Origin of the sequence: Acidocella aromatica (assembly GCF_014201825.1) — a bacterium.
GTDB classification, from domain to species: domain Bacteria; phylum Pseudomonadota; class Alphaproteobacteria; order Acetobacterales; family Acetobacteraceae; genus Acidocella; species Acidocella aromatica.
The window spans coordinates 56,288-112,366 of the sequence record NZ_JACHFJ010000007.1; the positions used below are offsets into that span (position 1 = coordinate 56,288).

General features: G+C 64.7%; 54 protein-coding genes and 2 tRNA genes (2 of these 56 only partly in view). 26 read left to right on the forward strand and 30 right to left on the reverse strand.

The genetic code is table 11. The features are described from left to right. On the reverse strand, window positions 1–387 hold the 5' portion of the coding sequence (cysQ, locus tag HNP71_RS08720; RefSeq protein ID WP_183266508.1) for a 3'(2'),5'-bisphosphate nucleotidase CysQ. 369 nt of this gene lie to the left of the window's left edge; only the first 387 of its 756 coding nucleotides appear in the window; the start codon lies at window positions 385–387; its stop codon lies beyond the left edge, outside the window. Between the two features lie 86 nt (window positions 388–473). On the opposite strand from cysQ, the gene HNP71_RS08725 reads away from it, so the two are divergent. Then, window positions 474–1,970: a leucyl aminopeptidase gene (locus HNP71_RS08725; RefSeq protein ID WP_183266509.1), complete on the forward strand. Its 1,497-nt coding sequence runs from the start codon at window positions 474–476 to the stop codon at window positions 1,968–1,970. Window positions 1,971–2,014: 44 nt separating this feature from the next. Here the strand turns inward: HNP71_RS08725 and HNP71_RS08730 are convergent, their stop codons facing one another. Next, a complete protein-coding gene (locus tag HNP71_RS08730; RefSeq protein WP_183266510.1) occupies window positions 2,015–2,248 on the reverse strand; it encodes a hypothetical protein in 234 nt (77 codons plus the stop codon). A gap of 193 nt (window positions 2,249–2,441) precedes the next feature. Between HNP71_RS08730 and HNP71_RS08735 the strand changes: the two genes are divergently transcribed. The 3 genes from HNP71_RS08735 to HNP71_RS08745 all read left to right on the forward strand — a co-directional run bounded on the left by HNP71_RS08735 (window position 2,442) and on the right by HNP71_RS08745 (window position 5,126). Continuing rightward, entirely contained in the window at window positions 2,442–3,083 is a 642-nt protein-coding gene (locus HNP71_RS08735) for a S24 family peptidase (protein WP_183266511.1), read from the forward strand. Between the two features lie 123 nt (window positions 3,084–3,206). After that, on the forward strand, window positions 3,207–4,091 hold the full coding sequence (locus HNP71_RS08740) for a protoglobin domain-containing protein (RefSeq protein WP_183266512.1): 885 nt from the start codon (window positions 3,207–3,209) through the stop codon (window positions 4,089–4,091). Window positions 4,092–4,211: 120 nt separating this feature from the next. Beyond that, window positions 4,212–5,126: a protoglobin domain-containing protein gene (locus tag HNP71_RS08745; RefSeq protein WP_183266513.1), complete on the forward strand. Its 915-nt coding sequence runs from the start codon at window positions 4,212–4,214 to the stop codon at window positions 5,124–5,126. A gap of 60 nt (window positions 5,127–5,186) precedes the next feature. On the opposite strand, the gene HNP71_RS08750 is transcribed toward HNP71_RS08745, so the two are convergent. After that, window positions 5,187–5,261: transfer RNA gene (locus HNP71_RS08750), tRNA-Val, on the reverse strand. A gap of 137 nt (window positions 5,262–5,398) precedes the next feature. Here HNP71_RS08750 and HNP71_RS08755 point away from each other — a divergent pair. Further along, window positions 5,399–6,628 (forward strand): chloride channel protein, encoded by a 1,230-nt coding sequence (locus HNP71_RS08755; RefSeq protein WP_343062371.1) that lies wholly within the window; start codon window positions 5,399–5,401, stop codon window positions 6,626–6,628. On the opposite strand, the gene HNP71_RS08760 is transcribed toward HNP71_RS08755, so the two are convergent. The 6 genes from HNP71_RS08760 to def all read right to left on the reverse strand — a co-directional run bounded on the left by HNP71_RS08760 (window position 6,573) and on the right by def (window position 15,524). Then, window positions 6,573–8,765, reverse strand: coding sequence for a prolyl oligopeptidase family serine peptidase (locus tag HNP71_RS08760; RefSeq protein ID WP_183266515.1), 2,193 nt, complete (start codon window positions 8,763–8,765; stop codon window positions 6,573–6,575). The genes HNP71_RS08755 and HNP71_RS08760 overlap by 56 nt on opposite strands. Before the next feature lie 109 nt (window positions 8,766–8,874). Then, entirely contained in the window at window positions 8,875–12,288 is a 3,414-nt protein-coding gene (dnaE, locus tag HNP71_RS08765; protein ID WP_183266516.1) for a DNA polymerase III subunit alpha, read from the reverse strand. A 20-nt stretch (window positions 12,289–12,308) separates the two neighbouring features. After that, window positions 12,309–13,325 carry an acyltransferase family protein gene (locus HNP71_RS08770; RefSeq protein ID WP_183266517.1) on the reverse strand — a complete coding sequence of 339 codons (1,017 nt, stop codon included), beginning with the start codon at window positions 13,323–13,325 and terminating at the stop codon, window positions 12,309–12,311. Continuing rightward, the gene (gene truA, locus HNP71_RS08775) at window positions 13,322–14,083 is read right to left on the reverse strand and encodes a tRNA pseudouridine(38-40) synthase TruA (RefSeq protein ID WP_183266518.1); all 762 of its coding nucleotides are present in this window, start codon (window positions 14,081–14,083) and stop codon (window positions 13,322–13,324) included. Before truA ends, HNP71_RS08770 begins: the two co-directional genes overlap by 4 nt. Continuing rightward, window positions 14,080–14,985 (reverse strand): methionyl-tRNA formyltransferase, encoded by a 906-nt coding sequence (gene fmt, locus HNP71_RS08780; protein WP_183266519.1) that lies wholly within the window; start codon window positions 14,983–14,985, stop codon window positions 14,080–14,082. The genes truA and fmt overlap by 4 nt, the downstream gene beginning before the upstream one ends. Beyond that, window positions 14,985–15,524, reverse strand: coding sequence for a peptide deformylase (gene def / locus HNP71_RS08785; RefSeq protein ID WP_183266520.1), 540 nt, complete (start codon window positions 15,522–15,524; stop codon window positions 14,985–14,987). Before def ends, fmt begins: the two co-directional genes overlap by 1 nt. 132 nt (window positions 15,525–15,656) lie before the next feature. Here def and HNP71_RS08790 point away from each other — a divergent pair, with 132 nt between their 5' ends. The 9 genes from HNP71_RS08790 (at window position 15,657) to HNP71_RS08830 (ending at window position 20,972) form a co-directional block, all read left to right on the forward strand. Continuing rightward, complete coding sequence (locus HNP71_RS08790; protein WP_183266521.1) at window positions 15,657–16,130, forward strand: Hsp20 family protein; 474 nt, start codon at window positions 15,657–15,659, stop codon at window positions 16,128–16,130. Window positions 16,131–16,210: 80 nt separating this feature from the next. Continuing rightward, window positions 16,211–16,465, forward strand: coding sequence for a DUF1150 family protein (locus HNP71_RS08795; protein WP_183266522.1), 255 nt, complete (start codon window positions 16,211–16,213; stop codon window positions 16,463–16,465). A 55-nt stretch (window positions 16,466–16,520) separates the two neighbouring features. Beyond that, window positions 16,521–17,141: a glutathione S-transferase family protein gene (locus tag HNP71_RS08800; RefSeq protein ID WP_183266523.1), complete on the forward strand. Its 621-nt coding sequence runs from the start codon at window positions 16,521–16,523 to the stop codon at window positions 17,139–17,141. A 46-nt stretch (window positions 17,142–17,187) separates the two neighbouring features. Then, window positions 17,188–17,835: an ATP phosphoribosyltransferase gene (gene hisG / locus HNP71_RS08805; RefSeq protein ID WP_183266524.1), complete on the forward strand. Its 648-nt coding sequence runs from the start codon at window positions 17,188–17,190 to the stop codon at window positions 17,833–17,835. Continuing rightward, window positions 17,832–19,121 (forward strand): histidinol dehydrogenase, encoded by a 1,290-nt coding sequence (gene hisD / locus HNP71_RS08810; protein WP_183266525.1) that lies wholly within the window; start codon window positions 17,832–17,834, stop codon window positions 19,119–19,121. The genes hisG and hisD overlap by 4 nt, the downstream gene beginning before the upstream one ends. A 60-nt stretch (window positions 19,122–19,181) precedes the next feature. Next, a complete protein-coding gene (infA, locus tag HNP71_RS08815; RefSeq protein WP_183266526.1) occupies window positions 19,182–19,400 on the forward strand; it encodes a translation initiation factor IF-1 in 219 nt (72 codons plus the stop codon). Continuing rightward, a complete protein-coding gene (locus HNP71_RS08820) occupies window positions 19,397–19,948 on the forward strand; it encodes a Maf family protein (RefSeq protein ID WP_343062372.1) in 552 nt (183 codons plus the stop codon). Before infA ends, HNP71_RS08820 begins: the two co-directional genes overlap by 4 nt. Beyond that, window positions 19,945–20,799 carry a ribonuclease E/G gene (locus HNP71_RS08825; protein WP_183266527.1) on the forward strand — a complete coding sequence of 285 codons (855 nt, stop codon included), beginning with the start codon at window positions 19,945–19,947 and terminating at the stop codon, window positions 20,797–20,799. Before HNP71_RS08820 ends, HNP71_RS08825 begins: the two co-directional genes overlap by 4 nt. After that, the gene (locus HNP71_RS08830; RefSeq protein ID WP_183266528.1) at window positions 20,796–20,972 is read left to right on the forward strand and encodes a DNA gyrase inhibitor YacG; all 177 of its coding nucleotides are present in this window, start codon (window positions 20,796–20,798) and stop codon (window positions 20,970–20,972) included. Before HNP71_RS08825 ends, HNP71_RS08830 begins: the two co-directional genes overlap by 4 nt. On the opposite strand, the gene HNP71_RS08835 is transcribed toward HNP71_RS08830, so the two are convergent. The 7 genes from HNP71_RS08835 to HNP71_RS08865 all read right to left on the reverse strand — a co-directional run bounded on the left by HNP71_RS08835 (window position 20,944) and on the right by HNP71_RS08865 (window position 29,163). Continuing rightward, window positions 20,944–21,837 carry a class I SAM-dependent methyltransferase gene (locus tag HNP71_RS08835; protein ID WP_183266529.1) on the reverse strand — a complete coding sequence of 298 codons (894 nt, stop codon included), beginning with the start codon at window positions 21,835–21,837 and terminating at the stop codon, window positions 20,944–20,946. The genes HNP71_RS08830 and HNP71_RS08835 overlap by 29 nt on opposite strands. 34 nt (window positions 21,838–21,871) lie before the next feature. Further along, entirely contained in the window at window positions 21,872–22,753 is an 882-nt protein-coding gene (locus tag HNP71_RS08840; RefSeq protein ID WP_183266530.1) for a DMT family transporter, read from the reverse strand. 69 nt (window positions 22,754–22,822) lie between these two features. Next, window positions 22,823–24,028, reverse strand: a complete 1,206-nt coding sequence (locus tag HNP71_RS08845) for a phosphoglycerate kinase (RefSeq protein WP_183266531.1) — start codon at window positions 24,026–24,028, stop codon at window positions 22,823–22,825. Further along, window positions 24,025–25,038, reverse strand: coding sequence for a type I glyceraldehyde-3-phosphate dehydrogenase (gene gap / locus HNP71_RS08850; RefSeq protein WP_183266532.1), 1,014 nt, complete (start codon window positions 25,036–25,038; stop codon window positions 24,025–24,027). Before gap ends, HNP71_RS08845 begins: the two co-directional genes overlap by 4 nt. Before the next feature lie 34 nt (window positions 25,039–25,072). Next, complete coding sequence (tkt, locus tag HNP71_RS08855; protein ID WP_183266533.1) at window positions 25,073–27,112, reverse strand: transketolase; 2,040 nt, start codon at window positions 27,110–27,112, stop codon at window positions 25,073–25,075. Between the two features lie 133 nt (window positions 27,113–27,245). Continuing rightward, the gene (locus HNP71_RS08860) at window positions 27,246–27,656 is read right to left on the reverse strand and encodes a group II truncated hemoglobin (RefSeq protein ID WP_183266534.1); all 411 of its coding nucleotides are present in this window, start codon (window positions 27,654–27,656) and stop codon (window positions 27,246–27,248) included. 187 nt (window positions 27,657–27,843) lie between these two features. Continuing rightward, entirely contained in the window at window positions 27,844–29,163 is a 1,320-nt protein-coding gene (locus HNP71_RS08865) for an ammonium transporter (protein WP_183266535.1), read from the reverse strand. 307 nt (window positions 29,164–29,470) lie between these two features. Between HNP71_RS08865 and HNP71_RS08870 the strand changes: the two genes are divergently transcribed. Further along, entirely contained in the window at window positions 29,471–30,655 is a 1,185-nt protein-coding gene (locus HNP71_RS08870; protein ID WP_183266536.1) for a UbiH/UbiF/VisC/COQ6 family ubiquinone biosynthesis hydroxylase, read from the forward strand. Window positions 30,656–30,696: 41 nt separating this feature from the next. Next, window positions 30,697–32,463, forward strand: coding sequence for a cation:proton antiporter domain-containing protein (locus tag HNP71_RS08875; protein WP_183266537.1), 1,767 nt, complete (start codon window positions 30,697–30,699; stop codon window positions 32,461–32,463). An 80-nt stretch (window positions 32,464–32,543) separates the two neighbouring features. On the opposite strand, the gene HNP71_RS08880 is transcribed toward HNP71_RS08875, so the two are convergent. Further along, window positions 32,544–33,545, reverse strand: coding sequence for a fatty acid desaturase family protein (locus tag HNP71_RS08880; protein WP_183266538.1), 1,002 nt, complete (start codon window positions 33,543–33,545; stop codon window positions 32,544–32,546). Between the two features lie 230 nt (window positions 33,546–33,775). Continuing rightward, window positions 33,776–35,575, reverse strand: coding sequence for a transglycosylase domain-containing protein (locus HNP71_RS08885; RefSeq protein WP_183266539.1), 1,800 nt, complete (start codon window positions 35,573–35,575; stop codon window positions 33,776–33,778). Window positions 35,576–35,662: 87 nt separating this feature from the next. On the opposite strand from HNP71_RS08885, the gene HNP71_RS08890 reads away from it, so the two are divergent. The 9 genes from HNP71_RS08890 (at window position 35,663) to hypE (ending at window position 43,869) form a co-directional block, all read left to right on the forward strand. Beyond that, window positions 35,663–35,749, forward strand: a tRNA-Leu gene (locus HNP71_RS08890). A 468-nt stretch (window positions 35,750–36,217) separates the two neighbouring features. Continuing rightward, window positions 36,218–36,673, forward strand: a complete 456-nt coding sequence (locus tag HNP71_RS08895; protein ID WP_281376894.1) for a pilus assembly protein TadG-related protein — start codon at window positions 36,218–36,220, stop codon at window positions 36,671–36,673. A gap of 13 nt (window positions 36,674–36,686) precedes the next feature. Next, window positions 36,687–38,246 (forward strand): hypothetical protein, encoded by a 1,560-nt coding sequence (locus tag HNP71_RS08900; RefSeq protein WP_183266541.1) that lies wholly within the window; start codon window positions 36,687–36,689, stop codon window positions 38,244–38,246. Window positions 38,247–38,263: 17 nt separating this feature from the next. Continuing rightward, window positions 38,264–38,797, forward strand: coding sequence for a TadE/TadG family type IV pilus assembly protein (locus HNP71_RS08905; protein ID WP_183266542.1), 534 nt, complete (start codon window positions 38,264–38,266; stop codon window positions 38,795–38,797). 5 nt (window positions 38,798–38,802) lie between these two features. Continuing rightward, window positions 38,803–39,300: a TadE/TadG family type IV pilus assembly protein gene (locus HNP71_RS08910; protein ID WP_183266543.1), complete on the forward strand. Its 498-nt coding sequence runs from the start codon at window positions 38,803–38,805 to the stop codon at window positions 39,298–39,300. A 79-nt stretch (window positions 39,301–39,379) separates the two neighbouring features. Beyond that, window positions 39,380–39,610, forward strand: a complete 231-nt coding sequence (locus HNP71_RS08915; RefSeq protein WP_183266544.1) for a HypC/HybG/HupF family hydrogenase formation chaperone — start codon at window positions 39,380–39,382, stop codon at window positions 39,608–39,610. Beyond that, a complete protein-coding gene (hypD, locus tag HNP71_RS08920; protein ID WP_183266545.1) occupies window positions 39,607–40,707 on the forward strand; it encodes a hydrogenase formation protein HypD in 1,101 nt (366 codons plus the stop codon). The genes HNP71_RS08915 and hypD overlap by 4 nt, the downstream gene beginning before the upstream one ends. After that, the gene (gene hypF, locus HNP71_RS08925; RefSeq protein WP_183266546.1) at window positions 40,655–42,886 is read left to right on the forward strand and encodes a carbamoyltransferase HypF; all 2,232 of its coding nucleotides are present in this window, start codon (window positions 40,655–40,657) and stop codon (window positions 42,884–42,886) included. Before hypD ends, hypF begins: the two co-directional genes overlap by 53 nt. After that, window positions 42,874–43,869 carry a hydrogenase expression/formation protein HypE gene (hypE, locus tag HNP71_RS08930; protein WP_183266547.1) on the forward strand — a complete coding sequence of 332 codons (996 nt, stop codon included), beginning with the start codon at window positions 42,874–42,876 and terminating at the stop codon, window positions 43,867–43,869. The genes hypF and hypE overlap by 13 nt, the downstream gene beginning before the upstream one ends. Here hypE and hypB read toward each other — a convergent pair. Genes hypB through HNP71_RS08975 form a run of 9 tightly spaced genes read right to left on the reverse strand, consistent with a single transcriptional unit; the run spans window position 43,866 to window position 50,473 of the window. After that, window positions 43,866–44,666: a hydrogenase nickel incorporation protein HypB gene (hypB, locus tag HNP71_RS08935; RefSeq protein ID WP_183266548.1), complete on the reverse strand. Its 801-nt coding sequence runs from the start codon at window positions 44,664–44,666 to the stop codon at window positions 43,866–43,868. The genes hypE and hypB overlap by 4 nt on opposite strands. Window position 44,667: 1 nt before the next feature. Continuing rightward, window positions 44,668–45,000, reverse strand: coding sequence for a hydrogenase maturation nickel metallochaperone HypA (gene hypA / locus HNP71_RS08940; RefSeq protein ID WP_246344142.1), 333 nt, complete (start codon window positions 44,998–45,000; stop codon window positions 44,668–44,670). A 1-nt stretch (window position 45,001) separates the two neighbouring features. Further along, window positions 45,002–45,178, reverse strand: coding sequence for a rubredoxin (locus tag HNP71_RS08945; protein WP_183266550.1), 177 nt, complete (start codon window positions 45,176–45,178; stop codon window positions 45,002–45,004). After that, window positions 45,175–45,954, reverse strand: coding sequence for a hydrogenase expression/formation protein (locus tag HNP71_RS08950; RefSeq protein WP_183266551.1), 780 nt, complete (start codon window positions 45,952–45,954; stop codon window positions 45,175–45,177). The genes HNP71_RS08945 and HNP71_RS08950 overlap by 4 nt, the downstream gene beginning before the upstream one ends. Further along, on the reverse strand, window positions 45,954–46,340 hold the full coding sequence (locus HNP71_RS08955) for a thioredoxin domain-containing protein (protein WP_246344143.1): 387 nt from the start codon (window positions 46,338–46,340) through the stop codon (window positions 45,954–45,956). The genes HNP71_RS08950 and HNP71_RS08955 overlap by 1 nt, the downstream gene beginning before the upstream one ends. Continuing rightward, the gene (locus HNP71_RS08960) at window positions 46,337–46,897 is read right to left on the reverse strand and encodes a HyaD/HybD family hydrogenase maturation endopeptidase (protein WP_183266552.1); all 561 of its coding nucleotides are present in this window, start codon (window positions 46,895–46,897) and stop codon (window positions 46,337–46,339) included. The genes HNP71_RS08955 and HNP71_RS08960 overlap by 4 nt, the downstream gene beginning before the upstream one ends. Further along, complete coding sequence (cybH, locus tag HNP71_RS08965) at window positions 46,894–47,592, reverse strand: Ni/Fe-hydrogenase, b-type cytochrome subunit (RefSeq protein WP_183266553.1); 699 nt, start codon at window positions 47,590–47,592, stop codon at window positions 46,894–46,896. The genes HNP71_RS08960 and cybH overlap by 4 nt, the downstream gene beginning before the upstream one ends. 2 nt (window positions 47,593–47,594) lie before the next feature. Further along, complete coding sequence (locus tag HNP71_RS08970; protein WP_183266554.1) at window positions 47,595–49,382, reverse strand: nickel-dependent hydrogenase large subunit; 1,788 nt, start codon at window positions 49,380–49,382, stop codon at window positions 47,595–47,597. After that, the gene (locus tag HNP71_RS08975; protein ID WP_343062374.1) at window positions 49,382–50,473 is read right to left on the reverse strand and encodes a hydrogenase small subunit; all 1,092 of its coding nucleotides are present in this window, start codon (window positions 50,471–50,473) and stop codon (window positions 49,382–49,384) included. The genes HNP71_RS08970 and HNP71_RS08975 overlap by 1 nt, the downstream gene beginning before the upstream one ends. Window positions 50,474–50,807: 334 nt before the next feature. Here HNP71_RS08975 and HNP71_RS08980 point away from each other — a divergent pair, with 334 nt between their 5' ends. Next, a complete protein-coding gene (locus tag HNP71_RS08980; protein ID WP_183266555.1) occupies window positions 50,808–52,325 on the forward strand; it encodes an acetyl-CoA hydrolase/transferase family protein in 1,518 nt (505 codons plus the stop codon). A 26-nt stretch (window positions 52,326–52,351) separates the two neighbouring features. Here the strand turns inward: HNP71_RS08980 and HNP71_RS08985 are convergent, their stop codons facing one another. The 3 genes in view from HNP71_RS08985 to HNP71_RS08995 are tightly spaced (at most 31 nt apart) and all read right to left on the reverse strand, a layout consistent with a single transcriptional unit that may run on beyond the window. Further along, window positions 52,352–53,812 (reverse strand): bifunctional aminoglycoside phosphotransferase/ATP-binding protein, encoded by a 1,461-nt coding sequence (locus HNP71_RS08985; RefSeq protein ID WP_221246726.1) that lies wholly within the window; start codon window positions 53,810–53,812, stop codon window positions 52,352–52,354. Continuing rightward, a complete protein-coding gene (ftsH, locus tag HNP71_RS08990; protein ID WP_183266577.1) occupies window positions 53,805–55,643 on the reverse strand; it encodes an ATP-dependent zinc metalloprotease FtsH in 1,839 nt (612 codons plus the stop codon). Before ftsH ends, HNP71_RS08985 begins: the two co-directional genes overlap by 8 nt. A 31-nt stretch (window positions 55,644–55,674) precedes the next feature. After that, window positions 55,675–56,079, reverse strand: the 3' portion of a protein-coding gene (locus HNP71_RS08995; protein WP_183266557.1) for a CBS domain-containing protein. 63 nt of this gene lie beyond the right edge of the window; 405 of the gene's 468 nt are visible here — the last part of the coding sequence; the start codon falls outside the window, past its right edge — the gene reads right to left on this strand; the stop codon is at window positions 55,675–55,677.

Genomic DNA, 56,079 nt, shown 5'->3' on the forward strand with positions numbered 1-56,079 from the left:
GACAATGCCGAAATGCACCTCCCCCAGAGCCGGTGAGGCGACCGCCCCCAGCACTGGCGCACCGCGCTCGATCAGCCCGATATTCACCGCGAACTCATCCCGCCCGGCGGCGAATTCGCGCGTGCCGTCCAGCGGGTCGACCAGCCAGTAGCGCTCACTCGGCGCGGTGATGCGCCCGGCGGCCACCTCCTCCTCGGCAATCACCGGTATCTCGGGTGCGGCAGCGCGCAGCCGAGCAACGATCAGCGCCTCGGCACGGGTATCCGCCACCGTCACCGGCGTCGCATCCGCCTTGGCGTCCACGGCGAAGCCCGCCGCCCGTACCGCCGTAATCACGGCAGCCGCTTCTTCCACCAGCTTTACCGCCAGTTCCAACAGTTCGCGCATGGCTCCCCTGTAGCCCGCCTGCCAGCCCTGGCAAAGCCGCCCCGGTTTGTTATGGTCATGACCAGAAGATGACAGAGGAACACGCAATGCTGGAGATCTCTTTCGCCAAGCCCGAGCTGCCGAAATCGGGCGTGCTGGTGCTGCCCGTGGCCGAGGGCGCGGCGCTCGCGGGACACGCCGCGGCGCTGGACAAGACGCTCGATGGCGGACTAACCCGCGCACTGGAGGCTGCCGAGTTCAAGGGCAAGAAGGGCAGCCAAGCCAGCCTGCTGGCACCTAAGGGTTATAAGCGCGTGCTGGTGCTGGGTACCGGCAAGGGCGAGGCGCCGCAGGGCGCGGAAGCTCTGGGCGGGACCATTGCCGCCACACTGACGCGCGAGAGCGATGCCGCCGTGCTGGCCGAGGGCTTCACCCCCGAGCAGGCGGCTGCCATCGGCTTCGGCGCCCGGCTGCGCGCCTACCGGTTCGACAAATACCGCACCACGCAGAAGGATGACGAGAAGCAGAAGCTGCGCCATCTCACCATCTTCACCCCCGAGCCGCGCAAGGCCGAGACCGCTTATGAGCGCCTCGAAGCCCTGGCCAGCGGCGTGGAGTTGACGCGCGACCTGGTGACCGAGCCCGCCAACACCCTCTACCCGGCGGAATTCGCCGACCGCACCGAGGAGCTGAAAAAGCTGGGGCTGAAGGTTGAAGTATTCGACGAGGACGATCTCAAGAAGCTTGGCTTCGGCTCGCTGCTCGCCGTGGCCCAGGGCAGTGTGCGCCCGGCACGCATGGTGGTGCTGCAATGGCTCGGCGCCTCGGGCCATGACGACGGCAAAAAGCAGAAGAAGCCCAAGGACCCGCTGGTGTTCGTCGGCAAGGGCGTGACCTTCGATACCGGCGGCATCTCGATCAAGCCCGCCGCCGGGATGGAGGACATGAAGTGGGACATGGCCGGTGCCGGCACCGTGGTCGGGCTGATGGCTGCACTCGCCGGGCGCAAGGCCAAGGTGGATGCGGTCGGGCTCGTCGGGCTGGTGGAGAACATGCCCTCGGGCAGCGCCACCCGCCCGGGCGACGTGGTGAAGAGCTATTCCGGCCAAACCATCGAGATCCTGAACACCGACGCCGAAGGCCGCCTCGTGCTGGCCGACGTGCTGTACTACGCCCAATCCCGCTTCGCGCCCAAGCTGATGGTGGACCTCGCCACCCTCACCGGCGCGATCATCATCGGCCTTGGGCATGAATATGCCGGGCTGTTCGCCAATGACGACGATCTCGCCGCCAAGCTCACCGCGGCGGGCAAGGCGGTGGACGAGAAACTCTGGCGCATGCCGCTGGTGGGCCTGGGCGAGAGCTACGACAAGGAGCTGAACTCCCCGATCGCGGATGTGAAAAATATAGGCGGCGGGCGCGCTGGCGGCTCCATCACCGCCGCACAGTTCCTGCAACGCTTCGTCAACGGCAAGCCCTGGGCGCATCTGGACATCGCGGGCATGGCCTGGGCCTCCAAGGACTCCGCCATCACCCCGAAAGGCGCCACCGGCTTCGGCGTGCGGCTGCTCGACCGCTTCGTGCAGGATAATTACGAGGACTGACCCTATAACCGGGCAGGCCATTCCCCGGCCTGCCCGTCTCGCCTCTACGCCATCGGCACCAGGGCAATCCGCCGCCCCTCGCCCGTCACGCTGACAATCCGCCCGCCCTCGGTGCTGGTCAGCATCACCATATCCCCCTCGCACAGCAAATCCGCCGCATCGGCAAAATACCCGGCCTCGGCGGCGCGGCTGAAATTGTCGTTCCCCGCCTTGTAGTGCCACAGCGTGAAGCCGTTGGCGTAGGCGAGAACCGAGAGGTTGCGGAGCGAGAAAGCCATGGAGTTTTTCCTTTTGAAAAACCTAAGGTTGTAGAGACGAGAGGCTTATATTCCTACACAAAGAACATAACAAGAACTTTCTGTCTGGTTAACGCATTTTTCTCCACGTTTTTCGGACAAAATTCCTATTCCTCCTTGGCTGACTCATCAAAGCCAGATAAGATTTTGAGATTACAGTATCGGCAACAAGGGCATGCGGCACGACGACATCTGGCGCGCGATCGACACCCTGGCGGCGGAGCATGGGCTCTCGCCCTCCGGTTTAGCGCGCAAGGCCGGGCTGGACCCGACCAGCTTCAACATGTCCAAGCGCCGTACGGCGGATGGACGGCTCCGCTGGCCTTCCACCGAGAGCCTGGCGAAAATCTTTGCCGCCACCGGGGCGGGAATCGAGGAGTTCACTGCCCTCGTCACGGGCGCGCGCGCCATGCCGGAACTGCGCAAAGGCCGCACCTGGATTCCGTTAATAGGCATGGCCCAGGCCGGGGCCGAGGGCTTTTTCGACGATGGCGGCTACCCTGCGGGAGCCGGGTGGGACGAGGTGGAAATGCCCGCCACCGCCGATGTGAACGCTTATGCCCTAAGCATAAGCGGCGACTCCATGGAGCCGGTGTACCGCGAGGGCGACACCATCATCGTCTCCCCCGCCGCTCCGGTACGCGTGGGCGACCGCGTGGTGGCCCGTACCACCGAGGGCGCGGTAATGGCCAAGCAGCTCGTCCGCCGCACGGCCACGCGCATCGAGCTGGCCAGCATGAACCCCGCTTACCCGGAACTGCGCTTCGGAGCGGGCGAAATTCTGTGGATGCACCGCATCATCTGGGCCAGCCAGTAGCGTTAAATCATCCTACAAATTATTGTTGCTATTTCGTGAGAAATCAGCCATCTTAACCTAAGATTAATATAATTTTTTATTAGCCAGTTAACCGAGTAGTTAATTTTTAGAGGAGCCAATAAGGTGCACAACGCCCATGTAAACGGCGTGTTGCAAGCACTGGTCACCAACACGCCCAGTATCCAGGGCGCCGCCGTCATCCAGGGCGATGGCCAGCTTGTCGCCTGCCACCTGCCTCAGAATTTCGACGAATCACGGATCAGCGCCACGGTAACGGCAATGCTGCCCCGCGGGCTGGACCTTGCCGCCGCGCTAAAATGCGGCAAGCTGGAACAACTGTTGCTAACGGGCGAAATCGGCCATGTGCTGCTGCGCGAGGCAGGCCCGCAGACCATGCTGTGCACGCTGGCTGGCCCGACTGTGCAGATGGACACACTGCTCCAGGCCACAGGCAACGCGGCCTCCCGCATCTCCCGCATGCTGTCGTCAATTTCCTTCACGGCTCCATCAACCGGCACACGCAGCCCGGAGGCGCTGTACGAAGCCGCAGGGTTCACCGAGGCTGACCAGACGCTTGTTACCCAAATCTGGCCCTATGTCCGCACCGCCCTGCCGGGAATCGCCGACCGGTTCTATCAGGTCCTGGGTGCCGAGCCGCAAATGGCGGCGCTGCTGGCCGGGCGTGTGGAGTCGCTGAAGCGGACTCATCTGACTTGGCTGGAGAGCCTGTTCTCCGGCGATTACGGGCCGGATTTCATCCGCCGCCAGGAGGAAATCGGCAAGGCGCATACCCGTGCCGGCGTTACCCCGGTGTTCTTTGCCGCCAGCATGGCGTTTCTGCGTTCGGTCTTTCCGCCCGCATTGCACGCCTGCATGCCAAGCGAGGAATCGGCCAAGGCCGCAACGGGTGCCGTGCTCCGGCTGCTCACCTTTTGCCAGCAAATCGTCGACGGAAAATACGCGCAGACGCTCATCCGCCTGGACGAGACCATGGCGAAAGCCAAATAATGGGCGTTCAGCTCCCGTAGAGGAGGCTGAGCGCCTATTACGTGTCCTCACATTAAAAAAACATTACTGGAAGATAAAAATGACTTCCATCACTTCGAAAATCGCGAATAAATTCGTGACATGTCTGTTACACCCCAGAATGCGCTCATACCCCCGGCCGAGATAATCGCCGTCCTCCAGGATCTCATCAGCAGCTCAAGCGCCATTGAGGCCGCAGCCGTCGTTGCCCGCGACGGAAGGATCGTTGCCCGTGCAACACGCCGTGACGCGGAGGCAGATGCGCTGCATGCCGCCATCGCGGAGCTGCTGGCCCCCGATTCGACGGCCATGCGCCAAGTCGCGCTGGGCACGCTGGGGCAGGTTGTGCTCTCGGCGGCGGCGCGGCGGGTGATGATCCGGCAAAGCGGTCCCAACGCGCTGATCTGCACGCTCACCGGCGGCCATGGGCGTGGCGGATCGCAAATGCCCTCCATCAGCGGTGCCGCGGCCAAGCTTGCCGACATGGTGCCCGAGCCCCCGGCGGAACCACGCCCCGTATTCGGGACCAAGCTCGTCCCCGCCGCCACTGCCGTTCCCGAATGCCCGCTCAGCGCCGATGAGCTGTCGCGAATCGTTGCCCTGCGCCCCTATGTCATCGGCATTCTACCAAGCGTGACCGACAAGGTTTACAACGCCATCGAAGCCGAACCGCAAATGGCCAAGTTCATGGCGAACGGCACCGCCCGGCTGCGGCAAATGCATCTGGTGTGGCTGGAGAGCCTGTTCTCAGGCGAATACGGACCGGCTTTCGTCCAGCGCCAGCAGGATATCGGCCGCGCCCACAGCTTGGCTGGTATTCCACCTGTGCTGTTCGCCGCCAACATGGCGTATCTGCGGGCAATCTTCCCCACCGCCCTGCGAACCTGCCTGGGCGAGGGTGTTCTAGCGGAAAACGCTATCGGTACCGTGATGCGACTCGTCGATTTCGCCCATGATCTGATCGACACAACATCCGCTGGTTTGATTGCGCGCCTCGGTACACCGCGCCGGGTTTGAAATCAGGCTGCTTGCGCATGGCTGCTATTTTAGCCAATCCTCTGATTTCTTTAGTGGATATGGTGGGCGCTACAGGGATTGAACCTGTGACCCCCACCATGTCAAGGTGATGCTCTACCGCTGAGCTAAGCGCCCATATCCACGCGGGCTTACTAGCGATGTTGAGGCAAAGAGGCAAGAGCTTGGCTGACAAAGAAAAGAGATGGCGGCGCAGATTATGGCGCTCCTGGCGGTTATGGTCGCGTCGGCTGGCATTCTGGTGCGGGGCCCTGGTGGTTGGCGGGGTCAGCATCGCCTTCGCCAAGCTGGCGGACTGGGCCCAGAATACCTTCCTCACCGCGTCTCACAACTTCTGGGCGCTGCCGCTGTTACTCACCCCGGCTGGCTTCGTCCTCAGCGCCTGGGCGGCACGGGAACTCTTCCCCGGCGCGCAGGGCAGCGGCATTCCGCAAGCCATCGCCGCCCGCCAGATGCCACGCGGCATGGCGCTGCAACGCCTGCTCTCCCTGAAAATCTGCTTCGGCAAGATCGGCCTGACCGTGCTCGGCCTGCTCACCGGCGCCTCTGTGGGGCGCGAGGGGCCGACCGTGCAGGTGGGAGCGGCGCTGATGCTGCAGGTCTCGCGCATCGAGTCGCTGGCCAATGAGAGCGGGCTGATCCTGGCCGGGTCCGCCGCCGGTATCGCCGCCGCCTTCAACGCGCCGCTGGCCGGGGTGGTGTTCGCCATCGAGGAAATGAGCCGTTCCTTCGAGGTCCGCACCAATGGGCTGGTGCTCACCACCGTCATCATATCCGGCCTGGTCTCGCTGGGCGTCACCGGCAATTACACCTATTTCGGCATCACCCATGCCGCCGTGGTGCATCCGCGCGATTGGCTGCTCACCGTGGCCTGCGGCGGGCTGGGCGGGCTGGCAGGCGGCGCGTTCTCGCGGCTGATGCTGGAGGGCTCGCGTTTCGCGAGCCGGTGGATCGCCGCCCACGACTCGCGCCGACGTTTCATCTTCCCCCTGCTCTGCGGCCTCGTGGTAGCGGGCATCGGCGTGGCCACGCATGGCGCCACCTTCGGCACCGGCTATGCCCAGGCCCGCGCCGCCGTGGAGGGCCACGCCCCAGGCTGGGATTTCTGGCTGGCCAAATTCGCGGCCACGCTGGTCACCGCCATCTCGGGCCTGCCGGGCGGTATCTTCGCGCCATCACTGGCTGTGGGGGCTGGCTTGGGGGCCTGGATCGCCGGGGCCAGCGGCGCCAGCCTGGGTGCGGTGCTGGGCATGGCCGGGTATTTCGCGGGCGTGGTGCAGTCGCCCATGACCGCCTTCGTCATCATCATGGAAATGACCGGCAACCACGCCAATGTCATCCCGCTGATGCTGGCCTCGATGCTCGGCCTTGGCGCTTCCAAGCTGATCGCGCGTGAGCCGCTTTATCACGCGCTCTCACACAATTTCCTCAGACCTTCGGCTGATACCGCGGATCGCCCGTCCGCCACAGCACAAACGCCATGATGTCGGCGGTTTCCTGATCGCGCTGGGCGCGGGTGGAGCCGATCCCGTGCCCGGCATCCGTGTCCACGCGCAGCAGCACCGGATTGCCCGAGGCCGTGGCCGCCTGTAGCCGCGCCGCCATCTTGGCGGGCTCCCAGGGCGCCACGCGCGGATCGTTCATCCCGGTGGTCAGCAGCACGGACGGGTATTTCACCTTGTCATGCACATGCTGGTAGGCATCCATCGCCAGCAGGTCGTGGAACCCCTCTTCGGTTTTCACCGTGCCGAATTCAGGGATGTTCGGCGGGCCGTTGGGCGAGAACTCGCTGCGCAGCGCATCTGAAACGCCGACCATGTCGATCACCGCCGCCACCAACTCCGGGCGCTCGGTGAGCAGCCGCCCCACGGTGATGCCGCCCGCCGAGCCGCCGATCACCGCCACGCGCCGGTGCGAGGTGTATCCAGCCTCGATAAGATGCAGCACGCAATCCTCGGCATCCTGCCATGTATGGTATTTCTCCGCCTTCTGCCCTGCCAGATGCCATTCCTCTCCCAGCTCCCCACCGCCGCGCACATGCGCCACGGCGAACACCCCACCGGCATCGAGAAACGGCAGCCAGCGCGCCAGAAAAACCGGATCGAGCGTGATGCCGTAAGCACCGTATGCTTCCATCAGCAGCGGCTCGGCCCCGTCCCGCTTCACTCCTTTGCGATAGACAATGGAGAGCGGCACGCGCGCACCATCCCGCGCGGTGGCGAACACCTCTTCCGAGACATAGGGGGAAACGTCGATCTCCGGCCGGGGGGCGATGTCCGTTTGCATCACCCCGCCATCGGGTGCCACATGGCAGATCACCTGCGGCCGCACCCAGGATTCCAGGCCGAACCACGCACCGCCATGCAGCGTGTCGGCGTAGAAGCTGTCCTCATCGATGGCGCCGGAAAACGGCAGCGCCACCTGGGTGATCTTGCCGTCCGCGCCCAAGTGCCGCAGCCCGGCCAGCCCGGCATCGAGTTCGCGGATATACAAGCCATCCCGCGCCGCCGCGATGGCGCGGATCACCGCCATGCTCTGCGGCACCACCTCCACGGCATTGGCGATTTGCGGCTTTTCCGCCGCGAGTTTCAGCACCTTGTAATGCGGCGCATGTTTGTGCGTGAGCAGAAAGATCTCCGCTCCACGCACGGCGAACCCGGTCACCGCATCCTCCGGGGCGCAGATCTTCACCCAGCCCGGATGCCCAGCCAGCACATCCGTAAGCTTCGCGGCATAGAGCGTCAGCTCATTCTGCACACCGGACTCCAGCATGCCGATTGCAATATCCGAACCCGGCGTGACAGCGATCCCCGGCGCATCGATGTCCTGCACCGGTACCGAGGCATCCAGCCCATGGCCGAAAAGCTTCACATCCTGCGCCGGGTCGGTATTCAACCGATGCAGCCAGCACAGGCTGTTCTTCTCGTAATCCAGGCTGTCGGGCGATACGTCCTGCAACCGGTTGTAGAAAAAACCCGAGCCATCCGGCAGCCAGCTCGGGCTGGCCCAGTTGGTGCGGTCGATCTGCTCAGGCAGCACGGTGTTTGTCGTCACATCCAGCACGCGCAGCACCGAACGCTCCGACCCGCCGGAAGAAACGCCGAAAACGACATGCGCGCCATCGGGCGAGGCTTCCCACCAATCCAGCTCGGCATGCTCGCCGGGCTTGGCGTAGCTGTCGGGGTCGATAAGCAGCGTCTCCGCGCCGTTGGCCCCCGCACGCATGAACAGCTTGGAGGTATTGGCCCCGGCCGGGCGGCGCTCGATGAACAGCGTCTCCCCGCCCGTCTGCACGCTCACCACCGCAGCCACGGCGGCAGTGTTTTTGCCGATGGCCTCGGCCAAGGCATCGCGCCCGGGAAGCGCAGCCAGAACCTTGGCGGCATAGGCGCCCTGGGCGCGCATATAAGCCTGCCATTCCGGGCCTTGCGCCTCCATCCAGCGATACCTGTCGGTGATCTGGTGTCCCCAGAGCGTTTCTACCACTGGGCGTACCGGCGCCACCGGAGGGCCACCGCCGGGGGTAAAATCCACCGGTTTCACATAGCCCTCGGCGCGGGCCGCGTGGGCAAAAGCCAAACAGGCGGTGCTGGCGAGAAAGGCGCGGCGGGAAAAACGCATGGAGGCTCCGCTTAAACTGGCGCGGGGAGGATAGACAGCCCCGTCACGGTGCACAATGCGCCGGATCAACCCCGCCCGAACCGCGCCGCTTCGTTACGCGCTCAGCCTGTCATACATCCTCGACCAATTCCACCCCCGGCACGAGCTTCATCGCCTGGGCAAGGCGGGGCGAGACATTGTACCCGCCGGGCAGCCAGATATCGAGGCTGCGCTCCTCCCCGGTTCTGGGCACCAGTACCACGCGGCCCTTGCCCCTGCCTTCGCGCTCCAGCAGCGATTTAATGTGCGGCACGGCCTCGGTGCGGTCGAGCCAGATCTTCATCCCCGCCCCGGCATCGGCGGCGGCACTATCCAGCAGGCTGACATCCGATGCCGTGATGCGCAGGGACTCACCTTCCATCTTCACATCGGCGGTCACCAGCAGCGCCACGCCATCTTCCAAAATTTCACGGCTGCGGTTGAGTACTTCCGAAAACAGCGTGACCTCGAAACTGCCCTGCATATCCGAGAGCGTGGCCCACATCATGCGGCTGCCGGTGCGGGTGATGCGCTCCTTCTTCGCCCCCAACGTGCCAGCGAGCTTGATCCGGCATGCCCCTGCCTCGGCGCGGCGCTGAATCGCCCCGGACGGCACCACATCCAGCCGCTTCAGCGCCTGGGCGTACATGTCCAGCGGATGCGCCGACACATGGAACCCGATCGCCTCCGCCTCATGGCTCAGCCGCTCCAGCTCCGGCCAATCGGGGATTTCAGGCAGGCGGATCTTCTCCGGCTCACCGCCGCCGAACAGCCCGATCTGCCCGGAGGAGCGCTCCTGCGCCTCGGCCTGGGCGGTGCGCATGATCATCTCCGCCGCCGCGAAGACTTTCGCGCGGTTCTTCTCCAGCTTGTCGAACGCGCCGGCCTTGGCGAGGATTTCGATCTGCGCGCGGGTCAGCGTCTTGGCGTCGATCCTGTTGGCGAAATCGGAAATATCCTTGAACGGCTTATCGCCGCGCGCTTTTACCAGCTCCTCCATGGCGCCAACGCCAACGCGCTTAACCGCCCCGAGCGCGTAACGGATGCCGTAACCCTCATCCTCTTCCAACAACTCAGGCTGAAAGTCGGCGCCGGATTTATTCACATCCGGCGGCAGCACCTTTATCCCCGAGCGCATCGCATCGCCGCGTAGAATTGCCAGCTTGTCGGTGTTGGTGATGGAGAGCGACATACAGGCCGCGAGGAGCGCCACCGTATGGTTCGCGCGCAAATACGCGGTCTGGTACGAAACCAGCGCGTAAGCGGCGGCGTGCGATTTGTTGAAGCCGTAATCCGCGAACTTCGCCATAAGGTCGAAGATCTCGTTGGCTTTCGCTTCGGTGAAGCCCTTCTTCAGCGCACCTTCGCAGAAGATCGCGCGCTGCGTGTCCATCTCGGCGCGGATCTTCTTACCCATCGCACGGCGCAGCAGATCGGCTCCCGCAAGCGTATAACCCGCCATCACCTGGGCGATCTGCATCACCTGTTCCTGGTACACGATGATGCCGTAAGTCTCAGCCAGGATATGGTGAATCGCCGGATCGGGGGCTTCCCACGGCTCGCCGCGCTTGCGTGCGCAGTAATCGGGGATGTTCGCCATCGGGCCAGGGCGGTTGAGCGCCTGGATGGCCACGAGATCCTCGAATCGGTCCGGGCGCATCTGCTGCAAGGCGGCACGATAGCCGGCGGTTTCAAACGTGAACACGCCGGCGGTATCGCCGCGCCCGATCATCTCGTAAGTCTTCTTGTCATCCAGGGGGATTTTTGAAATATCCAGCTCAATGCCCTGCTGGCGCAAAAACTTCAGCGCACGGTCGATGATGGTGAGCGTGGTGAGGCCCAGGAAGTCGAATTTTACAAGGCCCGCCTGCTCCACGTACTTCATCGAGTACTGCGTCACCAGCAGATCAGAACGCGGATCTTTGTAAAGCGGCACCAGCTCGACAAGCGGACGATCACCAATCACCACGCCCGCCGCGTGCGTCGAGGCATGGCGGTAAAGCCCTTCGATCTGCATCGCGATTTCCATAAGCCGGCCCAGGCCCTCATCGGAATCGCGCAGCTCGCGGAGCTTGATCTCGCCGTCGATCGCTTCCTTCAGCGTCACCGGCTTGGCCGGGTTGTTGGGGATCAGCTCCGCAACCTTGTTGACCTGGCCATAGGGAAGCCCAAGCACCCGCCCCACGTCGCGTACCGCCGCGCGGGCCTGGAGCTTACCGAAGGTGATGATCTGCGCCACACGGTTCGCGCCATATTCACGCGTCACGTAGGAAATAACTTCGTCGCGCCGCTCCTGGCAGAAATCGATATCGAAGTCCGGCATGGAGACGCGTTCCGGGTTCAGGAAGCGCTCGAACAGAAGCGCGTAGCGCAGCGGGTTGAGGTCGGTAATCCGCAACGCCCAGGCGACGAGCGAGCCCGCACCCGAACCACGCCCCGGCCCCACGGGGATCTGATGATCCTTGGCCCATTGGATGAAGTCCGACACGATGAGGAAGTAGCCAGGAAAGCCCATCTGAATGATGATCCCCAGCTCAAACTCCAACCGGTCCCAATACTCCTTCTCGGCGTCCCCAGAGATGCCCTCGAAGGCCAGCCGCGCGCGCAAGCCTTCTTCCGACATGGCGCGCAACGTCTCGGTCTCGGTCGCGCCATCGCGCACCTTCGGGCAGGTTGGCAGCAGCGGCTTGCGGCTGACCGCCATCACCGCGCAGCTTTTGGCAATGGCGATAGTATTGTCGCAGGCATCCGGCAGATCCGCGAACAGCTCGCGCATCAGCTTGGCGGGCTTGAACCAATGCTCGGGCGTCACCCGGCGGCGATCCTTCTCGGCCAGCACGCGGCCCTCGGCGATGCAGAGCAGTGCGTCATGTGCCTCGTACATCTCGGGCTTGGCAAAGAAGCACTCATTGGTGGCGACGATGGGGAGCGCGAATGTCTCCGCCAGTTGCAGAAAACCCGGCTCCACCGCCTCTTCCAGCGCCTCGCCATGGCGCTGGATCTCCACCGCGATCCGTCCGGCGAACGCCTCGGCCAGCACAGCGAGATAGGCCTGCGCCTCCTCCATCTGGCTTTCCGCCAGCAACCGCCCAATCGGCCCTTGCACCCCGCCCGTGAGCAGGAACAGCCCCTCGGCATGCTCCAGCAGCGCCTCGCGGGTGATTTGCGGCTTGATGCCATCACCTTCGAGAAAGCTGATCGATGTCAGGCGTTGGAGATTGGCGTAACCGGCATCGTTCTGCGCCAGCAGCACCACATTATCCGGGGCAAGATTCACGCCCTCGCGCTTCAACCCGAGCTGGCAGCCGATGATGGGCTGCACACCGGCACCGGTGCAGTACTGGGAGAACTCCAGCGCGCCGAACATGTTGGAGGTGTCGGTAATCGCCACCGCCGGCATGGCGTACTCTTTGGCCAGCCCGGCGATCTTGTCGGGCTTGATCGCGCCTTCAGACAGCGAGAAGGCGGAGTGGACCCGAAGATGGACGAAATCGGCGTGTGGCATGGCGACTCCCTGTTCTGGCCTCAAGCCTTGGCCAATTGCAGCCGCGCGGCAAGGGCAGCACGCACGGGCTCATCATACCAGCGCAGCAGCGCATAAGCGAGCGCCACGGCCAGTGTCATTGCCCAATAACCTTGGGCTGATCCCGCCCCAGCCAGACGGAACACGCCGCGCAGCACTGGCTCATGCACCACATAAACGGGGTAGGACAGCGCGCCGCATAACAGCCAAAACCTCGACAAACCGTGGCTCTCAACCGCTTGGCTCCCCAGCCCCAGCAACACGGGAAACACCAACAGCACACACAGTACGTCATACCACCAGCCACAGGCGGGCATCACCAGTAGCAGCGTCAACACACCGGCCGGTACATAATCAGGCACCGCCGGAAACCGGCGGTGCACGGAGAACCGGAACATCAGCACGCCGGCACCGAATGAAAAAGCTACCCGAGGAAACCCCGCGAGGAATGCCACCCCACTGTTCACGCCCACAGCTCCAAGTTGCGTCGCCCAATGAGCGATCACGGCAAGTATCAAGCCCGTAGCCGCCAGATAGACCACAGCCTTGGTCACCTCCCGCTCGGGCAGCCGGGCGGCAGAAAAATAGACACCATTCGCGCAACACTCGAAAAACAAAGACCAAAGCGGAATATTGACCGGAAAAGTCGCGAGATGGAACAATAGCCCCAGAGGCAAAAGCACAAAATCGGCAGTGTTCAGAACCGCCAATTCAGCCGTCTTACCGGGCCAACCCGGGCTGAAGCATACTGCGCCCAACACTCCCGCGGCGAAGATCATCGGATACAGCCGAACAAAGCGCAACCTAGCGAAAGTCCCGAAGCTCATCCCGCCGGCAATCTGCCGCTCATAGGCGTAGGCCAGCACGAAACCACTGAGCATGAAGAAGAAATCGACAGCCAGATAGCCATGTTCCGCGCACACCGGGATACCGAAACCTACCCCCGCATGCCGATCCATCACGGTGAAAGCAGCGATTCCACGCATACCGTCCAATACGCGGAAGCGATGTACGCTCATTCCAACGGCAATGCCGGGTCATACACAACCCCGGTAAAATACAGCCCCTCGGCTGGCGCGGTCACAGAGGCGGCGGCACGGGACTTGGCGTCCAGCACCTCGGCCAGCTTGGGGGCGGGCCAGCTGCCCTCCCCCACCTTCACGAGGCTGCCCACCATATTGCGCACCTGGTGGTGCAGAAAGCTGCGCGCACGTGTCTCCACGTAAATCTTGTCCCCCTCGCGCGTCACGGCGAGGAAATCCAGCGTCCGCATCGGCGATTTCGCCTGGCAGGCCGAGGCACGGAAGGACGAGAAATCATGATGCCCCAGCAGCGTTTGCGCCGCATCGTGCATCAGCCCGGCATCCAGCTTCTGGCGCACATGCCACACGCGCCCGGCCTCCAGCGCGGGCGGCACCGCGCGGTTGGAGATGATGTAGCGGTACGAGCGGGACGTCGCGGAGAAGCGTGCATTCCAGCCATCGGGCGCCGGGCAGCAGCGCAGCACCACGATCGGGTTCGGCTTGAGATGGAAATTCATCGCCTCACGGATGCGGAACGGCGTCAGCTCCGGCAGCTCGATCTGCACGATCATGCCCATCGCATGCACCCCGGCATCGGTGCGCCCGGCGGATACAGCCTCTGTTACCTCCGCCCCGCCGCGCACGCGCGCCGCCGCCTCCTCCACCACCTGCTGGATGGCAAGGCCATGCTTCTGCCGCTGCCAACCCATGAAGGGCCGGCCGTCATACTCGATTTCCAGCGCCCAGAGGGTCAATAAAACCGCGCCCCTTCCGGCAGGGTAAAGCCGCGCAGGAAGTCGGCGGTGGACATCGCCGCTTTGCCCGCGCGTTGCAGGCGGGTGGGGCGCAGCGCGCCTTCGCCGCAGGCAATGGTGAACTTGTCGTCGATGATCTCGCCCGGAACACCCTCGCCCGGTACCACCTCGGCGGCCAGGATCTTGATGACCATGTCCCCCAGCAGCCCCAGCGCCCCCGGCCAGGGGGTAAAGGCGCGGATGCGCCGCTCCAGCACCACGGCAGGCAGAGTAAAGTTCAGCCGCGCATCCTCGCGCGAGAGCTTAGGCGCGTAATTCGCCAGAGCCTCGTTTTGCACCACGGGTTCGCTCGGCTGCGCCAGCTCGGCCAAAATCAGCTTTGCGCCGATGCCCGCCAGACTGTCGTGCAGGTCAGCCGCAGTGTCATGCGTCCCGATCGGCAGCGCCCCGCGCCGCAGCATCGGGCCAGTATCCAGCCCGGCTTCCATCTGCATAATGGTGATGCCTGTCTCCACGTCGCCCTCAGCGATGGCCGCCTGAATCGGCCCCGCCCCGCGCCAGCGCGGCAGCAGGCTGGCATGGATGTTCAAACAGCCGCGCTTGGGCGCGTTGAGAAACGCCTGCGGCAGAATCAGCCCGTAAGCGGCCACCACGGCGGCATCCAGCCCCAGGGACTGGAAGAACGCCAGCTCCTCCGCATTGCCGCGCAGCTTGGCAGGCGTGCGCACCGGCAGGCCCAGCGCCTCGGCGGCTTGATGCACCGGGCATTTCTGCTCCTTCTGCCCCCGCCCGGCGGGCTTGGGCGGCTGGGCGTACACCACCGCCACCTCATGCCCGGCCTTCACCAAGGCCTGCAACGCCGGAACCGAGAAGTCCGGCGAGCCCATGAACGCTAATTTCATCACCGCGCGTGCATTTCCTTCTGCGCCTTGGCCAGCTTGCGGAGCAGGATGTTGCGCTTCAGCGGGGTGAGGTAATCCACGAACAGCACACCGTTCAGATGGTCGATCTCGTGCTGGAGGCAGGCTGCCAGCAGCCCATCCGCCTCGATCTCCTTCTTATGGAAATTCTCATCCAGATAGCGCACGGTCACCCGCGCCGGGCGCACAACATCGGCATACTGGTCGGGGATGGACAGGCACCCCTCCTGCTGCACCGCCGTCTCCTCGGACTTGGCGATGATCTCCGGGTTGATCAGCGCAATCGGGGCGGGCACGTCCTTGGGCGCAACATCCACGGTAATCACCCGCAGCAGCCGCCCCACCTGCGGCGCGGCCAAGCCAATGCCAGGCGCCTTATACATGGTGGCGAACATCTCGGGGATCAGCTCGCGCACCTCCTCGGCGTCCTCCTGCGTCACCGCGCGGGCCACCTTGCGCAGTTTCGGGTCGGGGCAGATGAGGATGGGCAGAAGCTCGGCTTCGGTCTGTGTCTCTAACATGCCACGGATGTAGTCTGCGATGCCCGCTCCTGCAACGAGCCTCTTGCATCCCGCCCCAGATATGACAACATGGACATCCGGACGCCTTCGGGGTCCATCAACCTGCTTCGCTCAACTCGGGGGAGCCCTACCATGAATACACGCGTATTCACTTCGCCTTTGTTTCTCGGCTTTGACCATCTGGAGCAGATGATCGAGCGCGCCGCCAAAAACTCGTCGGATGGTTACCCGCCCTACAATATAGAACAGCTTAGCCCAATCTCTCTGCGCATTACCCTGGCTGTCGCCGGGTTCACCATGGACGACCTCCAGATCACCCTGGAGGATAACCAACTGGTAATCCGAGGCCGCCAGACTGACGACGGACAAGGCCGGGTGTTCCTGCATCGGGGCATCGCGGCCCGGCAGTTCCAGCGCGCCTTCGTCCTCGCCGAGGGTATCGAGGTGAAGGGGGCGTGGCTTGATAACGGCCTGCTGCATGTGGACCTCGTACGCCCCGTGCCGCAGCCGGTGGTGAAGACGATCCCGATTTCCCGTGGCCAGAGCAGCAAGGCCGTGGCCCCGGCCCGGGTGGTGGACAGGGATACCGAAAACGCCGGGGGCTAAGGCCCCGGCGACCGTAAATTGAACACATTGCCGCTGTGAGATCGGCTCCAAGGCCCTCAGCGGCAGGAAAGGATATCACGATGAACATCAAAGACCATGACGGCACGGCCAATTTCGTCCCCGGCACGGTGCTGGACATTCATCACATCTCCGCAGACCAGCTTGCCATGCTGGGCATGGAGGAGATCGCCTTCGTCAAACCCGTGATGACCGAGCAGGGCCCGGCCTTCGCCATTCACGCGGCGGACGGCACACCCATGGCCATCGCCACCAACGCCACGCTCGCGGCGGCGGCCATCGTCCAGAACGACATGAAGCCCAGCCTGGTGCACTAACCCCCTTGCCTGTCCGGCCTCCTCCCGTCCAACATCCGGGGCGGGAGGAACGGACATGGCCTTGATTTTCTACACCAACCCAATGTCGCGCGGCCGTATGGTGCGCTGGATGCTCGAAGAAATCGGGCAGCCCTACGAGACGAAAGTCATCCCCTACGGTCAGGAAATGAAGGCGCCCGCCTATCTGGCGATCAACCCCATGGGTAAGATTCCCGCCCTCGTCCACGACCATACCATCATCACCGAAACCGCGGCGATCATAGCCTATCTGGCGGACGCCTTCCCCGAGGCCGATCTCGCCCCCACCCCCGGCACGCGCGAACGTGGCCCCTATTACCGCTGGCTGTTCTTCGGCGCCGGACCATTCGAGGCCGCGGTGATGGACAGGGCGCTGGGCGTGCAAATCCCGCCCGAGCGCAAGGGTTCGGTGGGCTATGGCAGCCTGGAAGAGGTGCTGGCAACGCTAGAAACCGCCCTGCACCCCGGCCCCTATCTGCTCGGCGACACTTTTTCGGCGGCGGACATCTATCTCGGCTCACAAATCGGCTATTGCCTGCGCTTTGGCACCATCGAACCGCGTCCAGCCTTTGTCAGCTATGTCCAGCACCTCCTGGCCCGCCCCGCCGCCCAACGTGCCGCCGCCATGGATGATGCGCTCATGCCGCCGAAAGCCTGAGGCTCCACCCTAGCCACCCCCTTGCCCCGGTGGTAATCCCCCCGCCATGTCGATCGTTCTCGCCCTGCCCAAAGGTCGTATCTTAAAGGACGCCGGTCCGCTGCTGGCCCGCGCCGGGATTTTCCCCGAAGCCGATTACGCGGACGAATCCTCGCGCCGCATGCGCTTTCCCACCAACCATCCGGAGCTGGACGTGATCCGCGTCCGCTCGTTCGATGTCGCCACTTTCGTCGCCTTCGGTGCGGCGCAGATCGGCATTTGCGGGTCGGACGTGCTGATGGAATTCGACTACCCCGAGGTTTACGCCCCGCTCGATCTCGGCATCGGCCAATGCCGCATCTCGGTGGCCGAGCCCAAGGACGACGCCGGGCAGACCGATTTCACCCGCGCCTCGCGCATCCGGGTGGCCAGCAAATACCCCAACATGGCCAAGAAGCATTTCGCCGCCAAGGGCATCCAGGCCGAGATCGTGGCCCTGAACGGCGCCATGGAGCTGGCCCCCGGCCTCGGGCTCTCGCGCTTGATCGTGGATCTGGTGCAGACCGGCAGCACGCTGAAAGCGAACGGCCTCGTCGAGACCGACGTCATCGCGCAAGTCTCCTCCCGCCTGATCGTCAACCGCATCGCGCTCAAGACCCGGCCGGATGAGATCGGCGCCTGGATCGAAGCGTTCAGAAAGGCATTGTCCGCATGAGGCTGCTGGCGACCAAACACCCGAATTTCGCCGCCGATTTCGCCGATCTGCTGACCCGCGAGGGTAGCGCCCCGCAGGTGGGCAGCGCCGTGGCCGAGATCATCGCCCGCGTGCGCCGGGAAGGCGATGCCGCCCTGCTGGACTACACCAGCCGCTTCGACCGCGTGAATCTGACGCCCGAAACCCTGCGCGTCTCCCAGGCCGAGATCGATACCGCCCTGGCCTGTACCTCCCATGAGTTGCGTGAGGCACTGACCCTGGCAGCACGGCGGATCGAGACCTTCCACAAAATGCAGCTCCCCAGCGGCATCGAATTCACCGACGATGAAGGCGCCACCTGCGGCATGCGCTGGACCCCGCTGGACGCCGCCGGGCTCTACGTGCCGGGCGGCAAGGCGAGCTATCCGTCCTCGGTGCTTATGAACGCCATCCCCGCCCGCGTGGCCGGTGTGCGGCGCTTGGCCATGTGCGTTCCCGCCCCCCATGGCGAGCTGAACCCTCTGGTTCTGGCCGCCGCGCATATCGCCGGGGTGAAGGAGATCTACCGCATCGGCGGCGCGCAGGCCGTGGCCGCCTTGGCCTATGGCACGGCAAGCATCCGCCCGGTGGACCGCATCGTCGGCCCCGGCAACGCCTATGTGGCCGAGGCCAAGCGCCAAGTGTTCGGGCAGGTGGGCATCGACTCCATCGCCGGGCCCTCCGAGGTGCTTATCCTGGCCGATGACAGCGCCAACCCGGAGCATATCGCCATCGACCTGCTGGCCCAGGCCGAGCACGACGAGGACGCTCAATCCATCCTCATCACCACCAGCGGCCCCCTCGCCTCCGCCGTGGCCTCCGCCGTGGAAGCCCTGCTGCCCACCCTGCCGCGTGCGGCCATCGCCTCTGCAAGCTGGGCGAATAACGGCGCCATCATCCTGGTGCATAATTGGGACGAGGCCGTGGACCTCGCCAACCGCATCGCGCCCGAGCATCTGCAGCTCATGCTGGCCGAGCCAGACGGGCTGTTCAGCCAGATCCGCCATGCCGGGGCCATCTTCCTCGGCCACACCACCCCCGAGGCCGTGGGCGACTACGTGGCAGGCCCCAACCATGTGCTGCCCACCTCGGGTACGGCGCGCTTCGCCTCGGGGCTTTCGGTGTACGACTTCATGAAGCGCACCACCTATCTCTCCGTGCCGCCGCACGCGCTGGCAGCCATCGGCCCCGCCGCCGTGGCCCTGGCCGAGGCCGAGGGGCTGACAGCGCATGCCCGCTCTGTGTCCACCAGACTGGGCAAAACTTGACCGCAACGAAAACCCGGCCCATGTGAGCCCCAGGTTTTTCACAATCCCAGAGGTATTTATTTGTCTAAAGAAGATATGATCGAGTTCAGCGGCATGGTGACAGAGCTGCTGCCCAATGCGATGTTCCGCGTGAAGCTCGATAACGACCACGTCATCCTGGCCCACACCAGCGGCAAAATGCGCAAGAACCGCATCCGCGTTCTGGCCGGGGACCGCGTGAATGTCGAGATGACCCCCTACGACCTGACCAAGGGCCGGATCACATTCCGCTTCAAGTGATTCTGGCCTCGGCCAGCCCAAGACGGCTGGAATTGCTGCGCCAGATCGGCATCACGCCGGAGAAGATTTTCGCCCCCGAGATCGACGAATCGCCCGCCCCCGGGGAGATGCCGCGCGCCTATGCGGCACGGATAGCACTCGCCAAATTATCGCCGCAGGATGGCTATGTGATCGCCGCCGACACGGTGGTGGCGGCTGGTCGGCGGATTCTGCACAAAACCGCCTCCCGTGACGAGGCCGAGGCCTATCTGCGCCTACTGTCTGGCCGTCGTCACAAGGTCTTCACAGGCGTGGCCGTGCGCGCGCCAGATGGCCGCATCGCAAGCCGCGTGGTGCCTTCGGTGGTCGGCTTCGCCCGGCTCGATGAACCGCAGATCCGCGAATATCTCGATAGCGGCGAATGGGAAGGCAAGGCCGGGGGCTATGCCATCCAGGGCCGGGCCGCCACCTTCATCGACTTCATCGCCGGGTCCTATTCGGGCGTGGTCGGGCTGCCGTTGCACGAAACCGCCGCCCTGCTGCGCGGCCTGGGCTGGCGGCGGGAATGATCGCGGTCTCCCGGCGCGGAGACCTCGTGCGCATCGCCCTGCTGCGCGGAGACGACCTCGCCGAATACTGGCTCTGGAACCTCGCCGCCCCTGACGGTCTGGGCGATATCTACACCGCCCGCGTGGACGCGGTGATGCCCGCTCTGGCCGGGCGCTTCCTCGCCCTGGGCAACGATCTCTCCGGCTTCCTGCCAGACAGCGCCGGGGGCAAAAATCTTACCGTGGGCGACTACGTGGCCGTGCGCGTCACCCGCGCCCCGCAAGGCGACAAAGGCCCGCGCCTGGAGGTGGTGGCCGAGCCGCATGGCGACGCCCCCGGCCTGATCCGCCGCGGCCCCGGCCCACTGCTGGATCTGGCCGCTCGGTTTCCGGCCGCGGAAATCGTGCTCGACGATTACGAGCTGATGGCCCAGCTCCGCCCAACTCTGGCAGGGCGGATGCGCCATGACGCCAAGGCGTTCGACACTGTGCTGGAAGACGAGGTCACCGCCCTCGCCGAGCCCACCGCCCCCCTGCCGCACGGGGCGGCCATGCACATCTCCCCGGCCAAGGCGGCGACGCTCATCGACATCGACGCCGCTTCCGCCAGCGCCATCAACCCGCTGGCGCTGAACACCGCCATCATCCCGGAGATCTGCCGTCAGATCGTGCTCCGCAATCTTTCGGGCGGTATCCTCATCGACTTCGCCGGGCTGAAATCCGCACAACGCCAGAAACTAGCCGAGCCCCTGCGCGCCGCCCTGACCGCCGACACGCTGCGTCCCAGCCTGCTTGGCTTCTCCCATCTCGGTTTCGCCGAGATCAACCGGCGGCGCATCCGCCCCCCCTTGCATGAGCTGTTATCGCCATGAAATGCCCGATCTGCGGCAAGCCCGCCGCGCCCGACCACAAACCCTTCTGCTCCAAGCGCTGCGCCGATATCGATCTGGGCCGCTGGATGACGGATAGCTACAAGATCCCGCAGCAGCACGGCGAGGATGAAGACGAAGAAGAGCCTACCCCGCCCCCGGCTTCTCAGCACTGAGATAGATCATCCGGCGGGTCGAGGACGTCTGCCCGGCTTCCACCCTGGGGCGCATAAAGGCTTCCAGCCGCACCGCTTCCTCCGGGGTGAAGCTCTGGGCCATAATCTTACGTAAGGACGGCGCCAAGGGGTGCGGCGCGATGGCGCAAAACACCCCCCAATCGCGCGGCGGGGTGGGGGCAATGTCGATGTGCAGTTCCAGATGCGCCGTGCCGAACCCAGCCTTTGCGGCTAGGCGGAGCAGGTCGCGCTCGGTGTAGCTAGCGATCGCGCTGGCCGCCATCGCCGCCTCGCTGTACGGGTACTGCGCCGCTTTCCAGCGATACAGCAGCTCCAGCATCGGTTGCGGCGCGGCCTCCAGTTCCCTGCGCATGGCACAGACGGCCTCGGCCTCCTCGCGGAACAGCGGCTCGGCTAAGGAAAGCCGCCCGCCTGGCTTCAGCACCCGAAATATCTCCCGGAACGCGGCATCCTTATCCGCCACATAGGCCAGAGCGGAACGGCTGGTCACCACGTCCAGGCTGGCGTCCTCCACTCCACTCAGGCTATCGCCCCCGCGATGCAGAAACCGGCATTGTCCGGCGACGCCTAAATGCCTGGCCGTCTCCTCCGCCTGGCGGAGCATCGGCTCCGAGACATCCGTGAGCAGCACACGCAGCGCCGGGCAGCGTTCCAGCGCCGCCCAGGCCATCAGGCCCTCGCCGCTGCCAATATCCAGCAGGGCCATGCCGGGACGCAGCTCCACCGCATCGAGAATTTTCGCCGCGAAACGCCCCGTCTCCACCGCCACGCGGGCGGCAGTTCGCGCGTCTCCACCGTCGCGCCCGCGGCGCAGCCAAGCGGACCAGATATCATCTATACTCATGCCCGCACCATGACCGGGAGGGCTGAAGACAACGCTAACGCGCGGACGGGCCGCGCTGGCTGATAAATACCGAGAACAGGATCAACCCGCCGCCCAGCAGCTCGACGGCTGTGAGCGGCTCGCCTAGCACCATCGCGCCACCGCCAGCGGCGAATACAGGCAGCAAATAGAGGAACCAGCCTGAGGCCTCGGCCCCCAAAGCCGCCGAGCCCTTGGTCCAGGCCACCATGGCGATCATCGACGGTCCGAGGGCCAGCGCCACGGAAATCTCCCAGCGCGTCGCATCCATCATCGCCAGCATATGGCTCATGCCGGGCGCGCCCACCAGCAGCATTGGCAGCGTGCCGGCGGTCATCGCCACCGCACTCACCTGCAAGGCGCTGCGCGCCACCAGCAGCGGCGGGATCAGCACGCAGTAGCAGGACCAGTTGAAGGCGGCGAATAGCACCAATGTAATCCCCAGCGCGTCGCCCTCGGCGGGACCAGCACTGCGGGCCAGCAGGACAATGCCAGCAAAACCGACAACGGCGGCCAGGAACGTCCATATCCCCGGCACGCGGCGGCTGCGCAGGCTCACCAGCAGCACGATAATCAGCGGCTCGGTGGCGTTCAGCAGCCCCACCATGCCCGCCGAAACCGTGCGGTTACCGATGGAATTGGGCAGGTTATAGCCCATCACCCCCAGCACGCCGCAAAGCGCGCCGAGCAGCAGGTCTCGCTTCGACCAACTCCGCAACGCCTGCACCAACCAGGGGAAAAAGCAGACCGAGGCCATGCCGTAGCGCAGCGCCGCGAAGGGCGCACCTGGCAGCGCGGCATGGTTGTCGCCCAGCAAATACCGCGTGCCTACCGGTGCGATGCCCCACAGCATCACGGCAAAGAATGTCAGTAGCACGGCTTGCAGGCGGGGAGACATGCGCGGGCTTTTCCCAGGGCATAAAAAAGGGGGCCATGCATGGCCCCCTTTCGCGTTTGGCTCGGGCGTTTACCCGAGGTTCGAGAGATCCTTGCTCAGCGCGATCACGCCGGGGAGCACCTTGCCCTCCATCCACTCCAGGAAGGCGCCGCCAGCGCTGGAGAGATAAGTCATGTGCTCGTGATAGCCCGCCAACTTCAGCGCGGAGACAGTATCGCCACCACCGCCGACGGAGACGATCTTGCCTTCCTTGGTGGCCAGCGCGATGGCTTCCGCCAGCACGTTGGTCGCGGCGTCGAACGGCTTGGTCTCGAACGCGCCGAGCGGGCCATTCCAGATGATCGTCTTGATCTCGGGCAGGCGGTTGATGAAGGCGGCGACGGTGGCGGGGCCAACGTCCAGCGCCATCGCGTTGTGCGGGATGGCGTCGATCTTCACCACCTGGGTCGGGGCGTTGGCCTCGAACTTCTCGGCTACCACCACATCCTGCGGCAGGATGATCTCGCAGCCCTTCACGGCGGCGGTCTTCAGGATCTCGCGTGCGGTGTCATGCAGGTCGGCTTCCTGGAGGGACTTGCCAACATTATAGCCCTGCGCAGCCAGGAAGGTGTTGGCCATGGCGCCGCCAATGACCAGGATGTCCACCTTGGCGACCAGATTGTTCAACAGGTCCAGCTTGGTGGAAACCTTGGAACCGGCCACGATGGCGGCCACCGGGCGCACCGGGTTGCCCAGAGCGGCTTCCAGCGCGTGCAGCTCGGCCTGCATCAGACGACCCGCGAAGGACGGCAGGTGCTTGGCCACGCCCTCGGTGGAGGCATGGGCGCGGTGCGCGGCGGAGAACGCGTCGTTGACGAAGATGTCGCCCAGCTTGGCCAGCGCGGCGGCGAATTCGGGGTTGTTCTCCTCCTCGCCAGCGTGGAAGCGGGTGTTTTCCAGCACCAGCACGTCGCCGTTCTGCAGCTTGGCGACGGCCTCCTCAGCCACGGGGCCAACGCAATCCGCGGCGAAGGCCACCGGCTTGCCCAGCACCGTGCCCAGCGCCTCGGCGATGGGACGCAGCGACAGCGCCGGAACGACCTTGCCTTTGGGACGGTCGAAATGGCTGAGCACGATCACCTTCGCGCCCTTTTCGGAAAGTTCGCGGATCGTGGGAGCAAGACGCTCCAGGCGGGTCAGGTCGGAGACCTTGCCCTCATGCACCGGCACGTTGAGGTCGGCGCGGAGCAGCACGCGCTGCCCCGCCACCTTCACATCGTCAAGCGTTTTGCTCACAGCGCACCAAAGTAGGCGGCGGTGTCGGACATGCGGTTGGAGAAGCCCCACTCATTGTCGTACCAGGAGAGCACGCGGGTGAGCGCGCCATCCACCACCGTGGTCTGCGGCGCGTCGAAGGTGGACGAAGCCGGGACGTGGTTGAAGTCCTGGCTCACCAGCTTGTCGGTGCTGTAGCCCAGAATGCCCTTCAGCTCACCCTCGGAGGCGGCCTTCATGGCGGCGTTGATCTCGGCCACGGTCGGCTGCTTCTTCAGCACCACGTCCAGCGAGATCAACGACACGTTCGGGGTCGGCACGCGGATGGCGGTGCCGTCCAGCTTGCCCTTCAGCTCCGGCAGCACGAGGCCGACGGCCTTGGCCGCACCGGTGGAGGTCGGGATCATGGACAGGGCGGCGGCGCGGGCGCGGTGCAGGTCCTTGTGCAGGGTGTCCACGGTCTTCTGGTCACCCGTGTAGGAGTGGATGGTGACCATGTAGCCGCGCTCGATGCCGAAATTCTCGTGCAGCACCTTGGCGACCGGCGCCAAGCAGTTGGTGGTGCAGGAGGCGTTGGAGATGATCTCCATGTCCTTGGTCAGGGTCTTGTGGTTCACGCCGAACACGATGGTGGCGTCCACGCCGTCAGCCGGGGCGGAAATCACGACCTTGCGCGCACCGGCGGCCAGCAGGGCGGCGGCGGCTTCGCGCTTGGTGAACAGGCCGGTGCACTCCATCGCCACGTCCACGCCCTGCAGGGGCACCTTGGACGGGTCGCGCTCGGCGGTCACCTTGATCGGCGCATAGGTGCGGCCGTTATGGGTGATGACCAGGCTGTCGCCCTGCACTTCGACGGTGCCGGGGAAGCGGCCATGCACGGAGTCGTAGCGGAACATATGGGCGTTGTCCTCGACCGAGCCGAGGTCGTTGATCAGCACCGGCTCCACGTCGGTGCGGCCGCTCTCGATGAGCGCGCGCAGGACCAGACGGCCGATGCGGCCGAACCCGTTGATTGCAATTTTCACAGCCATTTTTGTTCTCGCTCCGTTATGTGGATGTATTTATTTAGGCGTTGACCGCCGACGTAACAGCCTTGACCACCGCGGCCTCGGTAATGCCGAAATGCTCGTACAGCACTTCCGCCGGGGCCGAGGCACCGAAGCCGGTCATGCCAATGAACACGCCGTTGGCCCCCAGCCAGCGCTCCCAGCCGAAGCCGCAGGCGGCTTCCACGCCGATGCGCGGCGCATCGCCCAGCACCTCGGCCTGGTAGGCGGCGTCCTGCTTGGCGAACAGCTCGAAGCAGGGAGCGGAGACCACGGCCACCTGGATGCCCTGAGCCGCCAGCGCCTTGCGCGCGCCCATGGCGATGGAGACCTCGGTGCCTGTGGCGATGATGGTGGCGGCGCGCTTGCCCTCGGCCTCGGCCAGCACATAGGCGCCACGGGCGACCTTGTTGCCGTTGGCCACGTCGCGCAGCGCGGGAACGCCCTGGCGGGAGAGCACCAACAGGCTCGGGCCAGTAGTGTTCTTCACCGCGACTTCCCAGGCCTCGGCGGTCTCGATAGCGTCCGCCGGGCGGATGGTCAGCACGTTCGGCATGGCGCGGAAGGAGGCCAGATGCTCGATCGGCTGATGGGTCGGGCCGTCCTCGCCCAGGCCGATGGAGTCATGCGTCAGCACATGGATGGCGCGCACGCCCATCAGCGCCGCGAGGCGGATGGCCGGGCGCATATAGTCGGCGAACACGAAGAACGTGCCGCCATAGGGGATGAGCCCGCCATGCAAAGCGAGGCCGTTCATCGCCGCCGCCATGCCGAATTCGCGCACACCGTAATAGATGTAGCGCCCCGCGTAATTGCCAGGCTCCACGCCCGCCATGCCCTTCACCAGCGTCAGATTGGAGCCGGTGAGGTCGGCGGAGCCGCCCACCAGCTCGGGGATGGCCGGAACCAGCACTTCCAGCGCCTTCTGGCTGGCCTGGCGGGTGGCGAGCTTGGGCTTGGTCTCGGCGAGCTGCGCCTTGTAGGCGGACATCGCCTCAGCCCAGCCCTCGGGCAGCTTGCCCTGCATCACGCGCTCGAACTCGGCGCGCATCGGGTGCTTGGCCAAGCGCTTCAGCCAAGCGCGGCGGGTGACAGCGCCGCGCGCACCGGCCTCGTGCCAGGGCTTATACACGTCCTCGGGCACCACGAAGGGCAGTTGCTCCCAGCCCAGGGCGCGCTTGGCGGCCTCGGCCTCGGCACCGCCCAGCGGGGCGCCATGACTGCCGGCGGTGCCGGCCTTGGTCGGCGCGCCGAAGCCGATGACGGTGCGGCAGGCGATGATCACCGGCTTGGAGGATTTCTGCGCGAAGGCCAGCGCGGCCTGGAGTTCCGCGAAATTATGGCCATCGACCCGGCGGGTGGCCCAGCCATAGGCGGCGAAGCGCTTCAGCGGGTCCTCGGAGGTGGAGGTACCGGTGGCGCCGTCGATGGTGATGGAGTTGTCGTCCCACAGCACGCAGAGCTTGTTCAGCTTCAGATGCCCGGCCAGGGCGGCGGCCTCGTGGCTCACGCCTTCCATCAGGCAGCCATCGCCCGCGACGACCCAGGTGCGGTGGTCAACAAGGCTCTTGCCGAACTTGGCGGCGAGCATGCGCTCGGCCAGCGCCATGCCGACGGCGGTGGCGAAGCCCTGGCCCAGCGGGCCGGTGGTCATCTCGATGGCCGGGTGCTCGTGATATTCCGGATGCCCCGCGGCGGGGGAATGCAGCTGGCGGAAGGTCTTCAGCTGCTCGATGCCCATGCCCTCATGCCCGGTGAGGTGCAGCAGCGCGTAGAGCAGCATGGAACCATGCCCGGCGGAGAGCACGAAACGGTCGCGGTCCCACCAGGTAGGATCGGCGGCGTCGAATTTCAGCGTGCGGGTCCACAGTGCCGTGGCGGCGTCTGCCATGCCCATCGGCATGCCAGGGTGGCCGGACTTCGCGGCTTCCACGGCGTCGATCGCCAAAGCCCGGATGGCGTTGGCCATGATCCGGTCCTCGGTGAGCGGTTGGGCGAGAATCTCCGCCTGCCGCGCCAGTGCCGCCTCGTTGCCCGAATTATCGCCAATGCTTGCCATGTATCGCCCGTTCTATCCTGGAATGGCGCGTGCATAATGCCACCGGCCTTGGGCTTCAACCCGGCGCGCGCGCATGGCCACTTTATTATCTGCCGATTTACGCCCCAGCCGCGCTATCGCGCCGCCGTAACGGTCAGCGCGCCTTGCCCCGCCAAGCCATGGCCTCGGCCAGCTGACCCAGGGCGTTGTCCATTTTTTCAGCAAGTTCCGGCTCAACGCCCACCTGCCGGATGGCGTCGCGCATCGCGTCCATCCATTGCCGGGAGGTTTCCTTGGTCACGTTCATCTTGGCGTGGCGGGACATAATGCAAAACCCGCCGCGCTTCTCAATCCACTCGCGCGGGCCGCCGAGCCAGACGGTGAAAAACCCGGTCAGCGAGTCGCGTGTGGGGCCGAGATCCGGCTCATGCATTTCGCGCAGGGCGATGTAATCGGGGTTGCTGTCCATCACGTCGTAGAACGCATCCACCAACCGCCGCACGCCCTCGGCGCCGCCGATCACCTCGTAAGGGCTGCGCTTTTCCTCGATAACCGTTCCGTCCATCTAGCCTGTCTGCCTATTTTAAGAACGGAGCAAACAAGCAAAATTTTTTGTCCAGAACTTTGATCTGGATCATGGCAGCGAAAAAACCTCGTGCGCGGCAACCCACAAAAAACAGCAGCGCCCGGAGGCGCTGCTGCGGAAGGCGACAGGACCACAAGGCGTTTGGCGCGCCCCGTGGCGGTATAGCTTAGGCGAACTGCTGCAACTTCTCGCCGTGCTGGGTAATGTCGAGACCCTCGACCTCCTCTTCCTTGCTCACGCGCAGCCCCATGGTCAGGTCGATGAGCTTGAGGATGATGAAGCTGACGATGCCGCTATACAGCAGGGTGACGATGATACCCTCGGCCTGCAGCAGCATCTGGTGCGGCGCACCCTCCAGCAGGCCGGGGTGACCGCCGACCTCGTTCAGCGCGAACACACCGGTGAGCAGCGCGCCCAGGATGCCGCCGAGGCCATGCACGCCCCAGACGTCCAGTGCGTCATCGTAGCCGAACATGCCCTTGAAGCCGGTGACGCCCCAGTAGCAGACCACGCCAGCGGCCAGACCGATGACCAGCGCGCCGGGAACACCGACGAAGCCGCAAGCCGGGGTGATGGCGACGAGACCGGCAACCGCGCCAGAGACCGCACCCAGCAGGCTCGGCTTGCCCTTCACGATCCACTCAACCAGCGTCCAGGAGACGACGGCGGCGGAGGTGGCGAGATGGGTGTTGATCATGGCCATGCCAGCCTGACCGCCAGCGGTCAGAGCGGAACCGGCGTTGAAGCCGAACCAGCCCACCCACAGCAGGGCGCCGCCGAGCATGGTGTAGCCCAGATCGGCCGGGGCCATGTTCTCGCGGCCATAGCCGGTGCGCTTGCCGACCATGATGGCGGCGACCAGACCGGCCACGGCGGAGTTGATGTGCACCACGGTGCCGCCAGCGAAGTCCAGCACGCCAGCGGAGCCGAGGAAGCCGCCCGGCCCCCAGACCATATGGGCGATCGGGGCGTACACGGCGAGCAGCCAGATGCCGAGGAAGATCATGGCGGAAGAGAACTTCAGACGGTCAGCCGGGCCGCCCAGGATGAGCACCGGGGTGATGATGGCGAAGGTGCATTGGAACATGGCGAACACGGTCTCGGGGATGGTGCCCGAGAGGCCGTTGAGGCCAGCGCCATTGAGCATGACGCGGGAGAAACCGCCGATGAACGGGGCAAGCGGGCCGGAACCAGCGGTGAAAGCCAAGCTATAGCCGACAACAACCCACAGCACCGAAATTAGGCCGGTGGCGAAGAAGCACTGCATGAGCATCGCCAGGATGTTCTTACGGCGCAGCAGGCCGCCGTAATACAGCGCCAGGCCCGGCACCGTCATCATCAGCACGATCACCGAGGAGATCAACATCCAGGCGGTGTCGCCGGAGTTCAACGTGGGGGTGCTGCTCTGCGCCATGGCGGGCGCGGCACCCGCAACGAGCATGCCCAAACCTGCCGTGACCGCCGCCAATTTCGATCGCTTACTCATCGAGTTCATGTTCCTCATGTTTCTCTGCCTTGGGCGGTCTGGAGCCTGAACAGACCGGCAGAGCACTTTGTGGACGGCTCCAAAACGTGACGGATTAACGCAAAGCAAAGAACGTGCCGAAGCCAGGAGCGCCGGGAACAAAATGTTCGCGCATCAGCCTTACGGCCGAAACAATCCAACAGCCCAAATTATAGGCAACGCCGTGCCCAAAATTACCCCAAAGCCCCTACCTCCATATCCGCCCCGGGGGTTGGCGGCTCGGCGGCGCTCTGGCAGACTGGCCGCCTCACAACCAAAGAGGGGCGGCATGACAACCACCCATGACATCGCGATTATCGGCGCCGGCCCGGTGGGCGGCACACTGGCTCTGGCCCTGGCCGCGCGCGGCTGGCGGGTGCTGCTGGTGGACAGGGCGGATCTTTCGCCCATGGAGAGCGCGGATTTCGACGGCCGCGCCTACGCCATCTCCGCGGGCAGCAAGACGATCATGGAGTGGGCGGGCATCTGGGACAGACAGCCCTACGCCCCCTGCCCCATCCTCGATATCGACGTGACGGACGGCAAGCTGGGCCGGGCGCCCTCGCCGCTGAAACTGCATTTCGACCACCGCGCCGTGGGCGAGGATCCGTTCGGCTGGATCATCGAGGCCCGCTCGATCCGCATCGCCCTTAATAATCGACTGCACGAGGCGGAGAACCTCACTTTGCGCGCCCCGGCCGAGGCCGTGGTGGAGCGCAGCGCCGAGCAGGTGCTTCTGCGCATCGGCGCGGAGGAGTTCACGGCCAAGTTGGTGGTCGCCGCCGAGGGGCGCAAATCCCCGCTGCGCGATCAGGCTGGCATCGGCCTCACCCGCTTGCCCTATCATCAGACGGCGGTGATCTTCGCCATAGACCACGAGACGCCGCATAACGGCGTGGCGCTGGAGCATTTCCTCCCCGGCGGCCCCTTCGCGGTGCTGCCGATGACCGGCACGCCCGAGCACCCCAACCTCTCCGCCGTGGTGTTCACCGAGCGCGATGCCACGGCGCAGAAACTCTACGCCATGGAGCCGGAGCCCTTCATGCGCGAGGTGGAAAAGCGGCTGAACAACCGCCTGGGCCGCGTGGCGCTGGCCGGACGGCGCTGGCTGTACCCGCTCTCGGCCCAGTATGCGTCGCGGTATTACGACACGCGCCTCGCCCTGGTGGGCGATGCCGCGCATGGCGTGCATCCCATCGCCGGCCAAGGGCTGAACCTGGGCTACCAGGATGCCGAGGCCTTGGTGCGCCTCCTGGAAGGTGCAGCGGACCCCGGCGCTCCGGCGCTGCTGGCGCGCTATCAAGCGGCGCGGCGGCCGATCAACATGGCCATGCTGCTGGGTATGGACACGCTAGACCGGCTGTTCTCCACAAACTTCCCGCCCATCCGCCTAGCGCGCGACCTGGGCTTGGCGGCTGTGGAACGCATGCCCCGGCTAAAGAAGCGCTTCATGCTGGCGGCTATGGGGCGGTGAAAAACTAGTCGCACCGGGAGCAGGAGCGGCTAAGAAGGGGCATGTCTCTTACTATTGTCGTCCTGCTCGCAGCCATTGTCATCGCCGTGCCGCTGGCGCGTTATGCCGGGCTTGGCAGTATCCTCGGCTATCTCGCCGCCGGGGTGGTCATCGGCCCGGCCTGTCTCGGGCTGGTGACGGATAACCACGCCATCAGCGAGACCGCCGAGCTAGGCGTGACCATGCTGCTCTTCCTCATCGGGTTGGAGCTGCGCCCGCACCGTTTGTGGATCCTGCGCAAGGCGATCTTTGGGCTCGGGCTCGGGCAGATGCTACCCACGGCGCTCGTCATCGGCGGACTGACATGGCTCTTCGGCATCCCCGTAGCTGACGCCGCGGTGCTCGGCATCGGGTTCGCCCTCTCCTCCACGGCCATCGTGCTGCCCATGCTGAACGAGCGGAAGCTGCTGCCTTCCATACCAGGGCGCGACGCCTTCGCCGTGCTGCTGTTTCAGGACATGGCGGCCATCCCCGTCCTGGCCCTGCTTCCCATGCTGGCCCAGGGCGGCATGGCGGGCCAGATCTCCTGGCTCACGGTACTGCGCGGGGTCGCCGTGGTGGCGGGCATATTGCTGGCGGGCACGATCGCCGTACGTCCGTTGTTCCGCATGGTGGGGCATGCCAAATCCCGCGAGCTGTTCACCGCCACGGCGCTGCTGCTGGTGGTGGGCACCGCCGCCCTGGCCGAATGGGCTGGGCTCTCCGCCTCGCTCGGCGCCTTCATGGCGGGCGTCATGGTCTCGGACTCGGAGTACCGGCACGAGATCCAGGCCAATATCGAGCCCTTCGAGGGGCTGCTGCTCGGCTTTTTCTTCATCTCGGTCGGCATGTCGGCCGATATCGGGCTGCTGCTGCGCCACCCGGCGCAAATCCTGGCGCTGGTCGCGGCACTGGTGCTGCTGAAGGCGGTAATCGGCTTCGCCGTCAGCTATGTCCGCCGCCACCTCACGGGCTCGGCGCTGCGCTTCGGCCTCGCGCTTTCCGAGGGCAGCGAGTTCAGCTTCGTCCTCTTCGCCGCTGCCGTGGCGGACAAGGCGCTGGCCCAGTCGTTGGCGGATACCGCCACGCTGGTGGTTGCGCTCTCGATGATGGCGACCCCGGTGCTCTTCGCCGCCGCCGAGCGCTTCGTGGTGCCCCGGCTGGAAGCCGCCAAGCCCAAGCCGTTCGATAAAATAGCCCCCGCCCAAGTGGACGAAGCAGTGCCGGTGATCATCTGCGGCTTCGGCCGGTTCGGGCAGATCATCGGGCGCGTGCTCTCCATGCAGCGCATCCGCTTCACCGCGCTGGATTGGAGCCAGGAGCAGGTGGACGTGGTGCGCCGCTTCGGCGGCAAGGTGTTCTTCGGCGACCCGATGCGCGAGGAGGTGATGCGCGCCGCCGGGGCGGACGAGGCGCGCGTGCTCGTCATCGCCATCGACGACATGGAAGCCTCGCTGGCCGTAGCGCAGATGGTGCGCCGCAAATTCCCACATCTGCGCGTCGCCGCGCGGGCGCGTAACCGGCGCCACGTGCATCTGCTAATGGCTGCGGGGGTGGAGATGATCGTGCGCGAGACCTTCCACTCCAGCCTGCGCCTGACGGAGCTGCTTCTGGAGGAGTTGGACGTGCCCACGGCGCAGGCGCGCCGGGCGATCGAGCTGTTCCGTGAGCATGACGAGAAGATGCTGGCGGAAACCTACGCCATCGCCCATGACGAGAAGCAGCTGATCCAGACTGTGCAGGACGCGAACAAGGAGCTGCTGGACCTGTTCAAGTCAGATAAACACTAACCCCCCTGCGCAGAAGCATGCCGCCCAGCTCCTTGTCGGTTGGGGGGCGTTACGCCCAAACCTCGCGGCGGCGGAGCGGCTCAGGGCGGAAATGGCACCATGCGGTTTGACGCTTCGTCCCATAGCGCATAGCTCGGGGCTTTGAAGGCATCGCGCAGGGTAAGCACCGTTACCGACTTCATTTCTTTGACCAGGCCATCCTGGCAAGCCTGCAGACAATAATTTGGAATGCCGGGGCGCAGGTGATGGATGTGGTGCAAGCCGATATTCGCGCTGAACCAGCGCATGACGAGCGGCAACTTCAGGTACGAGGTGCCGTGCAAGGCTGCCTGACTGAAACTCCAATCTTCCGCCTTTGACCATTGCGCATCCTCGAACCTGTGCTGCACCGCGAACAGCCAGATTCCCGTGATCGCGGCGATGGCCATGGCGGGCAACTGCACCAGTGCAACGCTCCTTATGCCAAAAAGGGCGATCAGCAGCGCGAACATGCCTGCGAGCGCCATATTCAGCAGGTAAACGCTGCGGCGCTCGCGCCGGAAAGATGCCGGGGTATCAAAGGGCACACGGTAAAGCAGAATAAAAATAACCGGCGGCAACAGGAGGTGGATCAGCACCGGGTGATGCGAGACGCGGTACAGGAATTTCGCCGAGGGGCGGAGAGCATTGTATTCCGCCAGCGTCAGGCAATCTGAAAAGAAATCGGCCGGGATGCCGCGCTTGTCGAGGTCGTTCCAGCTTTTATGATGCCGCGCGTGCAGACGGCGCCAGTAGGCGAAGGGCGTCAATGTGACCAAACTACAGGCGGCGCCAACAATTTTGTTCAGGCGGCGCGATGGAAACAGCGAATTATGACCACAATCATGCTGAAGCATGAAGATGCGGACAATGAGGCCGCTGGCAGGCACGGCGAGCGCCAGCGTCAGCCAGACCGAGACATGCAGTGCCGCATACATCGCCACGACGCAGGCTATGTAAAGCCCAAATGCCGAAGCGGTCTGCCAAGCCGCTGCGCCCAGCGATGGGGTCTGGTAAGCGCGAAGCATCGACGGGGTTAGGGTTTCGGTCGGCGGGTTTAGCATAGACGATTGAGTCCTGGACTCTTTATATCACCCTGTGTCCTCTGGTGATCAAAGGCGATCCAGGCAAATATTGGTGGCCCCATAGGTCAGGATTCTGGGCGTAATGCAACCATCGCGGCCCGAAAGACGAAATTCCGTTCCAGCGGCAGTAGCGTTTCGCCGTACCATCCGGCAGTCAGACACGGCCCTGGAAAGGGCAAAAAAACCGCCGCTTCTAGGCAGTTATCCCATCACCCGCCCAATCCGCTTGCAATCGTCTTGAATATCTCCGCCGGTAAAGTCCCGCCCAGCACTTTATTTGTAGGCGAATTGTCATCATTGCCCAGCCATACGGCGATGATGTCGCCGCCCGCATAGCCGATGAACCAGGCATCGCGGTAATCCTGCGTCGTGCCGGTTTTGCCCGCCGTGTAGATATTGGGAATGAACGCCCCCTTGCCGGTGCCGCTGGTCACCACGGCGCGCATCATCTGCCCCACCGCCTGGGCCTGGCCAGAATCCACCACCGGCACGGGGGCCGGGTGCGGTGCGGGTGCGTGGTTGATGGCGGTGACGGCGTAGGGCGTCACGCGCTCCCCGCCGTTGAAGAAAGTAGCGTAAGCCCCGGCCATTTGCAGCACACCCACCCCCCCGGTGCCCAGCGCCATGGTCGCGTCGTCGGGGAAATTGTCGTTCAGGCCCAGCTCCCGGGCCAGCGCGATCACCCTCCGCGCCCCGCCCGCGCGCAGCAGGATACGGATGGCGGCGGTGTTCATCGAGTCCGCCAGCGCCTGGGTCATCGAGACCTCGCCGTGATACCCGGCCTCGTAGTCATGCGGGTGGTAGCCGTGCAGGTAGAGCGGGCCGTCGAGCACGGTGTCCGACGGTGACATGCCAGCACGCAGCCCCGCCAGCCAGACGATGGGCTTGATCGCCGAGCCCGTCTGCCGCCGCGCGAGGGTAGCGCGGTTATAGCCCTCGCGGTTGCCCACCCCGCCGATGAGCGCGCGCACCGCCCCGGTCTTAGCCTCCAGCACCACCACCGCGCCCTGCGAGATGTGCAGCGCCGGGCCCTGAGTGGCGATGGCCGTGTCCAGCGCGGTCTCGGCCGCGTTTTGCAGCGCCGGGTTCAGCGTGGTGGAGAAGGTGATGTCCTCGCCCTCGGGGATCTGCGCGCTCTCCTGCTGCATTACCCAGAGCGCGAACCAGGAGGTGCGCGAGACCGGCTGCGCCGCGTCGGCCAGCTGGGCCTCGGCGGCGTTCTCCTGCTCGGGGCTGATCGCCTGGGTCCCCACCATGTCGTCCAGCACCTGGGTGGCGCGGTTGGCGGCGGCTTCGGGGTTGGCCAGCGGGTTGAGGCTGGAGGGGGCCTTGGGCAACCCGGCCAGAATGGCCGCCTGGGCGATGCTCAGCTGCGTGGCCGGGACGCCGAAATAAAGCCGGGCCGCGGCATCCACACCGTAAGCCCCCTCACCCAAATAGACACGGTTGAGATAGATGCCGAGGATTTCGTCCGGCGTGTAATGCCGGGTGAGCCAGAGGGCGAGCACCGCCTCCTGCACTTTGCGGCGGAAGGTGCGCTCATTGCCCAGGAACAGCGTCTTCGCCACTTGCTGGGTAATGCTGGAGCCGCCCTGCATCACGCGCCGGTGGATGAGGTCGGTAACCACGGCGCGGGCGAGGCCCTGGGTGTCGAACGCGCCATGCTCATAATAGCGCTTGTCCTCGATGGCGATGAACGCTGCCGGCACGTAAGGCGGCAGCGCGGAGGGCAGCACCACCTGGCCCGAGGCATCGCCGAACCGGGCGGCGAGCTGGCCCGACGGGGCGAGCAGCAGAATGGCCGGGCGACGCGGAGTGGTGACGGCGCTGGCGGGGTTCGGCATGTCCCAGGTGAACCAGAGTCCGGCCAGAAACAGGACCAGCCCGCCCCAGATGGCACCAATGACAAGCAGCCGCGTGACCACCCAGCCCCGGCGCAGGTTACGGACGAGCTGCCGGGTCTTCGGCTTGGGCCTGGGAGCTGGCGGTTGTTGCTTGGCGCGGGGCATGGAAGGAGAGGTGCCAAGCCTGCCCGCTTATGGCAAGCCAGCAGGTTATTGCCCCGAACCGCCCCTCCGGGGTAGGTGAAGGAGATCGCGGGTGTGGCGGAATGGTAGACGCACCGGACTTAAAATCCGTTGGGGCTTTGCCCTGTGGGGGTTCGACTCCCCCGACCCGCACCAGTTACCCTCTCTTACAATTTTCACAAACACGCGAACCACGAACAAATTATTGTGATTTAATTCATCTGCATTTTTTAAAATCATCCGAATACGAACAAATTATTGTGATTTTTAAATCATATCGATACGAATAAACAACAATATAAAACCACTTAATATTTCAAGCAAAAACCTTTAATAATCCCCCTAAATTTACTTGGCACAAATCGATTTTATTTGATCAAAAAGAAAAAGATTTTAAAAGAGTCACATTGACATGTGACGTCCGCGTGACTGTTATAATAATTAATTCTTGTTATAATATCCCTCAACTTATCGCCTTACCTTAACTGCCAAATATCTCTGCACTTTATGCGTATTGCCGCTTCCTCGATAGCACAGAGCGTCTCTATGTTAGTTTTTCTTATCAGGCTTATCCCGGCGTTCTTACGCAACTTCCTCGCGTCCCGGCGGGCGGGTCTAGCGGTGATGTTTGCCCTGAGCATGCCTATGCTTTTGGCGGTGACCGGGTTAAGCGTGGATGTCGGCTACTGGTATCAGAACCAGACAGCTTTGCAGTCTGCCGCCGATGCCGGAGCCATGGCGGCGGCAATGAACGATGCACGCCTCGGGCAAACAACCGACGACACCAAAGTCTCGGCGGCGCTACCTTACGCCAAGGCCATGGCCGATGCCGCCACCAGCCAGCAATTTGGCTTCGTCAGCGGCGCACCCGGCACCTCGGTCACCCTGACGGCCAATACCGGCACCGCGCAAACCGTTAACAGCAAGAGCGTCGCCACCACCACTTATACGGCGACCGTCTCCGCGCCGCGCCCGGTATTCTTCTCGGCTGTCGGGGGGGCTGGGCTTCAAGGGTTTCTCGGCCGGCACGCAAAGCGCCAGCGCCACCGCCTCCATCGTTACCACCACATCGGGCACTAGCGGCGGGTGCCTCATGGCTCTTGGCACCTCGGGCATCGATATTTATCTCACCGGCGGCGCCAAACTCGACGCTTCCGGATGCAGCGGCACCGGCATCGTCTCCAACTCAACAGCCTCGTGCAATAGCAGCACGGATGCGGGGTCGATCTCCGTCAACCCCTCGGCCTCCATCGTTACATCCTCGGTCGAATCAGCCGGGTGCGTGTACGTCGACACCAATGGCGGCGCCAAAATCGTCAACGCCTCGGGTAGCAACCCCACCTACAGCACGGGCAGCGCTACCGACCCTTATCAGGCCCTCGCCAATGCTGGCTTTCCCAAATGGCCAAGCCAGCCAAGCCAGCCGAGCCTGAGCAATACCGTCGCAACCTCGACCTTTTCGCTGGGCTATGTAAAATCCTATTCCACAGCCTATGCCGGTTGTAGCCCGGATTATGCGGCCAAATGCTGGCTGAACCCGTATGAGTTCACCGGCAACCTCAGCCCCAATGTTGTCTCCCTGGAATTATACGACGGCATCGATGCCGCTAATTACGATTCCACCTACGTATTCACCGGCAGCTTCAAAACCGGCAACGGCACGCTGACCTTCGACAGCACAAGCTCAATCCCAGCGACTTATTATTTTCAGGGCGCCACCACCACCAAGCGCGGCACAACCACGACCACCGGCTATGGGCTCGAACTCAGCTCCCCCACCATCACCTGGGGTACGGGCGGCGTTTATTATTTCAACGGTGGTTGGGCGGTCGATGGCAGCTCCCCCACCATGAAAGTGGGCACCAGCACCATGCTCTCCACCAAATATAGCGGCGCCTCCAACGGCGCCACTTACCTACAGGAAGGCAATATCACCTTCGGCGGCGGCACTTACTACTTCGATGGCGGGCTGGTGATCGGCGGCAGCGGCAACGTCACCTTCGGGCCAGGCATATATTATATCGTCAACGGCCCCTTCTCCGTCACCAATGGCGGTACGCTCACCGCCAACGGCGCAACCTTTGTACTCGAAGGCACATCCTACTACGCCTTCAACGGCGGCACCAACCTCACACTCTCAGCCCCAGTGCCCAACAGCGCCACCGCCCCCACCAACTGCGTGCTGCCCTTCTCCTCCGGCAGCACCACGGGCACGCCGTATCCGCAAACCACCTACACAATCGACAATACCACCGTCACCGCCACCCCCACCTATGGCACGCCCATCACAACCAATGTCGGCTATGGTTATCCAGGCAAGCCGTACCCGTGGGATGGCACAAACGGCAAAGGCATTTGCGGCGTGCTCATCTATCAGGCACCTACCGACAGCTCGACCGACTATATCACCGAGGGCACGACCAACACGGTCAACGGCATCATCTACACCCCTGCGGCGGCAGTCACCATGTCGGGCGCCGGCTCCATGAAGGCCGGCACCAATTCGGACGGCACAGCCGGAACACTCGCCGTTATCGCCAACAGCATCTCCCTCACGGGCAGCGCCAATCTTACGCTCTCCACGGGCTCCAGCACCTCGAACTATGGGCTGAGCTCCTCGACCACCACCAGCCAGATCCTGCTGACCAACTAATGGCGAAGCCTCTCACCATGCCCCTCGCCAAAATGCTCCTCACAAGGCTTACCGCTTTTGCTCACGCCCGCTCGGGCGCCGCCGCGGTCGAGTTCGCGCTGCTCGGCCTCAGCACATTCGCGTTTTTCTTCGCCATCCTCAACCTTGGACTGCTTGGCTTCACGCTCACCACATTACAGCGCGCCGTGGAGATGACCGCCCGCACCGCCGCAGTGAACGCCACTGCCGCTGGCAGCAGCACCGGCTCTGGTGTCTGCCCCTCGGTTTCCGATGTCACCGGTTATTTCAACCAATATGTCGGGCGCATGATTCCCAAGGCGGGAACCGCCCAAGGCCCGACCCTGACCTTCTATACCAATGCCTCCGGCAAACCTGTCTCTTTTACCGGCCCGTGGGTGAACAGCACCTCCAATGCTCCCACCGGCACTTATATCGCTCTTGGCGCCAGCTATACTTGGTCGCCGATCGGCTTCGCCAAGCTCATTTCGATTCCTCTCACCATCAAGACCGTCGCCTTCGCCATGGGTTCCCCCTCATGCGCCGACGACTGATCCCCATGCGTGCCCTGCCACATCTCGGTCGGCGCGGCAGCGTCACCGTGGAATTCGCCCTCATCGCAACATTCTTCCTGCTGCCTCTGTTTGGCGGGAGCCTGGACATGGTGGAGTACATCTCCGCCCGCGCCCAGCTCAACACGGCGCTACAAGCGTTGTACTACTACGCCCTGACCAATCCCTCGGCAGGCACGAACAGCGCCAACACCACGGCGATCATGTCGCTAATGAGCAGCAGCCTGCATCCGCTCACTTTGGTCAGCTCTTCGGTCTCCTATAATTGTATCGCCAACAGCGCCACGACAGTCACTTATGTCTCGCAGTCGAGCACGGCGATAACGTCCTGTCCCGCATCGGGCAGCTATACCGCCTCTCAGCAGACATTGCAGATCACAGTTACTTACACCGTGCGCACCTCGGTCCCCTTGACCATGCCAATGCCGTTTGTGCCCTCCAACCCGCTGGTTCTGACACAGACCGGCATGATTCAGGTGCAGTAGGCGCCCCTCAGATTTGCGCCAGATCAATGTTTTTCCAGGCAACCGACGCATGTAAGGTAGGAGCGGGGGTGATGTAGCTATGTGTCTTGGTATTCCGATGCAGGTGGTGGCGATCGACGGCTTCAACGCCGAGTGCGAGGCACGTGGCGTGAAGCGCAACGTCTCCCTGTTCATGATCGGCGAGAATGAAGTCGAGGTCTGTGATTATGTAATGGTCCATGTCGGCTATGCGCTGCGGAAGATGACGCCCGAGGATGCGCGCCTGAGCTGGGAACTGTTCGACGAAATCCTCGCGGTCGCCGGCGAATGAAGGAGGATTTCACCGCCGCCAAGGGATGGCTGGAGCGCATCGGGGAGCTGCCCATCGCGCATCCCGTGGCGGTGATGAATGTCTGCGGCGGGCATGAGCGCAGCCTCACCCAACTCGGCCTGCGCGGCGTGCTGCCGCCGAACGTGAAGTTGATCTCTGGCCCTGGCTGCCCGGTCTGCGTCTGCCCCGAGGAGGATCTTGCCGACGCCATCGCCCTGGCGCTCACCGGCGATGTCACGCTCGTCGCCTTTGGCGATATGCTGCGCGTGCCCATCAATGCTGCCAAAGGCGAGGTGCGCTCTTTGGCCGAGGCGCGGGCCAAGGGCGCCGATATCCGCCCGATCAGCGCGCCGCAGGAAGCCGTGGCCCTGGCCGCCTCCAATCCCGCCCGGCCCGTGGTGTTCTTCGCCGCCGGGTTTGAGACGACAACCGCCCCTGTGGCCGCCATGCTGGCCCAGGGCGTGCCGGAGAACCTCTCCGTGCTGCTGGCCGCGCGCCTCACTTGGCCGGCGGTGGATATGCTGCTGGCAAGCGGAGATGCCGCGCTGGACGCGCTGATCGCCCCCGGCCATGTGGCGGCGGTGATGGGTGCTTCGGAATGGGGCTTCATCCCGGAGCGGTACCATCTGCCTGTGGCGGTGGCCGGGTTCTCGGCCAATTCGCTGCTGGCGGCGCTGTATTCCGTGCTGCGGCAGAAGCTGGCGGGCAAGCCGTTCCTCGATAATTGCTATGCCGAACTTGTGGCCCCCGAGGGTAATCTCCGCGCCCAGGCTTTGCTGGCCGAAGTGATGGAAGTGACTGACGCCAACTGGCGCGGCATCGGAGTGGTCCCGCGCTCCGGCTTTGCCCTGCGCGGCGAGTGGAAACGCTTTGATGCCCGCGCCCGCTTCGAATTCTCCGCCCTGCCCCGCCGCCGCGCGGGCGAGATGCCCCCGGGCTGCGACTGCGCCGCCGTGGTACTGGGCAAGAAGCAGCCGGACCAGTGCCGGCTCTATGGCACCGCCTGCACGCCGCAGAATCCGGTGGGGCCGTGCATGGTCTCGGATGAGGGCGCCTGCCATATCTGGTGGCAGGGAGGCACGCGGGCAGCGGCCTGACGCCTTGGCCTGCGAGCGGATTGTCCTCGGCGGGGTGGTCCAGGGGGTCGGATTCCGGCCCTTCGTGTACCGTCTGGCGCAACAGCTTGGCGTAGCGGGCTGGGTGCGCAACAACGCTGGCGTGGTGGAGATTTGCGCCGCCGCAGCGCCGGAGACACTGAACGATTTCCGCGCCGCACTGCTGGCCGAGGCACCACCCGCCGCAAGGCCGGAACTGCATGCCGTTTCGCCAGGGGCATTCACCGGCACCGGCTTCACCATCCTGGACAGCACGGCGGGAGAAACCGTACAGGGCCTGCCGCCCGACCTCGCCCCCTGCCCGGATTGCCTAGCGGAGATGAAAGCCCCAGGGCGGCGGCACCGCTACCCCTTCATCAACTGCACCCAATGCGGGCCGCGCTATTCCATCATCCGCGCCCTGCCCTATGACCGCGCCAATACCACGATGGCCGAATTCCCCCTCTGCCCGGCCTGCGCGGCCGAATACGCCAACCCGGCGGACAGGCGCTTCCACGCCGAGCCGGTGGCCTGCCCGGACTGCGGACCGCGCCTGCGTTTCGGCGCCCAGGAGGGTGAAGCGGCGTTGGCCGCCTGCCTCATGGCGCTGCGGGCGGGCCAGATCGTCGCGGTGAAGGGCGTCGGCGGGTACCATTTGTTCTGCGACGCGGCGGACGAAGCGGCCGTGGCCCGGCTGCGGACGCGCAAGCACCGGCCCGAGAAACCGCTGGCCCTGCTGCTGCCTGAGGCACGGGTAATGGACTACGTGGTGGCGGATGCCCCGGCCTTGCACCTGCCCTCCCGCCCCATCCTGCTGCTGGAGAAACGCCCCGGCCTGCCGGAAGTCCTTGCACCAGGCCTCACCGAGTTGGGTGTGATGCTGCCGGATTCGCCGCTGCATCACCTGCTGGCGGAAGGTTTCGGCGCCGCCTTGGTGGCCACCTCCGCCAACCGCTCCGGCGAGCCGATGGTGACGGACGAGGCTCAGGCGGAAGCCGAACTGGCGGGCATCGCCGACGGGTTCCTGCACCATAACCGCAGGATCGAGCGTGCGGTGGATGACTCAGTGGTGCGGATCATCGACGGTGCGCCGCACATCCTGCGTGCCGGGCGGGGGCTCAGCCCTATCGAGATGCAACTGCCCTTCACGCTGGGGCGCCCCGTGCTGGCGCTGGGCGGGCATATGAAGTCAGCCATCGCTTTGGCCTGGGGGAACAAGGCGGTGATCTCCCCGCATCTGGGCGAGTTGGACAACGCCCCAGCCCACGCGGCCTTCGCCCGCATGGCGGCGGATCTGCAGGCGCTTTACGGCGTACGGGCGGAAGTGCTGATCACCGACGCGCATGAGGGGTACGCTAGCACGCGCTGGGCACGCACCCAGGACCTGCCCGTGGAAACCGTGTGGCACCATCACGCCCATGCCAGCGCCGTGGCGGGCGAGCATGGCGGAGCGGAAATGCTGGCCTTCACCTGGGACGGTGTCGGGCTGGGCTCCGATGGCGCGCTCTGGGGCGGCGAGGCGCTGCTCGGGAGGCCCGGGGCTTGGCGCGTGGCGGCGCGGCTGAAGCGGCTACGGCTGCAAGGGGGCGATGCCGTCTCCCGCGCCCCCTGGCGCTCTGGGGCGGCGATGTGTTGGCATACCGGCATCACCCCGCCAGAAGGACTGGTGCCAGACCCCCTGCTCCACACCGCCTGGACGCGCGGGCTGAACTGCCATGAGAGTTCCGCCGCGGGGCGGCTGTTCGACGGCGCGGCGGCTTTGCTCGGGCTGCGCCATACCGCCAGCTATGAGGGCCAGGGCCCAGCCCTGCTGGAAGCCCTGGCGGGGCCATTGCCCAATGCCGCTCCTCTGCCGTTGCACGAAGTGGGCGGCGTCTGGGAGGCGGATTGGTCGCCCCTGGTACCGATGCTGCTGGATGATACCCTGCCCAACCCTGAACGCGCCGCGCGCTTCCACGCCGCACTGGTGGCCACGGGCGTGGAGATTGCCCGGCTCGTGGGGGCGAAGACCGTAGGGCTGGCGGGCGGGGTGTTCCAGAACCGCAAGCTGGCCGAGGCGCTGCTCGCCCGGTTGCGGGCGGCGCGGATTACGGCGCATCTGGGGCGCAAAATTCCCTGCAACGATGCGGGCCTGAGCTTCGGCCAGGTGATTGAGTTTGGAGCACGGCAATGGATGAGATGATTACCCTGGCGCATGGCAATGGCGGGCGGCGGATGCGCGCGCTGATCGAGGAGATTTTCGCCCCTGCCCTGGGCCGCCCGGATACCCAGGCCGACGCTGCGGCCATCGCCCTGCCGGAAGGCGAGATCATGGTCACCACCGATGGCTTCACCGTGCAGCCCGCGCGGTTTCCGGGCGGGAATATCGGGGCGCTGAGCGTGCATGGTGTGGTCAATGACCTCGCCGTCTCCGGCGCCACACCGCTCTACCTCACCCTGGCGGCACTGATCGAGGAAGGCACCTCCGTTGCGCTGCTGCGCGAGTTGGTGGCCAGCCTGGGCGAGGCCGCGCACGAGGCCGGGGTGCGTGTGGTGGCTGGCGATACCAAGGTGCTGCCGCGCGGCCAGGGCGGCGGGGTGTATTTCACGCTCACGGGAATCGGCGTGCGCACGCCGGGCTGCCCACCGGGGCTGTCCGCCATCCGTCCTGGCGACAGGCTTCTGGTGAGCGGCCCGGTGGGCGACCATGGCATCGCGGTGATGCTGGCGCGGGAGGATTTCGGCCTGCGCGGCGATGTCCGCTCCGACGCCGCCTGCGTACTGCCCCTCACCCGCGCGTTGCTGCCCCTGCGCGGCCTGCGCTTCATGCGCGACCCCACGCGCGGCGGGCTGGCCACGGTGGCGCATGAGATCGCGTTAGCGACGGGGCTGGGGATTGAACTGGAGGAGGCGAATATTCCGGTGCGCGAAAGCACGCAGGCGGTGTGCGCGATACTGGGCTATGACCCGCTTTATCTGGCCTGCGAGGGCCGCGTGGTTGCGGTGCTGGCGCCCGAGGAGGCTGATGCCGCCCTCACCGCATGGCAGGCTTTGCCTGGCGGGGCGGAAGCAGCGATCATCGGCTGCATCGGCGCCACACCCGGCCCGGTGGTGCTGCGCACGCCGATCGGCGGCAGCCGCGTGCTCCCCGAGCTGGAAGAGGACGCGTTGCCACGAATTTGTTAGGTCCCTTCGGAGAGCGGCACTTTCGGACGGGCGGCGGCGGCCACGCCCTGGCGCAGCCAAGCCAGCCACTCCTCCATGCCCTCGCCCGTGCGGGCCGAAAGCGTGAGGCACGCCATGCCCGGATGGACCTGCTGGGCATAGCCCCGCGCAGTCTCCAGCGAAAAATCGAGATAGGGGAGCAAATCGGCCTTGTTCAGCAGCATCAAATTGGCGGCATAGAACATGTCCGGGTATTTCAGCGGCTTGTCTTCGCCCTCGGTGGTGGAGAGCACCACCACCTTATGCGCCTCGCCGAGGTCGAACCCTGCCGGGCAGACCAGATTGCCGACATTCTCGATGAACAGCAGCCCGCCGCGCAAGCTCGGCAGATGCTCCAGCGCGTGGCCCACGCCGTGCGCGTCCAGATGGCACCCCTTGCCGGTGTTGATCTGGTAGGCGGGCACACCGGTGGCTTTGATGCGGTCGGCATCCAGCCCGGTCTGCTGGTCGCCCTCGATCACGCCGATGGGAAACTCGCCTTTCAGCGCCTCGATGGTTTTCACCAGCAGCGTCGTCTTGCCCGAGCCGGGCGAGGAAACGAGGTTGATGACGAAAATGCCCTGGCCGGTGAAGACTCGGCGATTGGCATCGGCATGGCGCTGGTTGGCGGACATAATGTCCTGCTCCACCTGCACCATGCGGGTCTTGCTCAGGCCCGGCGCATGCGCGTGCTCCGGCCCGTGGTGATGGTGGTGATCATGCCCGTGGTCATGATCATGATCGTGGGAATGATCGCCGCAACCGCAAACGCCACACATGTCAGGATACCTCCAGCTGCTTGACCCGCATCTGCTGGCCTTCGAGAATCTGTAATTGGTAGCTGCCGCAATTCGGGCAACCATCGCCATGGCGGCGCACCGCCACGCGGGTGGAGCATTGCATGCACCAAGCCTCGCCGTCCACCAGCTCGGTGACCAGTTCCGCGCCCTCGGCCAACGTGCCGCGCGCGACGATGGGAAAATTGAACCTCATCGCCTCGGGCTCGATGGCCGCGAGCGCGCCGATTTCGAGCCATACCCTATGCACCTTGGCAAAATTCTGCGCGGCGGCTTGGTCCTCTAGCGTTTGCACCAGCCCTTCACACAACGACATCTCATGCATCCGGCTCACCCAGGCGGATGAACTTGTCCTTCGTCGCCTCGCAGATTGGACAGGTCCAGTCCTCAGGCAGTTCCTCAAAGCCCGTGCCTGCCTCAATCTGCCAGACATCGTCGCCCTCTTCAGGGTCGTACACATGCCAGCAGATGCGGCACTCCCAACGCTGGCTCATTGATACATGCCGCGCACGGCCCTAACGCGCTTGGCGGAATCGGCAATGTCGTCCAGCGCGGCGCAGGCCACGGCGGGAATCTCGGCGATATCCAGCGAGTTCAGGATGAGCTGGTTGGAGGCGTTGGAGAACTGCACCCACCATGTGGCGGCCAGATGCGTGGAGCGGATGCGGCAGGAGCCGTAACCAGCCGAGACGATGACAACATCGCCCTCGCCCAGCGTGCGCACCAGCCAACTGAGATCGGCGTCCGACATCGGTACGAGGTCAAGGTTGAAATTGTGCGTCTCGCCCGTGGCCATGAAGCGCTCGCTGCGCGCGACAATCTCGGCCAGCACATGCGGGGCATTGATCACGTCGTCCGGGATGGTCTCCGGGTCCGGCAACTTCATCACCGGGGCGGCGGCCCGCTGGCGCAGCACCTGCGGCACATCACCAACTTCCAGGTAATCCACCCCCTCGCCACGCACGCGCCAGAGCCCAGCGAAGATGGTCTCTTCCACCTGTAGATCCGGGCTGCCCATCGCCAGGGCCGAAACCTCGCCAGAGCCAAGAACCTCCTTCAGGAAGCGCGAAGCCGCCGGGGGGGCTTCGCGCAGATCCAGCATTTGCGGCGCGCCGGGCTTATAGGCGGTGAGCGCCCGCTCAATCCGGTCCAGCCAGATTTCGCCGGCTTGGCGCAACTCCGCATCGTCGGGCAGCAGCGGCGGAACATACTGCGCCACGCTGCTGGGCATGGGCAGATAGGCGGGGCCTTCTTCCGGCGTGACGGACATTATGCAGCTCGCTCCGGGCTGAGGATCTTATTGATTTCTTCAATATACACCGCCCAGTCGCGCATGCGAGGCAGGCTGAGCACCACGGCGCCATCGCGCAGGAACAGCAGGGTCGGCCGCACGCTGACCTTGAAGCGCACCGCAAGTTTCCTCTCCACATCCGGGTCGATAACGCCGACGCGGAACTTGTCAGGAAACTCCTTCAGCAACTCCGGCAACACCACGGCGAGATCGTCGATCTCCGGGTAGCGCGTGGGATTGCCGGTGAAGAACAGAGCGGTGAGGCCATGAGCGGTAAAGCCCTCCACATCATCCTGCCCCAGCGCGGCAATGCCAGGCATTTGTAACAAGCGGCGCAGTGAGGGCGAGGGTGTATCTGCATTCATGCGAAGGACCCTGCCTCGTAATTTTCCAGCGCCACGGAGTCCGGCCCTAGGGAGGCCGCCGCATCCCGCGTGGTGCGCAGCCTCGGCACCACGCCGAACCGCGAGAGATAGGAAATAGCTTCGGCGATCGCCGCGTCGATCTGCGCACGCACGGGCGCGGTGACGCTGCCGCCGTAATTCTCCAGGTCCAGCGGTTGCACGCCGATGAGCCGAATATGCAAAGGCAGCGTGTCCTTCAGCCGCGCCAGACCCAGCACATCCACCATGCTGGTCTGGTGCAGGCTCATCTTCTTGGCGGTCAGGCATTGCGGCACGTCGTCATCCTCGACCAGTACCAGCTCGCCGGGTTCGCGCCCGAAATCCACCGCATCCAGGATGATCAGCACATCCGTGTCCTCGACCAGCGGCAGCAGGGCCAACCCCTGCGTGCCGCCATCAACGAGCTTCACATTCTCGGGGAACACGTAGCGCGCATGCAGGGTCTCCACGGCACGCACGCCGAAGCCCTCATCCGCCCACAGGATATTGCCGACACCAAGGATGGTGATGTTTCTCATGACCGGCTGTCTTTGAAATAACGCCAACCGCTGATCATCGTGCTGATCATGGTCTGGCGGGACATGATGTCCTCGCGGATGACGAGATAGATATGCGCGATGACGAAGATCAGGATGTACCACATAGCCAGATGGTGCCAGGTGTGCACCTCCATGCTGCCGCCAAAGAGCGGGATCACCCAGGAGGTGAACAGCGTGTGCGCCCAGCCACCCGCCCCCTCGCCATACAGCGCGAAGCCGGTGACGAGCTGGAACAGAACACCAAGCACAAACACCGCGAGGATGGCCAGCTGCGCCACCGGGTTATGCCCGACTTCGCGCATGGGCTCACTCTTCTGGAAGCTGTACCAGCGCAGGGTCTGGAACAGCTCGTGCCACCAGGATTTGCGCCACACCGCCAGGATGAAAATCTCCTTGGCATAGCGGTTGCCCATCAGCACCCAATAGACGCGCAGCAGGAAACCAATGCCGAGGATGTACGCGGCGGTGAAATGGATGAAGCGGATGTCACCCATGACGTAGTGGTGGAACGGCTCGCCCGCGATGAGCGGCCAAGCCGGATTGCCGATGAGATAGCCCGTGGCGGCAAGGATGATGATGCAAGGCGCCGTCACCCAGTGCCAGAGCCGCACGGGAAGCTCATAGACATAGACGGGGGCATGCACCTCCGCTTTGTTGGTTTCGGGCGCGCTCATGGTCAGCGCACCTGCACGCGGACCAGCTCGCCGCCATCCGGTGCCATCACATGGGTGGAGCAGGCCAGGCAGGGGTCGAAGCTGTGCAGCGTACGCAGGATTTCGAGCGGCTGGTTTGGGTTAGCCAGCGGCGTGCCAAGCAGCGCGGCCTCGAACGCGCCGACATTGCCTGCCGGGTCGCGTGGCGAGCCGTTCCAAGTGGTCGGCACCACGGCCTGATAGGACTCGATCTTCGCGTCCTTGATGTGCAGCCAATGGCCGAGCGCGCCGCGCGGAGCCTCGGCGAAGCCAACGCCCTTGACCTCGGACGGCCAGGTGGTCGGCTCCCAGTTGTCGGTATTCGCGGTGGAACTGTCCCCCGCCGCGATGGTGGCGATCAGGTGGTCGAAGCAATCCTGCAACTTATGCGCGGCCCAGCTGGCTTCCAGCGCGCGCGCCGCGGTGCGGCCCAGCGTGGTGAACAGCGCGTTGAACGGCAAGCCGAGATCGGTAAGCAGCTTGTCCACCGGATCCTTGAACTCCGCATTGCCCTGGGCATAGCCGAGGGTGAAGCGCGAGAGCGGGCCGACCTCCATGGCATGGCCGCGCCAGCGTGCGGCCTTGATGTAGGAGTATTTCGCCCCTTCATCGAGCTGCTGGATATTGGTCTTGGTGCCGATTGTGTTGGGCCCAAGCTCGAAGTTCGGATCGGTAATGCCCTCCCACGGATGCAGGCCCTTCGACTCGTCCGGGTATTTGTACCAGGAATGGTCAACGAATTCCTGCACCTGATCCAGGTCGGCGAGATCGACCGGCAGGATCTCGTTGAGATTGCCGTTGATGATCGCGCCGCGCGGGATCATCAGATTGGTATAGTCGTTGGCGTGGAGCGGGAACTCACCGTAGGAGATGACATTCTTGCCCGCGAGGCCCTGGCCGTAATCCCAGTTCTTGTAGAAGCTGGCGATGGCTTTCATGTCAGGAACGTAAACCTGATCGATGAATTGAATGGTCCGGCTGATAATATCCGCCACCAAGTTGAGCTGTGTGACGTTGACTGGCGCGCCCGCGCCCATCGTGGCATCCATGTTGATGGCGCAAGCCATGCCGCCCACCAGCCAGTTCGGATGCGGGTTTTTGCCGCCGAACACGGTGTGGATCTTCACGATCTCGCGCTGGAAATCGAGTGCTTCCAGATAATGCGCCGTGGCCATCAGATTGGCCTCGGGTGGCAGCAGATAGGCCGGATTGCCCCAATAGCCGTTCATGAACGGGCCGAGCTGGCCGGAATCGACAAAGCGCTGCAGCCGGGCCTGAACATCCGAGAAATAGCCCGGCGAGGACTTGGCCCAGGGCGAGATGGACTGCGCCAGTGCGCTGGTCGCCTTCGGGTCGGCCTTCAGCGCGGAAATCACATCCACCCAATCCAGCGCGTGCAGATGGTAGAAATGCACGAGATGGTCATGCACCCACAGCGTGAGCTGCATCATGTTGCGGATGGTGTTGGCGTTTTCGGGGATCTGGATGCCGAGCGCATTCTCCACCGCACGCACGGAGGTGAGCGCGTGCGTGCCGGTGCACACGCCGCAAATGCGCTCGCAGAACGCCCAGGCATCGCGCGGGTCACGGCCCTTGAGGATAATTTCCAGCCCGCGCCACATCGTGCCCGTGGAGACCGCGTTGCGGATGATGTTGTTGCTGTCGAGATTCACTTCGCAGCGCATATGGCCTTCGATGCGCGTCACCGGGTCCACTACCATGCGGCGGCCGGAATTATCGAGCGCGAAGCCGTTCGGGGTCTGCACGTTCATTACTGCTTGTCTCCCTCACCCGGCTTGCGGGTGAAATGCTTGATGGCGCTGGCACCGGCATGAGCGGCCACACCAGCAAGCGCGGCGGCGGCGGCGGTGCCACCAACGGTATCGGCCGTGGCCTCCACGCCGAACCCGGCGCCGATATTGGCCAGGCGCGAGTAGAACGGCCCGTTATCCCAGAAATTATCCTCGGAGCAGCCGATGCACCCATGGCCCGACTGAATGGGGAAGGATACGCCGCCATTCCAGCGCACGGTGGAGCAGGCGTTATAGGTGGTCGGGCCTTTGCAGCCCATCTTGTAGAGGCAATAGCCCTTGCGCGCGCCTTCGTCGTCCCAGGACTGCACGAACTCGCCAGCATCGAAATGCGGGCGGCGGTAGCATTTGTCGTGGATGCGCTGGCCGTAGAACATTGCCGGGCGACCGCGGCTGTCCAGCTCGGGCAGGCGGTCGAAGGTGAGGATGTAGGAGATCACGCCGGTCATCACCTCGGCGATGGGCGGACAGCCCGGCACCTTGATGATCGGTTTGTCTGTGATCACCTTGTCGATGGGCACGGCCTGGGTGGGGTTGGGCTTGGCGGCCTGCACGCAGCCCCAGCTGGCGCAAGCGCCCCAGGCGATGACGGCCTTGGCGTTTGCTGCGACCGATTTCAGCCGCTCCACGAACGGTTTGCCGCCGATGATGCAGTACATGCCATCTTCGTTCAGCGGCGGGTTGCCTTCCACCGCCAGGATGTACTCGCCCGGATATTTATTGGGAATTTCATCGAGAATCGCCTCGGCGTCATGCCCGGCGGCGGTCATCAGCGTGTCGTCGTAATCGAGCGAGATCATCTTGAGGATGACATCCGAGGAAAGCGGGTTGCCGGAGCGGATAAAGGATTCCGAGCAGCATGTGCATTCCAGCCCATGCAGCCACAGCACCGGCAAACGAGGCTTGGTTTCCATCGCATGGGCGATCTTGTCAGCATAGACTGGCTCAAGGCCCAGCGCCGCGGCCGTCAGACTGCAAAACTTAAGAAAAGAGCGCCGGGATGTGCCCTGCGCCCGCATCAGCTCGTAAAAAGTCTGAGGTTTATCCGCCACGCTGATCATCTCCCCTCCATGCATCGGAGCGGCGCGCAACGGCATCACGGCACCGCATGCCCGCCGGTGTAAGTGGGTACCACTGGCCCGCTGCCGGCTGGGATTGCATTGATCCAAATCAATCGATCCAGATCAGCAAACTTTCTTCTGGCGATATACTCGAGAGTTTCATTGTGCATCGCAACATGTTCTGCATGGCGCGCAAAGCTGGCAGGCGGATTATGGCGCACCGCCTTATGTCCAAGCCAGACCGGATCGTTTATCACCCCTGGCGTAAAGCTGCCTGGAACGGGGCGGCTTTAGAATTTTGCTCTTAGGCAGGAGAAAATACGAGATGAGCCAAGACAGCCGGATCAAATCCAACGCGTTTCGCGAAAAAGTCATGCCCGCCGAGGCGGCCGCGGCGCTGATCACGCCCGGCAGCACCGTGGGCATGAGCGGCTTTACCGGCTCGGGCTATCCGAAGGCCGTGCCGCAGGCCCTGGCCAAGCACATGGAAACCGCCAACGCGGCGGGCGAGAAGTTCCGCCTGCGCGTGCTGACCGGCGCCTCCACCGGCCCCGAGTTGGACGGCGCCCTGGCCAAGGCCGACGGCATCGAGTTCCGCCTGCCCTATAACTCCGACCCCATCGCCCGCGAGAAGATCAACTCCGGCAAGATGGAATATTTCGACGTGCATCTGAGCCAGGTGGCCCCGATGACTTGGCAGGGCTTCTTCGGCAAGCTGGACACGGCGGTCGTCGAGATCGTCGGCGTCACCGAGGATGGCGAGCTGATCCCCTCCTCCTCCGTGGGCAACAACAAGACCTGGCTGGACTGCGCCGAGAAGGTCATCCTCGAGGTGAACTCCTGGCAGAACCCGGCGCTGCACGGCATGCACGACATTTACTACGGCACCGCCCTGCCGCCGAACCGCAAGCCCATCCCGCTCGTGCGCCCGGATGACCGCATCGGCCAGACCACCTTCCGCGTCGACCCGTCCAAGGTCGTGGCCGTGGTTGAGACCGACATCCCGGACCGCAACCTGCCCTTCAGCCCGCCGGACGAGACCTCCCAGCGCATCGCCGCGCACCTGATCGAATTTTTCGAGCATGAGGTGAGGAAGGGCCGCCTACCGCCGCACTTGCTGCCGCTGCAGTCGGGCGTGGGTAACATCGCCAACGCCGTGCTGGCCGGGCTGAACAAGTCCAAGTTCGAGAACATGACCTCCTATACCGAGGTGATCCAGGATGGCATGCTGGACATGCTCAACTCGGGCAAGCTGCGCATGGCCTCCGCCACCGCGTTCTCGCTCTCGCCGGAAGCGGCGACGAACCTGAACGCCAACATGGCGCAGTACCGCGACAAGATGATCCTGCGTCCGCAGGAAATCTCCAATCACCCGGAGCTGGTGCGCCGCCTTGGCTGCATCGCCATGAACGGGCTCATCGAGGCCGACATCTACGGCGCCGTGAACTCCACCCATGTGATGGGCTCGCGCATCCAGAACGGCATCGGCGGCTCGGGCGACTTCGCGCGCAATGCCTATATCTCCGTGTTCATGACCCCCTCCACCGCCAAGGGCGGCAAGATCTCCGCGATCGTGCCGATGGCCTCGCCTGTCGATCACATCAACCAGGACGTCCAGGTGATCGTGACCGAGCAGGGCCTCGCCGATCTGCGCGGCCTCTCCCCGAAGCAGCGCGCGGAGACGATCATCGAGAACTGCGCACACCCGGACTACAAGCCAATGCTGAAGGACTACTACCGCCGCGCCCGCGAGCACTCCTACGGCCAGCAGAGCCCCTGCCTGCCGTCCGAGGCGCTCTCCTGGCACCAGCGCTTCATCGATACTGGCTCGATGAAGGCCTGAGACTGAGAAAACCCTCGCGCGGTTGGTTAACCCCGCGCGAGGCTTTTCATGACCGCGTCGCGCTGCGCCGCCTTGGGCTGGGCAGCGTCGATCCGGGTCCACCTTATCTCTCCCGTCTCCAGCTCCCGCTGCAGCCGCAGCACCGCCGCACCGGCATCTGAGGCATCGTCCCGCCTGGCATCGAGGCGCGCGATCAGCACTTCATCCGGCGCATCCAGCCAGACCCCTGTAAAATCCACGCCCATATGCTCCGCAAACACGGCGGCGGCTTCCCGCTCCTCCTGACGCAGGAAGGCTGCGTCCAAAATCACGCTGTAACCGGCGGCCAGTGCCGACACGGCCTGATTGTGCATTTCGGCGTAAACCCTCGCGCTCATTTGCGGCGTATAGGCGCTCTCGGGCAGGCGCGTTTCAGGCTCCACGCCGCATAGGGTTTTACGCAGTACGTCGCTCCGCAGCACCCGCGCCCCAGGCACGGGCGCGAATTCGGCCGCCACAGCCGCCGCCAGGGTGGACTTGCCCGAACCGCTGACCCCGCCAATGGCGAGCAGGCGCGGCGCGGCGGGGCGCAACGCCTCCGCCGCCAGGGCGAGATAGGTTTTCCCTTCCTTGTCCCTGCCCTGCGCCGCCAACACATGGGCGCGGATGACCGCCCGCACGGCAATGAACAGCGGCATCGCCGCCACGCCCTCGGCCTCGGCGGTGCGGTCGAGATAGCGGTTGAACACCAATGCCGCGAAGAATCGTTCGCCCCGGCGCAGCAAATCCATGAGCAAAAAGGCGAGGTCATAGAGCGGGTCGATGCAGGCGAAATCGTCGCAGAACTCGATGCAGTCGAACAACAGCGGCTGGCCCTGCCAGAGCACGATATTGCCGAGATGCAGATCGCCATGGCAGCGCCTGATGCCCGGTCCCCGCACCGCCAGCAACGGCGCATGTGCCTCCACCGCCGCGCGGCAGGCGGTATTCACCTGTTCCACCAGCACTGGGTCGAACCCCGCCTTGGCGAGATTGGCCGCATTGCCCTCCACCACCCCTCGCAGCAGGGCAGCGCCGTCGCGCGGGGTTCGCTCGGCCTGTTGGTGGAAAGCCACGATATTGTCTGTGAGGTCGCGCAGCAGCCGGGCCGTCAGCTTCCCGGCCCGGGCCAGGGAATCGAACAGATCCACCTCGGCGAAGCGCCGCATCTCCAGCACATACTCCACCGGCTCACCCGGACCCTCGAACTCCAGCCCGCCTGAAGCCGAACGGGTGATGGCGCGGACACGGCGGTAAAGCTCCGGCGCGGTGCGGCGGTTGAGTAGCAGCTCGGCCTCGCAAAACATCTTGCGCCGGGCCAGAGTAGAGTAATCGAGATAGGAGAACCGCACCGCGCGCTTCAGCTTGTAAGCGGTATCGGCGTGCAGGAAGACGATGGAGATATGTGTCTCCGCCCGGGCCTCGGCGCCCCGGGCGAGGAAGGCAATAACCTCGTCCTGGTCAGGCACGATCCGTCCAAGGCGGGATCTTGGCTGCCAGCTCATCCAGCTTGGCGCCCGAAATCGTCTCGTCCTTCAGCAGCTCCTTCGCCGCCTCGCGCAGCACGGGCATGTTCGCCTGCAAGATAGCACGAGAGCGGTTGAAAGCGCTCTCCACCAGATCGTGGATGGCGGCGTCAATGGCGGCGGCGGTCTGCTCCGAGTACTGGCGCGGTCGCCAATCCGGCACGCCTGTGGGGCCGAGCAGATGCTGGGTCTCCGGCTCATAGGTCATCTGGCCGAGCTTATCGTCCATGCCGAAACGCACGACCATGGAGCGGGCGATATCCGTCGCACGGGCCAGATCGTCCGAGGCGCCCGTGGAGACCTCAGGGAAAATCAGCGACTCCGCCGCCCGCCCGCCCAGCAGCACGGTCATGCGGTTCATCAGCTCGGCGCGGCTCATGAGGAAGCGGTCCTCGCCGGGGCGCTGAATGGTGTAGCCCAACGCCGCCAGACCGTGCGGGATGATGGAGATCTTCTGCACCTTGTCGCTATCCGGCAGCGCCATGGCGGTGATGGCATGGCCCAGCTCATGATTCGCCACCACCTCCCGCTCCTTGGGCACCAGCAGGCGCGTGCGCTTCTCCAGCCCGGCAATAATCCGCTCCACCGCCTCGTTGAAATCCTCCAGCGTCACCTCCTCGGCTTGGCGGCGGGTAGCGAGCAGCGCCGCCTCGTTCACCAGATTAGCGAGGTCCGCCCCGGTGAAGCCGGGGGTGAGGGAAGCGATCTCCTCGGCCGAGACGCCAGGCGCGAGCTTCACCTTATGCATATGCAGCTCGAGGATCTGTACGCGCCCGGGCTTGTCTGGCCGGTCCACCAATATCTGCCGGTCGAACCGCCCGGCGCGCAGCAAAGCGGGGTCGAGGATCTCGGGCCTGTTGGTGGCGGCCAGCAGCACCACGCCGGAGGAAGGATCGAAGCCGTCCATCTCGGCCAGGAGCTGGTTCAGCGTCTGCTCTTTTTCGTCGTTGCCGCCACCGGGGATCGCGGCGTTGCGGGCGCGCCCCAGGGAGTCCAGCTCGTCGATAAAGATAATGGCCGGGGCAGACTTGCGGGCCTGCTCGAACAGATCGCGCACGCGCGCGGCGCCAACGCCGACGAACATCTCCACGAACTCGGAGCCGGAGATAGAGAAGAACGGCACATTCGCCTCGCCCGCCACGGCGCGGGCCAGCAGCGTCTTGCCTGTGCCCGGCGGACCGACCAGCAGCACGCCCTTGGGGATATGCGCGCCCAACCTGCCATAGGCACCGGGGTTCTTCAGGAAGTCCACGACCTCTTTCAGTTCGGCCTTGGCTTCCTCCACCCCGGCGACATCCTTGAACCGCACCGCCACGTCGCTCTCGGCGTACACACGCGCGCGGCTCTTGCCTACGGCCAGCACGCCGCCAGCGCCGCCCATGCGCCCGCCCAGCAGCATGTACCAAAGCCCGCCGAACAGCAGCAGCGGCGCCAGCCAGCCGAGCAAGGAGGAGAGGAAGCCCGGCGAAGGTTCACCGGAGAAAGTGATCTTCTGCTTGGCCAGATCCTTCGCCAAGCTGGGGTCCACACGGTCAGTCTCAAACTCGGAGGGCTCGCCAGGGGCGGCGTTCTTCAGCGTGCCGGTGATCTGGCTCTCGCCCACCACCAGATTATCCACCTGCCCCGCCTGCAGCAGGGACTGAAATTGGCTGTAGGGAATAACCTTGACCTGCTGCTGGGCTTGCCGGGTCAGCACCGAGAACACCAGCAGCGAGATCAACACCGCGGCAAGGATAAACCCGAAACGTGAAACGCCGTCTTTCTCTTTAGCCACGTCAGGCCTCTCCAGTGCCGCAGCGCGGCGTTCAGCCCTTAAGCCGGCCCGCGGCGACGGTACGGATAATGTCGGCGCGGCTGACGATGCCGACCACTTTGCCCTCACGCAGCACGGGTACGCGTTTGATATGGTGCTGCGCCAGCAGATCCACGATATCGGCCACGGCAACATCCTCCGTCACGCTGACCACGTCATGCGTCATCAGATCCCCGGCGGTGCGCTTTTCCTGCTTCAGATATTCAACGAAATCCGGCGCCAGATCCTCGCCCTCGGCCAGCATCTCCAGCCACCAGGCGCGGCGGCTCTCCTGCTTGGCGCCGAGCTGGCGCATCAGATCCTGCTCGCTCACCATGCCGAGCAGCTTGCCCTCGGCATCAACCACCGGCGCCGCGCTGATCCCATGCTCGGCCAGCACGCCAGCCACCTTCGACAC

Bases quoted from the DNA above. Each gene is read 5' to 3' on its own strand.
- HNP71_RS08725 (WP_183266509.1), top strand. From the start codon at position 474: ATGCTGGAGATCTCTTTCGCCAAGCCCGAGCTGCCGAAATCGGGCGTG.
- HNP71_RS08730 (WP_183266510.1), bottom strand. From the start codon at position 2,248: ATGGCTTTCTCGCTCCGCAACCTCTCGGTTCTCGCCTACGCCAACGGC.
- HNP71_RS08735 (WP_183266511.1), top strand. From the start codon at position 2,442: ATGCGGCACGACGACATCTGGCGCGCGATCGACACCCTGGCGGCGGAG.
- HNP71_RS08745 (WP_183266513.1), top strand. From the start codon at position 4,212: ATGTCTGTTACACCCCAGAATGCGCTCATACCCCCGGCCGAGATAATC.
- HNP71_RS08760 (WP_183266515.1), bottom strand. From the start codon at position 8,765: ATGCGTTTTTCCCGCCGCGCCTTTCTCGCCAGCACCGCCTGTTTGGCT.
- dnaE (WP_183266516.1), bottom strand. From the start codon at position 12,288: ATGCCACACGCCGATTTCGTCCATCTTCGGGTCCACTCCGCCTTCTCG.
- HNP71_RS08770 (WP_183266517.1), bottom strand. From the start codon at position 13,325: ATGAGCGTACATCGCTTCCGCGTATTGGACGGTATGCGTGGAATCGCT.
- fmt (WP_183266519.1), bottom strand. From the start codon at position 14,985: ATGAAATTAGCGTTCATGGGCTCGCCGGACTTCTCGGTTCCGGCGTTG.
- def (WP_183266520.1), bottom strand. From the start codon at position 15,524: ATGTTAGAGACACAGACCGAAGCCGAGCTTCTGCCCATCCTCATCTGC.
- HNP71_RS08790 (WP_183266521.1), top strand. From the start codon at position 15,657: ATGAATACACGCGTATTCACTTCGCCTTTGTTTCTCGGCTTTGACCAT.
- HNP71_RS08795 (WP_183266522.1), top strand. From the start codon at position 16,211: ATGAACATCAAAGACCATGACGGCACGGCCAATTTCGTCCCCGGCACG.
- HNP71_RS08800 (WP_183266523.1), top strand. From the start codon at position 16,521: ATGGCCTTGATTTTCTACACCAACCCAATGTCGCGCGGCCGTATGGTG.
- hisG (WP_183266524.1), top strand. From the start codon at position 17,188: ATGTCGATCGTTCTCGCCCTGCCCAAAGGTCGTATCTTAAAGGACGCC.
- hisD (WP_183266525.1), top strand. From the start codon at position 17,832: ATGAGGCTGCTGGCGACCAAACACCCGAATTTCGCCGCCGATTTCGCC.
- HNP71_RS08825 (WP_183266527.1), top strand. From the start codon at position 19,945: ATGATCGCGGTCTCCCGGCGCGGAGACCTCGTGCGCATCGCCCTGCTG.
- HNP71_RS08830 (WP_183266528.1), top strand. From the start codon at position 20,796: ATGAAATGCCCGATCTGCGGCAAGCCCGCCGCGCCCGACCACAAACCC.
- HNP71_RS08835 (WP_183266529.1), bottom strand. From the start codon at position 21,837: ATGAGTATAGATGATATCTGGTCCGCTTGGCTGCGCCGCGGGCGCGAC.
- HNP71_RS08840 (WP_183266530.1), bottom strand. From the start codon at position 22,753: ATGTCTCCCCGCCTGCAAGCCGTGCTACTGACATTCTTTGCCGTGATG.
- gap (WP_183266532.1), bottom strand. From the start codon at position 25,038: ATGGCTGTGAAAATTGCAATCAACGGGTTCGGCCGCATCGGCCGTCTG.
- tkt (WP_183266533.1), bottom strand. From the start codon at position 27,112: ATGGCAAGCATTGGCGATAATTCGGGCAACGAGGCGGCACTGGCGCGG.
- HNP71_RS08860 (WP_183266534.1), bottom strand. From the start codon at position 27,656: ATGGACGGAACGGTTATCGAGGAAAAGCGCAGCCCTTACGAGGTGATC.
- HNP71_RS08865 (WP_183266535.1), bottom strand. From the start codon at position 29,163: ATGAGTAAGCGATCGAAATTGGCGGCGGTCACGGCAGGTTTGGGCATG.
- HNP71_RS08870 (WP_183266536.1), top strand. From the start codon at position 29,471: ATGACAACCACCCATGACATCGCGATTATCGGCGCCGGCCCGGTGGGC.
- HNP71_RS08875 (WP_183266537.1), top strand. From the start codon at position 30,697: ATGTCTCTTACTATTGTCGTCCTGCTCGCAGCCATTGTCATCGCCGTG.
- HNP71_RS08880 (WP_183266538.1), bottom strand. From the start codon at position 33,545: ATGCTAAACCCGCCGACCGAAACCCTAACCCCGTCGATGCTTCGCGCT.
- HNP71_RS08885 (WP_183266539.1), bottom strand. From the start codon at position 35,575: ATGCCCCGCGCCAAGCAACAACCGCCAGCTCCCAGGCCCAAGCCGAAG.
- HNP71_RS08895 (WP_281376894.1), top strand. From the start codon at position 36,218: ATGTTTGCCCTGAGCATGCCTATGCTTTTGGCGGTGACCGGGTTAAGC.
- HNP71_RS08900 (WP_183266541.1), top strand. From the start codon at position 36,687: ATGGCTCTTGGCACCTCGGGCATCGATATTTATCTCACCGGCGGCGCC.
- HNP71_RS08905 (WP_183266542.1), top strand. From the start codon at position 38,264: ATGCCCCTCGCCAAAATGCTCCTCACAAGGCTTACCGCTTTTGCTCAC.
- HNP71_RS08910 (WP_183266543.1), top strand. From the start codon at position 38,803: ATGCGTGCCCTGCCACATCTCGGTCGGCGCGGCAGCGTCACCGTGGAA.
- HNP71_RS08915 (WP_183266544.1), top strand. From the start codon at position 39,380: ATGTGTCTTGGTATTCCGATGCAGGTGGTGGCGATCGACGGCTTCAAC.
- hypD (WP_183266545.1), top strand. From the start codon at position 39,607: ATGAAGGAGGATTTCACCGCCGCCAAGGGATGGCTGGAGCGCATCGGG.
- hypF (WP_183266546.1), top strand. From the start codon at position 40,655: ATGAGGGCGCCTGCCATATCTGGTGGCAGGGAGGCACGCGGGCAGCGG.
- hypE (WP_183266547.1), top strand. From the start codon at position 42,874: ATGGATGAGATGATTACCCTGGCGCATGGCAATGGCGGGCGGCGGATG.
- hypB (WP_183266548.1), bottom strand. From the start codon at position 44,666: ATGTGTGGCGTTTGCGGTTGCGGCGATCATTCCCACGATCATGATCAT.
- hypA (WP_246344142.1), bottom strand. From the start codon at position 45,000: ATGTCGTTGTGTGAAGGGCTGGTGCAAACGCTAGAGGACCAAGCCGCC.
- HNP71_RS08945 (WP_183266550.1), bottom strand. From the start codon at position 45,178: ATGAGCCAGCGTTGGGAGTGCCGCATCTGCTGGCATGTGTACGACCCT.
- HNP71_RS08950 (WP_183266551.1), bottom strand. From the start codon at position 45,954: ATGTCCGTCACGCCGGAAGAAGGCCCCGCCTATCTGCCCATGCCCAGC.
- HNP71_RS08955 (WP_246344143.1), bottom strand. From the start codon at position 46,340: ATGAATGCAGATACACCCTCGCCCTCACTGCGCCGCTTGTTACAAATG.
- HNP71_RS08960 (WP_183266552.1), bottom strand. From the start codon at position 46,897: ATGAGAAACATCACCATCCTTGGTGTCGGCAATATCCTGTGGGCGGAT.
- cybH (WP_183266553.1), bottom strand. From the start codon at position 47,592: ATGAGCGCGCCCGAAACCAACAAAGCGGAGGTGCATGCCCCCGTCTAT.
- HNP71_RS08970 (WP_183266554.1), bottom strand. From the start codon at position 49,382: ATGAACGTGCAGACCCCGAACGGCTTCGCGCTCGATAATTCCGGCCGC.
- HNP71_RS08980 (WP_183266555.1), top strand. From the start codon at position 50,808: ATGAGCCAAGACAGCCGGATCAAATCCAACGCGTTTCGCGAAAAAGTC.